The 47,329-nt window shown below is 68.2% G+C and carries 42 protein-coding genes, 1 tRNA gene and 2 rRNA genes (2 of these 45 only partly in view); 16 read left to right on the top strand and 29 right to left on the bottom strand.

Annotated features, from left to right (window positions below; genetic code table 11):
• The 3 genes from U742_RS0115420 to U742_RS0115410 form a co-directional block, all read left to right on the top strand.
• A 23S ribosomal RNA gene (locus tag U742_RS0115420) occupies positions 1 to 2,030 on the top strand; it begins 788 nt to the left of the window's first position.
• Positions 2,031 to 2,108: 78 nt separating this feature from the next.
• Positions 2,109 to 2,223, top strand: a 5S ribosomal RNA gene (gene rrf / locus U742_RS0115415).
• 253 nt (positions 2,224 to 2,476) lie between these two features.
• The gene (locus tag U742_RS0115410) at positions 2,477 to 3,241 is read left to right on the top strand and encodes an alpha/beta hydrolase (protein ID WP_248310383.1); all 765 of its coding nucleotides are present in this window, start codon (positions 2,477 to 2,479) and stop codon (positions 3,239 to 3,241) included.
• Positions 3,242 to 3,352: 111 nt separating this feature from the next.
• Here U742_RS0115410 and U742_RS0115405 read toward each other — a convergent pair whose 3' ends face one another.
• Positions 3,353 to 4,558: an NAD-dependent formate dehydrogenase gene (locus tag U742_RS0115405; RefSeq protein ID WP_029354581.1), complete on the bottom strand. Its 1,206-nt coding sequence runs from the start codon at positions 4,556 to 4,558 to the stop codon at positions 3,353 to 3,355.
• 260 nt (positions 4,559 to 4,818) lie between these two features.
• The gene (locus U742_RS0115400; RefSeq protein ID WP_029354578.1) at positions 4,819 to 5,724 is read right to left on the bottom strand and encodes a LysR family transcriptional regulator; all 906 of its coding nucleotides are present in this window, start codon (positions 5,722 to 5,724) and stop codon (positions 4,819 to 4,821) included.
• A gap of 335 nt (positions 5,725 to 6,059) precedes the next feature.
• Between U742_RS0115400 and U742_RS0115395 the strand changes: the two genes are divergently transcribed.
• A tRNA-Met gene (locus U742_RS0115395) sits at positions 6,060 to 6,136 on the top strand.
• Positions 6,137 to 6,277: 141 nt separating this feature from the next.
• Here U742_RS0115395 and U742_RS0115390 read toward each other — a convergent pair.
• From U742_RS0115390 to U742_RS0115375, 4 genes are all read right to left on the bottom strand, one after another.
• The gene (locus U742_RS0115390; protein WP_248310382.1) at positions 6,278 to 6,919 is read right to left on the bottom strand and encodes an ABC transporter ATP-binding protein; all 642 of its coding nucleotides are present in this window, start codon (positions 6,917 to 6,919) and stop codon (positions 6,278 to 6,280) included.
• A 62-nt stretch (positions 6,920 to 6,981) separates the two neighbouring features.
• Positions 6,982 to 8,142, bottom strand: a complete 1,161-nt coding sequence (locus tag U742_RS0115385) for an ABC transporter permease (RefSeq protein WP_029354573.1) — start codon at positions 8,140 to 8,142, stop codon at positions 6,982 to 6,984.
• Positions 8,139 to 9,344, bottom strand: coding sequence for an efflux RND transporter periplasmic adaptor subunit (locus U742_RS0115380; RefSeq protein ID WP_081853032.1), 1,206 nt, complete (start codon positions 9,342 to 9,344; stop codon positions 8,139 to 8,141). Before U742_RS0115380 ends, U742_RS0115385 begins: the two co-directional genes overlap by 4 nt.
• Positions 9,345 to 9,365: 21 nt before the next feature.
• The gene (locus U742_RS0115375; protein ID WP_029354570.1) at positions 9,366 to 9,623 is read right to left on the bottom strand and encodes a cysteine rich repeat-containing protein; all 258 of its coding nucleotides are present in this window, start codon (positions 9,621 to 9,623) and stop codon (positions 9,366 to 9,368) included.
• 255 nt (positions 9,624 to 9,878) lie between these two features.
• Between U742_RS0115375 and U742_RS0115370 the strand changes: the two genes are divergently transcribed.
• The 3 genes from U742_RS0115370 to U742_RS0115360 all read left to right on the top strand — a co-directional run bounded on the left by U742_RS0115370 (position 9,879) and on the right by U742_RS0115360 (position 12,595).
• Positions 9,879 to 10,595: a response regulator gene (locus U742_RS0115370; protein ID WP_029354568.1), complete on the top strand. Its 717-nt coding sequence runs from the start codon at positions 9,879 to 9,881 to the stop codon at positions 10,593 to 10,595.
• Positions 10,596 to 10,598: 3 nt separating this feature from the next.
• Entirely contained in the window at positions 10,599 to 11,942 is a 1,344-nt protein-coding gene (locus U742_RS0115365; protein ID WP_029354566.1) for an ATP-binding protein, read from the top strand.
• An 83-nt stretch (positions 11,943 to 12,025) separates the two neighbouring features.
• Entirely contained in the window at positions 12,026 to 12,595 is a 570-nt protein-coding gene (locus tag U742_RS0115360) for a hypothetical protein (protein WP_029354564.1), read from the top strand.
• 93 nt (positions 12,596 to 12,688) lie between these two features.
• Here the strand turns inward: U742_RS0115360 and U742_RS0115355 are convergent, their stop codons facing one another.
• The 7 genes from U742_RS0115355 to U742_RS0115325 form a co-directional block, all read right to left on the bottom strand.
• Entirely contained in the window at positions 12,689 to 13,381 is a 693-nt protein-coding gene (locus U742_RS0115355) for an SH3 domain-containing protein (protein ID WP_029354562.1), read from the bottom strand.
• 235 nt (positions 13,382 to 13,616) lie between these two features.
• Positions 13,617 to 15,062: a cardiolipin synthase gene (gene cls / locus U742_RS0115350; RefSeq protein WP_029354560.1), complete on the bottom strand. Its 1,446-nt coding sequence runs from the start codon at positions 15,060 to 15,062 to the stop codon at positions 13,617 to 13,619.
• Positions 15,063 to 15,137: 75 nt separating this feature from the next.
• On the bottom strand, positions 15,138 to 15,836 hold the full coding sequence (locus U742_RS0115345) for a TetR/AcrR family transcriptional regulator (RefSeq protein WP_156034255.1): 699 nt from the start codon (positions 15,834 to 15,836) through the stop codon (positions 15,138 to 15,140).
• Positions 15,837 to 15,859: 23 nt separating this feature from the next.
• Positions 15,860 to 17,086, bottom strand: coding sequence for an amidase (locus U742_RS0115340; RefSeq protein WP_029354555.1), 1,227 nt, complete (start codon positions 17,084 to 17,086; stop codon positions 15,860 to 15,862).
• Positions 17,087 to 17,095: 9 nt separating this feature from the next.
• A complete protein-coding gene (locus U742_RS0115335; RefSeq protein WP_029354553.1) occupies positions 17,096 to 18,328 on the bottom strand; it encodes an amidohydrolase family protein in 1,233 nt (410 codons plus the stop codon).
• A 338-nt stretch (positions 18,329 to 18,666) separates the two neighbouring features.
• The gene (locus U742_RS0115330) at positions 18,667 to 19,329 is read right to left on the bottom strand and encodes a GntR family transcriptional regulator (RefSeq protein WP_029354550.1); all 663 of its coding nucleotides are present in this window, start codon (positions 19,327 to 19,329) and stop codon (positions 18,667 to 18,669) included.
• Between the two features lie 5 nt (positions 19,330 to 19,334).
• On the bottom strand, positions 19,335 to 20,108 hold the full coding sequence (locus tag U742_RS0115325) for a maleate cis-trans isomerase family protein (protein ID WP_029354548.1): 774 nt from the start codon (positions 20,106 to 20,108) through the stop codon (positions 19,335 to 19,337).
• Positions 20,109 to 20,404: 296 nt separating this feature from the next.
• On the opposite strand from U742_RS0115325, the gene U742_RS0115320 reads away from it, so the two are divergent.
• From U742_RS0115320 to hydA, 8 genes are read left to right on the top strand one after another with little or no spacing between them, the layout of a single operon-like run.
• Positions 20,405 to 22,006, top strand: a complete 1,602-nt coding sequence (locus tag U742_RS0115320) for an ABC transporter substrate-binding protein (protein ID WP_029354546.1) — start codon at positions 20,405 to 20,407, stop codon at positions 22,004 to 22,006.
• Between the two features lie 22 nt (positions 22,007 to 22,028).
• Positions 22,029 to 23,012 carry an ABC transporter permease gene (locus U742_RS0115315; protein ID WP_029354544.1) on the top strand — a complete coding sequence of 328 codons (984 nt, stop codon included), beginning with the start codon at positions 22,029 to 22,031 and terminating at the stop codon, positions 23,010 to 23,012.
• Positions 23,009 to 23,956 carry an ABC transporter permease gene (locus tag U742_RS0115310; RefSeq protein ID WP_197028272.1) on the top strand — a complete coding sequence of 316 codons (948 nt, stop codon included), beginning with the start codon at positions 23,009 to 23,011 and terminating at the stop codon, positions 23,954 to 23,956. The genes U742_RS0115315 and U742_RS0115310 overlap by 4 nt, the downstream gene beginning before the upstream one ends.
• On the top strand, positions 23,953 to 24,933 hold the full coding sequence (locus U742_RS0115305; protein ID WP_029354540.1) for an ABC transporter ATP-binding protein: 981 nt from the start codon (positions 23,953 to 23,955) through the stop codon (positions 24,931 to 24,933). The genes U742_RS0115310 and U742_RS0115305 overlap by 4 nt, the downstream gene beginning before the upstream one ends.
• Positions 24,933 to 25,985: an ABC transporter ATP-binding protein gene (locus U742_RS0115300; protein WP_029354538.1), complete on the top strand. Its 1,053-nt coding sequence runs from the start codon at positions 24,933 to 24,935 to the stop codon at positions 25,983 to 25,985. The genes U742_RS0115305 and U742_RS0115300 overlap by 1 nt, the downstream gene beginning before the upstream one ends.
• Entirely contained in the window at positions 25,982 to 27,484 is a 1,503-nt protein-coding gene (locus U742_RS0115295; protein ID WP_029354537.1) for an amidohydrolase family protein, read from the top strand. Before U742_RS0115300 ends, U742_RS0115295 begins: the two co-directional genes overlap by 4 nt.
• 20 nt (positions 27,485 to 27,504) lie before the next feature.
• Positions 27,505 to 28,095, top strand: a complete 591-nt coding sequence (locus tag U742_RS0115290) for a GAF domain-containing protein (RefSeq protein WP_029354534.1) — start codon at positions 27,505 to 27,507, stop codon at positions 28,093 to 28,095.
• The gene (gene hydA / locus U742_RS0115285; protein WP_029354532.1) at positions 28,092 to 29,483 is read left to right on the top strand and encodes a dihydropyrimidinase; all 1,392 of its coding nucleotides are present in this window, start codon (positions 28,092 to 28,094) and stop codon (positions 29,481 to 29,483) included. The genes U742_RS0115290 and hydA overlap by 4 nt, the downstream gene beginning before the upstream one ends.
• Before the next feature lie 30 nt (positions 29,484 to 29,513).
• Here the strand turns inward: hydA and U742_RS0115280 are convergent, their stop codons facing one another.
• The 11 genes from U742_RS0115280 to U742_RS0115230 form a co-directional block, all read right to left on the bottom strand.
• Positions 29,514 to 30,305, bottom strand: a complete 792-nt coding sequence (locus U742_RS0115280; RefSeq protein WP_029354529.1) for an ATP-binding cassette domain-containing protein — start codon at positions 30,303 to 30,305, stop codon at positions 29,514 to 29,516.
• Positions 30,302 to 31,171, bottom strand: coding sequence for an alpha/beta hydrolase (locus tag U742_RS0115275; protein ID WP_029354527.1), 870 nt, complete (start codon positions 31,169 to 31,171; stop codon positions 30,302 to 30,304). Before U742_RS0115275 ends, U742_RS0115280 begins: the two co-directional genes overlap by 4 nt.
• A complete protein-coding gene (gene fhuB / locus U742_RS0115270; protein WP_029354525.1) occupies positions 31,168 to 33,192 on the bottom strand; it encodes a Fe(3+)-hydroxamate ABC transporter permease FhuB in 2,025 nt (674 codons plus the stop codon). The genes U742_RS0115275 and fhuB overlap by 4 nt, the downstream gene beginning before the upstream one ends.
• Complete coding sequence (locus tag U742_RS0115265; RefSeq protein ID WP_029354523.1) at positions 33,185 to 34,108, bottom strand: iron-siderophore ABC transporter substrate-binding protein; 924 nt, start codon at positions 34,106 to 34,108, stop codon at positions 33,185 to 33,187. Before U742_RS0115265 ends, fhuB begins: the two co-directional genes overlap by 8 nt.
• On the bottom strand, positions 34,105 to 36,546 hold the full coding sequence (locus U742_RS0115260; RefSeq protein WP_029354521.1) for a TonB-dependent siderophore receptor: 2,442 nt from the start codon (positions 36,544 to 36,546) through the stop codon (positions 34,105 to 34,107). Before U742_RS0115260 ends, U742_RS0115265 begins: the two co-directional genes overlap by 4 nt.
• A gap of 129 nt (positions 36,547 to 36,675) precedes the next feature.
• Positions 36,676 to 37,623 (bottom strand): FecR family protein, encoded by a 948-nt coding sequence (locus U742_RS0115255; protein ID WP_051661224.1) that lies wholly within the window; start codon positions 37,621 to 37,623, stop codon positions 36,676 to 36,678.
• 143 nt (positions 37,624 to 37,766) lie between these two features.
• Positions 37,767 to 38,261, bottom strand: a complete 495-nt coding sequence (locus tag U742_RS0115250) for an RNA polymerase sigma factor (protein ID WP_029354517.1) — start codon at positions 38,259 to 38,261, stop codon at positions 37,767 to 37,769.
• 248 nt (positions 38,262 to 38,509) lie between these two features.
• Positions 38,510 to 39,745 carry an arginine deiminase gene (locus U742_RS0115245; protein ID WP_029354515.1) on the bottom strand — a complete coding sequence of 412 codons (1,236 nt, stop codon included), beginning with the start codon at positions 39,743 to 39,745 and terminating at the stop codon, positions 38,510 to 38,512.
• 31 nt (positions 39,746 to 39,776) lie between these two features.
• Complete coding sequence (locus U742_RS0115240) at positions 39,777 to 41,210, bottom strand: basic amino acid/polyamine antiporter (RefSeq protein WP_029354512.1); 1,434 nt, start codon at positions 41,208 to 41,210, stop codon at positions 39,777 to 39,779.
• Between the two features lie 299 nt (positions 41,211 to 41,509).
• Positions 41,510 to 42,181, bottom strand: a complete 672-nt coding sequence (locus U742_RS0115235; RefSeq protein WP_038361759.1) for a DUF6064 family protein — start codon at positions 42,179 to 42,181, stop codon at positions 41,510 to 41,512.
• A complete protein-coding gene (locus tag U742_RS0115230) occupies positions 42,181 to 43,098 on the bottom strand; it encodes an aldo/keto reductase (RefSeq protein WP_029354508.1) in 918 nt (305 codons plus the stop codon). The genes U742_RS0115235 and U742_RS0115230 overlap by 1 nt, the downstream gene beginning before the upstream one ends.
• A gap of 179 nt (positions 43,099 to 43,277) precedes the next feature.
• On the opposite strand from U742_RS0115230, the gene U742_RS0115225 reads away from it, so the two are divergent.
• Complete coding sequence (locus tag U742_RS0115225) at positions 43,278 to 43,700, top strand: group III truncated hemoglobin (protein WP_029354506.1); 423 nt, start codon at positions 43,278 to 43,280, stop codon at positions 43,698 to 43,700.
• A gap of 24 nt (positions 43,701 to 43,724) precedes the next feature.
• On the opposite strand, the gene U742_RS0115220 is transcribed toward U742_RS0115225, so the two are convergent.
• The 5 genes in view from U742_RS0115220 to U742_RS0115200 are tightly spaced (each overlapping or abutting the next) and all read right to left on the bottom strand, a layout consistent with a single transcriptional unit that may run on beyond the window.
• Positions 43,725 to 44,222 carry a TIGR02444 family protein gene (locus tag U742_RS0115220; protein WP_051661223.1) on the bottom strand — a complete coding sequence of 166 codons (498 nt, stop codon included), beginning with the start codon at positions 44,220 to 44,222 and terminating at the stop codon, positions 43,725 to 43,727.
• Positions 44,219 to 45,628: an FAD/NAD(P)-dependent oxidoreductase gene (locus U742_RS0115215; protein ID WP_029354503.1), complete on the bottom strand. Its 1,410-nt coding sequence runs from the start codon at positions 45,626 to 45,628 to the stop codon at positions 44,219 to 44,221. Before U742_RS0115215 ends, U742_RS0115220 begins: the two co-directional genes overlap by 4 nt.
• Positions 45,625 to 45,930 (bottom strand): (2Fe-2S)-binding protein, encoded by a 306-nt coding sequence (locus U742_RS0115210; RefSeq protein WP_029354501.1) that lies wholly within the window; start codon positions 45,928 to 45,930, stop codon positions 45,625 to 45,627. Before U742_RS0115210 ends, U742_RS0115215 begins: the two co-directional genes overlap by 4 nt.
• On the bottom strand, positions 45,914 to 47,026 hold the full coding sequence (locus U742_RS0115205; protein WP_029354499.1) for an NAD(P)/FAD-dependent oxidoreductase: 1,113 nt from the start codon (positions 47,024 to 47,026) through the stop codon (positions 45,914 to 45,916). The genes U742_RS0115210 and U742_RS0115205 overlap by 17 nt, the downstream gene beginning before the upstream one ends.
• Positions 47,027 to 47,329: the final stretch of an aspartate/glutamate racemase family protein gene (locus tag U742_RS0115200; RefSeq protein WP_029354497.1), read on the bottom strand. It continues 438 nt past the right edge of the window; only the last 303 of its 741 coding nucleotides appear in the window; the start codon falls outside the window, past its right edge — the gene reads right to left on this strand; its stop codon occupies positions 47,027 to 47,029.

Raw genomic sequence — 47,329 nt, 5'->3', positions numbered from 1 at the left:
GAGGACCGAACCGGTGCCTGTTGAAAAAGTCTCGGATGACTTGTGGCTAGGGGTGAAAGGCCAACCAAACTCGGAAATAGCTGGTTCTCCGCGAAAACTATTTAGGTAGTGCCTCGCGTGAATACTCCAGGGGGTAGAGCACTGGATGGGCTAGGGGGACTTACCGTCTTACCAAACCTAACCAAACTCCGAATACCTGGAAGTACTGCGCGGGAGACAGACGGCGGGTGCTAACGTCCGTCGTCGAGAGGGAAACAACCCTGACCTACAGCTAAGGCCCCCAAGTCGTGGCTAAGTGTGAAAGGATGTGAGAGTCCTAAAACAACCAGGAGGTTGGCTTAGAAGCAGCCATCCTTTAAAGAAAGCGTAACAGCTCACTGGTCTAGGATTCTTGCGCCGAAAATGTAACGGGGCTCAAGCCACGCGCCGAAGCTTAGGGTTCATCTTCGGATGAGCGGTAGCGGAGCGTTCCGTAAGCCTGCGAAGGAGGACCCGTGAGGGCCTCTGGAGGTATCGGAAGTGCGAATGCTGACATGAGTAACGACAAACAGTGTGAGAGACACTGTCGCCGAAAGTCCAAGGGTTCCTGCGTAAAGCTAATCTGCGCAGGGTTAGCCGGCCCCTAAGGCGAGGCCGAAAGGCGTAGTCGATGGGAATCAGGTGAATATTCCTGAGCCTGTGGGTAGTGACGAATTCCGTGTGTTGTCAGACGAATTGGTTCTGTTCTGGCAGCGAAGGGGTTCCAGGAAATAGCTCCCACATTAAGACCGTACCCGAAACCGACACAGGTGGACTGGTAGAGTATACCAAGGCGCTTGAGAGAACTATGCTGAAGGAACTCGGCAATTTACCTCCGTAACTTCGGGATAAGGAGGCCTTCCACTTGGGCAACCAGGTGGGAGGGGCACAGACCAGGGGGTGGCAACTGTTTAGCAAAAACACAGGACTCTGCGAAATCGCAAGATGACGTATAGGGTCTGACGCCTGCCCGGTGCCGGAAGGTTAAGAGGAGAGGTGCAAGCTTTGAATCGAAGCCCCGGTAAACGGCGGCCGTAACTATAACGGTCCTAAGGTAGCGAAATTCCTTGTCGGGTAAGTTCCGACCTGCACGAATGGCGTAATGACTTCCCCGCTGTCTCCAGCATAGACTCAGTGAAATTGAATTCCCCGTGAAGATGCGGGGTTCCTGCGGTCAGACGGAAAGACCCCGTGCACCTTTACTGCAACTTTGCACTGGCATTCGTGTCGGTATGTGTAGGATAGGTGGTAGACTTTGAAGCGAGGGCGCCAGCTCTCGTGGAGTCACCCTTGAAATACCACCCTTATAGATATGGATGTCTAACCGCGGCCCGTTATCCGGGTCCGGGACATTGCATGGTGGGCAGTTTGACTGGGGCGGTCGCCTCCCAAAGAGTAACGGAGGCGCGCGATGGTGGGCTCAGAGCGGTCGGAAATCGCTCGTCGAGTGCAATGGCATAAGCCCGCCTGACTGCGAGACTGACAAGTCGAGCAGAGACGAAAGTCGGCCATAGTGATCCGGTGGTCCCTCGTGGAAGGGCCATCGCTCAACGAATAAAAGGTACGCCGGGGATAACAGGCTGATGATGCCCAAGAGTCCATATCGACGGCATCGTTTGGCACCTCGATGTCGGCTCATCACATCCTGGGGCTGGAGCAGGTCCCAAGGGTTCGGCTGTTCGCCGATTAAAGTGGTACGTGAGCTGGGTTCAGAACGTCGTGAGACAGTTCGGTCCCTATCTGCCGTGGGTGTAGGAATATTGAGAGGATTTGTCCCTAGTACGAGAGGACCGGGATGAACGTACCTCTGGTGGAGCTGTTGTGGCGCCAGCCGCAGTGCAGCGTAGCTATGTACGGTCGGGATAACCGCTGAAAGCATCTAAGCGGGAAACCCACCTCAAAACGAGTATTCCCTTGAGAACCGTGGAAGACGACCACGTTGATAGGCCGGGTGTGTAAGTGTGGTGACACATTGAGCTTACCGGTACTAATCGTTCGATTGGCTTGATCGTTCTCATCCTCGATGTCCACGAAAGTGGCCGGGATGATAAAGACCAGAATTGCTTCGCATGAATGCTGTCTTTCGCCGGCCTGGTGGCCATTGCGAGGAGCCTGAACCCGATCCCATCCCGAACTCGGCCGTTAAACTCCTCAGCGCCGATGGTACTTCGTCCCAAGACGCGGGAGAGTAGGTCGCTGCCAGGCCTGCCAAGGACAGCATCGCTTCAAACACGATGAACGAAACAGAACGCCGCTCGAGGTTTCCCCTCGGGCGGCGTTTTCGTTTGGGCCCGGTTGACCGCGCCGCCGGCCCGATCATACTCCGGCCGTCTCGCTGCAGCGGCTGGCTGTGTGCTTGGCTTTGGAGCTCGACGCACCGCCGCCGATTCGCTCGCGTGGCCGTGACCTGTCCGCCGCCCCTGCTTTTTTTGTCCGTTCGCCGCGCCGATTCCCGCCCATGAGCGATGACATGCCCGAGGCCCGCCTGCCCACCGATGCGCCGCAGACCTTCGTTCTGGTGCACGGTGCCTGTCATGGCGGCTGGTGCTGGGCACGGGTCGCGCCGATCCTGGAGCGGGCCGGCCACAGGGTGCTGACGCCGACCTGCGGGGGCGTCGGCGAACGGTCGGGCGAGCTGACGCCGCAGACCGGTCTCGACAGCTTCATCGGCGACATCGCCGAGGTGCTTGTCGCGCAGGACGTCTCGAACGCCGTGCTGGTCGGTCATTCCTTCGGCGGCTGCATCATCTCCGGCGTCGCGGATCAGATGCCGGAGCGGCTGGCGCAGCTTATCTTCCTTGACGCCATGGTGGTCCAATCCGGCGAGGCGCCGATGAGCATCCTCGCCGGGGAGGTCGTCGAGGCGCGTCGCCGTGCCGCGGCGTTGAGTCCTGGCGGGCTTTGCATGCCGGCGCCGTCGGCGAGCGCATTCGCGGTGACCGATCCGGCGGACGCCGAATGGGTCGAGCGCCATCTCACACCGCATCCGATCAAGACCTATGAGGACAGGCTGGTGCTGCGGCATCCGCTCGGCAACGGCCTGCCGAAGACCTATGTCGCCTGCACCCGCCCGGAATTTTCTGCCACCGCGCCGGTGCGGCGCTGGGTGCGCGAACAGGCCGGGTGGAGCTGTCGCGAGATAGCGACCGGCCACGACGCGATGGTTCTGGCGCCGGCGCTGCTCGCCGATCTGTTCATGGCGATCGCCGCCGGCCGGATGTAGCGGGCCGCCGCCAAAAGGGGTGCCCAAGAAAAAGCCCCGCGCGGGAAGCGCGGGGCCAGGAACAGGACGACGTGCGATGCGCGCGTCCCGGGAGAACAGGCGAGGCGCGCGTCAGCTCGCCTTCTTGAACTTCTCGGCCTCTTCCGAGCCGCCTGTGGCGTTGCCCTTCGAATAGGAATGGGCGCCGGTGCCGGCGAGCGCGCCGCCCTGCACGATCAGATATTCGTCGCGGATCGGGCGACCCTCGAAGAAGCATTCCAGGATCTCGCGGGTGCCCGCCGCATAGCGCGCCTGCGCCGAGAGCGAGGTGCCGGAGATGTGCGGCGTCATGCCTTCCCATTTCATGGTGCGCCAGGGGTGATCCTTCGGCGCCGGCTGCGGGAACCACACGTCGCCGGCATAGCCGGCAAGCTGCCCGCTCTCGATCGCGCGCACGATCGCGTCGCGGTCGCACAGCTTGCCGCGCGCCGTGTTGACCAGATAGGCGCCGCGCTTGAACAGCTTCAGCGTCTCGTCATTGATCATGTGCTCGGTTTCGGGATGCAGCGGACAGTTCAGCGTGACCACGTCGCAATGCGGGTACATCTCCTCGCGGCTCTCATGCCAGGTGAGGTTCAGCTCCTTCTCGACCGCTTCCGGCAGGCGGTGGCGGTCGGTGTAATGCAGCTTCACGTCGAAGGGTGCGAGCCGGCGCAGCACGGCGAGGCCGATGCGCCCCGCCGCGACGGTGCCGACGCTCATTGCCTCCAGATCGTAGGAGTGCGCTACGCAGTCGGCTATGTTCCAGCCGCCCTTGCGTGCCCAGTCATGCGAGGGAATGTAGTTGCGCACCAGGCCGAGGATCATCATCACCACATGCTCGGCGACGCTGATCGAGTTGCAGTAGGTGACCTCGGCGACGGTGATATTACGATCGATAGCCGACTGAAGGTCGACGTGATCGGAGCCGATGCCGGCGGTGAGCGCGAGCTTCAGCTTCTTCGCCTTGGCGATGCGCTCGGGCGTGAGATAGGCCGGCCAGAAGGGCTGGGAGATGACCACGTCGGCATCGACGAGCTCGCGCTCGAACACCGAATCCGGGCCGTCCTTGTCGGAGGTCACGACGAAGGTGTGGCCGTTGGATTCGAGGTATTTGCGCAGGCCGAGCTCGCCAGAGACCGAGCCGAGCAGCTCGCCGGGGGTGAAGTCGATCGCCTTCGGCGTCGGCAGAGTCTGGCCGCTGGGGTAATGGTCGATCTTCGGCAGATCATCGCGTGCATAGGTCTTGGGGTAGCCGTCGACCGGATCGTCATAGAGCACGCACAGAATCTTCGCCATCTTGGCATCTCCTCTCATGGGACAGAGAAGGACCCGCCGGCCGCGTCGCCGCGGTCGGCCGTCAGAGCGTCTGGTCCGCATAGCCGCTGATGGCCGATCCCGCTGATCGGGAAGGGCCGACGGTATCCTCCGATCGGCGTGCCGTGACGGGGGTTGCTCTCCCGCTCGCCGCCGATGTTGTGACTGTGGGAACAGCGGGCGTTATGTTCAAATCGAAAGGGCGAAACAATCGATAGAGAGCGGTAATCGATTGGCGCTACTCAAGAAATATTCTCAAATAAGTGATCGAGGGCGAGATTGCGGGTCAGCTTGAACAGGGCGGCGGCGACCGGGCTCAGCGGGTCGCGCTCGCTTACCACCAGGCCGATCGGCTGGGTGTAGTCCGGCTCGACGAGCGGAATGCCGACGAGGTCGTCGCGCCCGAGGCCGCGCAGGCAGGCGAGCGGCACGATGCTGGCGCAGCCGCCGCGGCGCACGAAGGCCCAGATGCCGGTGAAGGAATTGGTCTCCACCACCGGCTGCGAGGCGATGCCGGCATTGTGCAGCACCTGGTCGAGGATGCGCCGGTTCTGCATGTCCTGGGTGAGCAGGCAGAGCGGCTCGGCCGCCGCCTCGACCCAGCCGATGGTGGCCCGGCGGGCGAGCTTGCCGTCCGAGCGGGTGACGAAGACATAGCGCTCGCGATAGAGATCAATGCGCCGCACATGGCTCAGCGGCTCGTTCTCGAGATAGGTGATGCCGGCGTCGAGATCGAGCTCGTCGAGCCCGCGCTGGATCGCCGCCGAGCTCATGGAGAGCATCTGCACCTTCACCTGCGGGTGGCGGGCGCGGAACGGGGCGAGCAGCAGCGGCGCCGCTGGCATGGTGGCGGGAATGACGCCGAGCCGCAGCGTGCCGGAGAGTGCGCCGCCGGTCTCTGCCCGCTCCTGCCGCAGGTTCTCATAATCGGCGGCGATCTGCCGGGCCCAGCCGAGCACGCGCTCGCCCTCGGTGGTGAAGCCGATGAAGCGATGTCCGCGCACCACGATCGGCACGCCGAGCTCCTGCTCCAGCTTGCGGATGCCGGCCGAGAGGGTGGGCTGCGAGACGTGGCAGGCCTCCGCCGCGCGGCCGAAATGCTTCTCGCGGGCGAGCGCGACGAGATAGTGCATCTGCCGGACGAACATGGCGGTCCTTCCCGTGGGGGCGCGCCCTTCTTAAGGTCGATCGTGGGCCGAGGCCATAGCCATGCCGGAAGCGTGCATGCGGCGAGAGCGGGTGCGGGGCCGAGCCGGGCAGGAACTGCCGGAGCTGCGCTCCGGCGCGCGAATTCGTTGCGGCCGGCGCCGGAAAGCGGGCATCGCCGGCCGAATGGCCGGTCGAAATTGCCACGCGATTTCCGCAGGTTGGGTGCCATGCGACGGCGCGATGACAATAAAATCGGCCGTGCCCCTTCCATTTGCCGGTCGGGATTGCTAGATACCCGGCGTCGCCGGACGACGTCGTCGTCCCAGGCCTCTGACGCGGGGTGGAGCAGCCCGGTAGCTCGTCAGGCTCATAACCTGAAGGCCGCAGGTTCAAATCCTGCCCCCGCAACCAAAGCAAGACCTTGCTATCCAAGGACTTTGCGAAGGCCGCCGCAAGGCGGCCTTTTGCATTTCAGGTCGCATGTCGCCACCGGGAAAGTTCGCTGAGCAACGGCAATGTGGGCTAGCGCCCATTGCCTCGGCGTCGTCGCGTCTATCGATGTCCGGCCTGGGGCCCACCGAGGAGCCGTCCGTCCTCGAAATGGACCACGCGGTCGAAAAGCTCCGTCGACCTCGGATCGTGCGTCACCACAACCACCGCGGCGCCCTGCGTCGTGGCGATGCGGCGGAAGAGCTCCATGACTTGCCGGCCCCGCACGCTGTCGAGCGCCGCGGTCGGCTCGTCCGCAAGTATCAGCGGCGGCCCGTTGGCGAGGGCCCTTGCCACGGCGACGCGCTGCTGTTCGCCGCCCGACAGGCGCGAGGGCAAATTGTCCGCGCGGTGGGCCAGATCGAGGGCGGAAAGCAGGCGGCGGGCGTGGGCAAGGGCGTCGGACGGCGCGATATCCGCGAGTTCGAGGCTGAGGGCGACATTCTCGGCGGCCGACAGGAAGGGAATGAGATTGGCCCGCTGGAACACGAAGCCGATCTGCCGGCGCCTGATCCCGCGAAGGGCATCGACGCTTGCCTGCGCATGGGAGACACGTTCGCCGCCCAGCCACACCTCGCCGGCGCTCGGTGGCTCCAGCAGCCCGGCGATCATGAGGAAGGTGCTCTTGCCGGAGCCGCTGGGGCCGAAGATCCCGACGAGCTCGCCCGGCATGATGTCGAGCGAGACGTCGTCGAGCGCGCGCACGAGCCCCGCGGGGCTGGCATAGTGCCGGGCGACCGAGCGCGCCGAGAGCACGGCCGGCGCTGTCACGACAGGACCTCGCGGGCGTTCACCCGGGAGGCGCGCACGATGCCGATCCAGGCCGCGCCGGCGCAAATGACCGCCAAGGCCAGGGCCAGCAGGGCGAGATCGGCCGGCAGCATCACCACGCGGCGGGGAAACAGCGAGAAGATGAGCCGTGACGAACCCAGCGCGAGGACGAAGCCGGCAATGCCGATCAGGCCGGCCTGCTGGCCGATCATGCCGGCGACGACGCTCTCGCGGGCACCGATGAGCTTGAGGAGCGCGATTTCGTGCAGCTTCTCGACCGTCAGCGTATAGATGATCAGCGAGACGACGATGCCGGTTATGAGCAGGATCAGGCCGGTGAAGGCGAGGATCTGCAGCCTCAGCTTCCACAGCCGCGCGTTCAGCATCAGGTCCCGCTGCTCGTCCGTCGTGAGCGCCCTGACATCGCCCCAGCGCTCGATGGCCCCCGCGACCTGATCCGGGTCGGCCGCCGGCTCCAGCCGGACGAGCACCGCCGCGATCTTGCTCTCCTGGGCCACGGAACTGCGATCCTGCTGCGCCACCGCATTGCCCTGCGCCGCGCGCGCGAGATGGATTTCCTCCGATGTCCGGCGCTGGGCGATGGCGGTCGCATCGTTGATGCCGACGAAGAAAAGTCCGTCACCGGCCGAATCCACCATGTGCCGGGTCATGCCGACGACCGTGTAGACGTCGTGCGCGAGCTGGACCCGATCGCCGACGGCGAGGCCCGTGCTTTCATCGACGACCGCTTCATAGCGGCTCGCATTCAGCCAGCGCCCGGCGACGAGCGACAGCCATCTCCCGTCGTCACGCGGTGCGTCGATGCCGGTTATGGTGGCACGCCGGGACGAGCCGGCGAAGACGAATTGCTGGCTGAACTGGGTGAAGCGCCGTACATCGGCAACGCCCGGGACGCCCTCCACGCGCCGGTCCATATCGGGCGCGACCGCCGAGCCCTCGGCGAAGGGGCCGGCCCGCTCGCCCTGGACGACCCAGAGATCCGCGTCGACGCCGTCGATGATCAGCAGCGCATCCTCGACGACGCCGCGATAGAGACCGGTCATGCCGATCACCGCGGTCATCAGCAGCGCGACGCCGAACGCGGTGAGCGTAAAGCGCGCCGGCGCGTGAAGCGCGTCCTTCAGCGCGAGGTTCATGCCGCAGCTCCGCCGGCAAGACGCACGCGCATGAAGGGGTAGATGCCCGACGGCGCCAGTACCGCATCGCCGGGGGTCAGGCCCTGCGTGACCTCGACACGTTCCCTGCCGGCGGCGCCGAGCGTGACGGACCGCCAACGCGCCCGTCCGCCGTCCATCACCCAGATCCCCGGCACGCCGTCGCGGCGCGCGAGGTAGGATTGCGGAACGCTCAGCACGTCGTCGCGTTCGCTCACCGTGACCCGGGCCGTCCCGCGCTGGCCGATCGCCCAGTTCTCCGGCAAGCGTTCCAGAGCGATGTCGAGCTCGAATTCGCGCGTCTCGACGTCGACCTCCCGACCGAGGCGCAGCACGTGGCCGGCTATCGCGTGCTCCGTCCTGCCGAAGGTCACGCTTGCGCGCTGTCCCGGTCGGATCGCGCTGATGGCGCTTTCGTCGAGGCGGGCGGTCAGCACCAGACTTGCCGGATCGACGATACGCAGCACCGTCTCTCCCGGCGTCAGCATGTCGCCGAGCTGATGGTCGCGCGAAACCACGATGCCCGAGATGGGCGCGCGCAGCACGCTGTCGTCGAGCTGCGCGCGCGCGACCGCGATACGGGCGCGGGCCGCGTCGCGTTCCGCCTCGGCCTGTTCGATGGCGCGACTGGTGCGCACCAGATCCGCCTCCGACTGGCGGAACGCCGCCAGCGCATCGTCGAGGGCCGCCTGGCTTGCCACGCCCCTGGCCGACAAGGCGACCTGCCGCTCGTGCGTCGCCCGCGCCTTGTCGAGCGCCGCCGATGCACGCTCGCGCTCGGCCGAGGCCGCATTGACCGCACGCTCGGAGGCATGCGCGGTCGCCTCCGCCGCAGCGAGATTACCTGTGAGATCGTCGACGGACAGCCGCGCGAGCACGTCGCCCCGTCGTACCCGATCGTTGCGGTCGACGGCGAGCGCGTCGATGCGGGCCTGGATGCGGCTGCCGACCGCGGCCTCCGACAAGGCCGTCAACGTCCCCGACGCGCCGAGCTCGACGACGAGCCCGCCGGGCCGCAGCACTTCCCCTTGCACGGTGTGCGGATACAGGTAGCGCGCCGCCAGGAAGGCGGCGGCCATCCCCGCAAGCGCCAGCACCGCAAGGCGCAGGCGCTTGCGGGACCGCGGGCGAGCGGGTGGAGGCGCAAGCGGCAGCAACTGATCGATTTTCGACTGAACGTTCATCGCGGCCGCCGGCCATCCCGATCATTGCGACTGCGCTGCCCTGGCCGCGCCCAGGGCGTCCTTGCAGGGCTGGGAAACCTTGTCCGGATTGGCCTGCAGGCACTGGAGAAGGCGTCCGCCACCCGGCTGCACGCCCGCGCAGAGGGCGCGGGTGTCGGCTTCGCACGCGGTCCGCAGGGCCTGCATCTGGGCGCGTGAGAGATTCTGGGCGAAGGCGGTCCCGGTGGCTCCCGCGAAGGCGAGCACGAGGGCGGCGCGCAGGATGAGAGGATGCTTCATAGGCTGGGTTCCATTGAGTGAGTGAGGATCCTGCCGTGGAACCCGCCGCCGGGGGGCGGGATTGGCGGGCTCCACGGCGTCGGCAGGTCAGTCCCTGCAGAACCGCCGCAAGGAGTGCGGTCTTCGGCGGCTCGCGAGAGAGCATGGCTGACCGGAATTGCGCCGGCATCTCCGCAACGCGGCAGTTCATTTCAATTTGTTTCATCGGCCACGGCATCGCTTGCTCGGCTGCCGCGGCCCTGCCATTGCTGCGCCATGACCACAGAACGACTGCTTCTGGTCGAGGACGATCGCGATATACGCGGTCTGCTCGTCGATTTTCTGGGCGCCGAGGGTTACAGCGTCGAGGCGGTCGCGAGCGGCGCGATGATGGACCGCGCGCTGATCCGCGGCATGCCGGATCTCGTCATTCTCGACATCATGCTGCCGGGCGAGAACGGGCTGTCGATCTGTCGACGGCTGCGGGCGAGAAGCCGCGTGCCCATTCTCATGCTCACCGCCAAGCATGGCGATATCGACCGCATCGTCGGACTGGAGATCGGTGCGGACGACTATCTCGGCAAGCCGTTCAACCCGCGCGAATTGCTGGCGCGCATCCGTGCCCTGCTGCGGCGCTCGAGCGGGGCTCTGTCGACGGACGTCCCCGAGCGAAGGCGCCGGCGCTTCGCCGGCCTCGTGGCGGATCTCGACGCGCGCTTCGTCGAGGACGGCAACGGGCAGCGCGTGAACCTGACCACGGCCGAGTTCGACCTGCTGACCTGCTTCCTCGAGCGTCCGGGCCGCGTGCTGTCGCGCGACCAGCTTCTCGAGCGCATGCACGGACGCCCTGGCGACCCCTTCGATCGCACCGTCGACGTCACCATTTCGCGGCTGCGCGCCAAGCTGGCGCAGCGCCTCCTCGCCAGCGAGCAGCCGATCACCACCGTCCGCAATGTCGGCTACCTGTTCTCGGCCGACGTTCGCGAGGCGTGAGCGATGAGGACCGGCGGCGCCCGTCTCGGCCTGCTCGCGCGCATCGTTCTCATTGTCGCGCTCGCACTGTTCGCGATCCAACTACTGGCCTTGGCCATCTTCTTCGGCTCTCCGAACGGGCGGGGGGAATTCGGCGTGTCCTCGCCCTCGCTGCCAAGGCAGGTCGCCTCGCTCGTGCGCCTGGTCGACGAGGTGCCCCCGGAACTGCGGCCGGACATTCTCGAGGCCTTCACCGAGACCGGACGTACCGTATCGGTCATTCCCGCGCTGCCGGCCGACAATTCGCGAGCCGGGGGCTTCCTGCGAATAGAGCAGGCGATCCGCGCGGCGCTGGCCTCTCGCGGCGCCCCCGAGCGCGACGTCCGGGTGCGGCTGGGCGAGAGCAACGGAAACGACCGCGAGGACACGCTCAACGTCTATGTCCGCCTCGCCTCCGGCGCCTATCTCTGGCTGGACGCCAAGGACCGCGTGACGGTGCGGCTTCTGGGGATTCCGATCGGCTTCCTGGCAGGGCTGTTCGGCGTCCTGGTCGCCGTCGCGGCGCTTGTCGCGGTCGCGCGCGAAATGAAGCCCATCACCCATCTTGCCCGCGAGCTCGACCGCGTCGGCGAGCAGATCGACCCTGTCGCCATACCCGAGCGCGGCGCGCCCGAGCTGCGTCGTCTCATCCGCGCCGTGAACGCGATGCAGGAGCGGATCGCCACTCTGGTCCGGAACCGCACATTGACGCTGGGCGCGATTTCCCACGACCTGCGGACCTATCTCACACGGTTGCGGCTGCGCGTCGAAATGTTGCCCGAAAGCCGGCATCGCGCCGGCGCCATCGCCGATGTCGAGGCGATGCAGGAGCTCGTCGAGGACACGCTCGACTTCGCGCAGGACGCCTTCTTCCATGCCGAGCCCGCGCTTTCCGATCTTCCGGCCATCCTGCAGCGCTACCGGGAGGGCCATGGCGACACCGAGCGCATCCACCTTGAACTGCCGGACGCTCCGGTTCGCGTGGCGATCGGAGAGCATGCCCTGCAACGCGTGTGCGCCAATCTCCTCGACAACGCGCTGCACTATGGCGAGCGGGCTTTCGTGAGACTGGAGGATGCGCCGGGGCGCACGATCCTGCTGGTGGAGGACGAAGGCCCCGGCATCCCCTCCGACGAGCGCGGTCGGGTGTTCGAGCCCTTCTACCGGCTCGACCCGTCGCGCAACCGCGAGCATGGCGGCACCGGCCTCGGCCTCACCATCGTCAAGCGCATTGTCGAGCGCCACGGCGGCACCGTCGAGCTGAGCGAGGGCCTGCATGGCGGGCTTGCCGTCCGCGTCAGTCTCCTGCTTGCCGGCCCGAGCGCCTGACACAAATCGACATCCTGCCGTGCGGCCGACGAGACCTTGGGCCGCCATCCTTGGCGCATCCTCAACGGCAAGGGATCAAGGCCATGAGAAGCGTTCCTGTAAAAGTCATTGCCGGCGCGGCGCTCGTCGCCACGCTGGCGGCCGCCGCGGTGCCGGTCCTCGGCATCGTCAGAAGCGATGCGGCGCCGCTCGCGAGCGGTGCCGAGCATGCGGACCTCTGGTCCTGCGAGGCTCCGCCGGTCGAGGCGGGAGCCGGCCCGATGCTCGATCCGGCTGCGGCGCGCTTCGTCGCGGGCGCCCTGTTGTCGGTCCAGGAAACCATGCTCGGTATCCGCCCAGACCAGATGGAAGCCTGGCGCGGCTACACCGGCGCGCTGATCGCCTTCCTCCCCTCCGGCGAGCGGCTCGCGCGCTGGACGGATCGGGAGAAGCGGGAGGCGGCCGAAGCGTTCGACCTCGTGCAGGACATCGTCGCGGCGGCCACCGAGCGTGCGGAGAAGGCGCAGCACCTTCAGCAGGCCGTCTCGAAGCTCAAGGCGGTGCTGTCGCCGGAGCAGATGAAGGCAGCCAGACAGATGCAGCAGAAGCTGGTGGAGCGGGTCATCCGCTTCGTGGAATGGCGCCGCGGCGAGCCTCTTCAGGCCCCGCTCTGATCTTGCGGGCGACGTATGGACGATGAAGGCCGGGAGCCTGCTCCCGGCCTTCATGCCGTCGCTCGCGATGTCGAGGGAAGCCTTCGCGGGACCTTACCAGCGCTGGAAGCTGCGCGAGCCGCTATAGGTCGCGCCACCCGGGCCGACCGCGTTCCGGTTCGCCGTGCAGCCCTGGCCGGCCGTGCAGCTACGCGTGCGTGTGGCGCTGCCGCCATAAGGCCCCGTCGTATCGCGTGTGGCGGTGCAGGTGCCGTCCGAGCAGGTGCGGGTCTGCGATGTCGAGCCACCATAGACACCGCTCGTGCTGCGGGTCGCGGTGCAGGTGCCGTTGGCGCAGTTGACGTCGCGGCTATGCGAGGTGACGCGCGGCGGCGGGTAGGGACCATAGGCGGGCGGAGGCGGATAGGCCGCCCAGGTGCCATACCAGGGATAGGCCGCGTAGTAGCGATTCCAGTAGGCCTGGTTGAAAGGAACCACGACCACGCCGACCGATGGGGCGATGGGGGCTGCGAGCACCACCGGCGCGCCTCGGTAGACGACCTGGATGTAGCTCGCGGCGACCCATCCGCGATGGGGTCCGAAGCCGATATCACACCATGTGTAGCCGCTGACGCAGCCAAAGGTCGTGATGGCGGCGCCCGTCGGCACGACGGTGACGACGGGATAGGCGGTGGAGGGGCCCGCGCGCAGATTGACATTGGCAACGGCGACGGACGCCGTGGCGGCCCCCGCGGCTGATGTTCCAGCAAGGATGAGCGCGCCGGCCACTAGAAGCTTCTTCAGCATGGAGCATACTCGTGGTGAAGCCGCGTGGAGCGGCAGATGATTGCACCTGCCTTTCCTGCCGCATCCGTGTCGCGCCGATATCTCGGCCATGTTTCATTTCGTGACAGGCCGCTCCGGCCGGGACATGGCGGCCTTGCCGGGCACTCAGGCTCGCTCGCCCTGAAGCGCACGACCGCTCCGCGCGGTGAAGGAGAGGTGATCGCGCCAGTGCGGCACCTGACTGAGATCTGGGCCCTCACAGCACCGGGCCGAGCATGGCGATGGTATTGTTCCATAGCTGGCGCCACCGGCCATAGGCCTCGATCTGCGCCGTCGTCACCATCGTGGCCGCGCCGAGAAAGGCCTGCTGCCGCGCCCGCATGGTCCGGGTGAAGGCCTCGTCGTGCAGAAGGATGTTGTTCTCCGCATTCAGCTCGAAGCTGCGCCGGTCGATGTTGGCTGAACCCATCAGGGTGATCTCGCCGTCGACGGTGAGCGTCTTGGCGTGCAGCAGCCCGCCGACATATTCGCGGATCTCGACGCCCGCCTCCAGCAGGTCGCGGTAGTAGCTGCGGCTCGCCGCCGCCACCACCCAGGAATCGTTCCGCTTGGGGAAGACGATGGTGGTCGCGACCCCGCGCCGGGCGCTGGCGCAAAGCGCCGCCTGGATCGGCTCGTCCGGCACGTAATAGGGCGTGGTGATCACCAGCTCGTTCCGTGCGGCGTTCATCAGCGTGACGAAGGTCTCCGGCATTGCCGAATAGCGCACGCCCGCTCCCGAGCCGATCACCTGCGCCACGAACCCCGTCCCGGGCGCCGGCAGCGGCTCGGCGAAGAGATGGCCGAGGTCCTCGTCGGACTGCGCCATCCAGTTGCTGGCGAACAGGTGCTGGTTCTGCCGCACCACCGGGCCCTCGAACCGCGCCAGGACGTCGACCCAGGGCGCGAACTTCGCCTTCACCGCGAAGGCGGCATCGGCGCAGTTCTGACTCCCGCAATAGGTGATGGCGTTGTCGATCACCACGATCTTGCGGTGGTTGCGCATGTCGATCCGGCCCTTGAACGGGCGCAGCAGCGGATTGCCGATCGGCAGCGCGGCGACGAGCCTGACCCCATGCGAGGCCATGTCGTGCCAATGCGGGGAGCGGATCAGCGCCCGCGAGCCGAGATCGTCCGCGACGGCCCGGCAAACGACGCCGCGCCCCGCCGCGCGCTTCAACGCCTCGACGACCTTCAGCCCGCTCTCGTCCGCCAGCCAGATGTAGAACAGCACATGGACGCTCTCGCGCGCGGCATCGATGTCCGCGACCATGGCCGATATGGCGGCGGCGGAATCGGGCAGCAGCGTCGCCCGGTTGCCGGCCACCGGCACATAGCCGTTGATCGACTGGCCGACCCGGAACAGCGGCACCAGACGCTCGGGGATGCTCTCCTCCGCCGAGGCGCCGGCCACCGTTCCCGCCGGCGGCAGCACGTCGAAGGCGGCGCGCAGCCTCTGGATGCGCCGGCGGCCGAGATTGACCTCGCCGAACAGAATATAGGCGAGAACGCCGACCACGGGGGCGAGCGCGATCACCAGCACCCAGGCGAAGCGCGAGGCGGGTTCGCGGTGGGGGCGCAGCAGCGCTCGCACGATGAAGACGAGTTGGGCGACCGCCTGGGTAGCAAACAGGAACCAGGCGAGAACGGCGGAATCGTGCATGCGGCGACGGGGGAGAAGTGAGCGACGTCTATCGCATTATCACGATCGGCGGCGGTTTGAGACCGCCCGGTGCGCTCATTTGCCTCCGGTATTGGCGACGTAGCTCGTCAGCACGTCCATGACGATGGCCTTTCGCTTCTCCAGCCAGTTCGGATCGGCGAAATCGTGCTGGAACATGCTGCTCAGCGTGTAGCGGTTGGAGACGTGGATGAAGCACAGGCCGAGGATCGACACGTAGAGGTTCTCGGCGTCGATCTCCTTGTGGAAGACCTTCTCCTTCTGGCCGCGCGCCAGGATGGTGCGCAGCGAATCGAGCAGCGGGCGCGTCATGTGGGGGATGGTGGCCGAGCGCTGCGCCGTCCGGCCCATCATCAGGTTCTCGTTCATGATGAGCCGCACGAAATGCGGATCGGTGCTGAGGAAGTCGAAGGTCAGCTCGACCAGCGACTTCAGCGCCAGCATCGGGTCGGCATCGATGACGAGCGTCTGTTCGCGGTCGCGGATGATCTTGTACGAGGCTTCCAGCGCGGCGAGATACAGATCGTCCTTGTTGCCGAAATAATGGTAGATCATGCCGACATTGGCATCGGCGGCGGCGGAGATGCGCTCGATGCGGCTGCCGCTGTAGCCGTGCTCGGCGAATTCCGCCATGGCTACCTCGAGGATGCGCTGGCGCGTGGCAACGGCGTTGCGCTTGCCCGCGGTGCGGCGGGGCGGCCTCTCCGGCGCGGGCGCGGCGGCGCCACCAGTTCCGGCTTGCTCGTCCTCGGGCATCGCGGCCCCGGATTTCGTCGATGTCATCGTGTGTCCGGCGCAGTCGGCAGGTCGGAGACGGCTTTCGCCGCGAAATCCAGCAGATCCATATCCTTGCCGCGTCGCGCCATGATCGACAATCCTACCGGCGCGCCATCCACCGTCCCGATGGGAAGGGTAAGCTGCGGCAGGCCGCCCAGCCCGGCCGGGCACAGCAGCCGCATGGCGCGCTGGCGGTGCGCGTTCTCGATCTCGGCGGGCGCGGTGGCGCGCGAGGGCGCCAGCCCCGGCGTGGTCGGCAGGCAGACCAGCGCGTCGCCGATGGTCTCGGCCAGCTCCCCGGCGATCGCGTCGGCACGTTGCCGGGCGGCCTCCGCTTCGCCACGCTTGACCTGCTCGGCGGCGGCGAGGCGCTGGCCCACGCCGTCGCCGAAGCTCGGCCGCACCCGGTTGATCCAGCCGCCAAGCGACTGCCAGATCTCCCATGCCTGCAGGGTGCGGAACGTGTCGAGCCACCGGTCGAGCCCGATCGGGCTCAGGCGGAACGGCGAGGGCGGGCCGGCCAGACGGCCGCCGAGCCGCTCCACGGCCTCGTCCAGCAGCGGGCGCACGAGCGGGTCGCACTGGTCGAACGCATCGGTCGCGATCAGCAGGCGGTCGAAGACCTGCGACTGCGACGCGCCGAGCAGCACCTCGCCCACGCGCTTCAGCAGGACGGCGTCACGGGCGAACCAGCCGACCGTGTCGAAGCGCGGCGCGAAGCGGGAGACGCCGGTGAGCGGGATGCGGCCATGCGTCGGGCGGAAGCCGAAAAGCCCGCAATAGGCGGCCGGGACGCGTACCGAGCCGCCGCAATCCGTGCCGATGGCGAAATCCACCAGCCCGGCGGCGACCGCCACGGCCGAGCCGCTGGAGGAGCCTCCCGGCAACCGCTCCGGCGATACCGGATTGGTCGGCATGCCGTAGTGGAAGTTCTCGCCCGAAAGCGAGTAGCACAGCTCGTCGCTGAGCGTGCGGCCGCGCAGGTCGGCGCCGGCGGAAAGCAGGCGCGTCACCGCCTCCGCGGTCGAGACTGCCAGCGGATGCGTGGCGAGCCAGGCGGGATGGCCGAAGCCGGTGCGGCTGCCGGCGACGTCGAAGACGTCCTTTATCGCGAAGGACAGTCCCGCGAGCGGACCACTCCCCGTCGAGGGGAGGCCGACATGGTTCTCGTGGCAGAAGGCGCCGAAGGCGTCGGCGGGCGGCCGGTCGTAAGCGTCTGCACGTTGCATAGCTGGAACTCAGTTCAGCGGCGGGCGATGCAGGGTCGCGGCGGGCCGCGTCATGGTGCGTCGTCCGCGCTTGTAGGCGAACAGGACCGGGGCGAGCTCGGCGACCGCCGCCTCGCGGGTCTGGCAGTCCAGCACGACGAAGTCAGCCGACTTGCCGGGGGCGAGCCCGTAGTCGCGGGCATTGATCAGCCGCGCCGAGCGCTCGGTGATCATGTCGAAACACTCGCGGATGTCGTCGGTGGCGCCGATGTGACAGATATTGGCGTTGAGGTTCGCCATGCGGATCAGCGAGCAGTCGCCGAACGGCGTGAAGGGATTCAGCACGTTGTTGGTGGACAGCGAGCAGTTCACGCCGTGGCGGATCAGCTTGTGGGCATGGGTGACGCCGCGCGGCTGGTTGCAGTCGCACTCACGGCCCATCAGGAAGAGGTCGGTCGAGGGCAGCACGGTAAGCGCGACGCCGGCATCGCGCATGCGCCTGGCCGCCGCGTCGAAGCGGGTCGGGTTCGCACCCGCCAGCTTGGTGACGTGGCCGATGGCGGTGCGCCCGCCCCAGCGGTAGCGATCCGCCAGCGTGCAGACATAGTCGAGGTCGAGAGTGTCGGCGGTCGGGCCGAAGTCGAGATGCATGTCGATGTCGGCGTCGAACTCGCGTGCCATCTCGAAGATGCGGTCGATCTGGCCGTGCGGATTCGAGTCCGTATAAGGGGCGGCACCGACCACGCGCGCGCCCTTCTTCAGCGCCGCCACCATGAGCTCGTCGGTGCCCGGATTGTTGAGCAGCCCCTCCTGCGGGAAGACGCAGATCTCGATGTCGATCGCCCAGCGATATTCCTCGATCAGCGGCAGGATGCCCTCCAGCCCGCGCAGGCCGATGCCGGGATCCACCTCGAGCTGGGTGCGCATATGCGTCGTGCCCTGCATGAGGCACTTTTCCAGCGTGCGCCTGCCCCGGGCATAGACGTCCTCGGGGGTGAAGGCGGCCTTGGCCCTGGCGACCTCGCCGATGGCCTCGGCCAGATCGCCGCGCTTCGACTGGCAGCGGTCGAGGATGCAGGACTTGTCGAGATGGATATGGGTCTCGACGAAGCCGGGCGAGACGAGGCGTCCGCCGACATCGAGCTCTTCGCCCTCGGCGGCGAGGCCCGTTTCGATCACGACGATCCGGCCGGCCTCGATGCCGATGTCGACCGTGCGTTCGGGTTCGCGAGCAAGCCGGGCGTTCCGTACGATCAGGTCCATCGACGCAGGCTCCTCTCAAATATCCAGCGGCAGGCCGGGCAACGCGAGGACGGGTTGGAGCGCATCGGAAAATACGGTCCCGCTCATGCCTCGGTGCTCCCCCGACAGTTCGATCCGCCCCCGCGCCGCTCCGTCCGGGCAGGGGCGGGAGAGGGGATTAATAATTAAGTGCTTACTTAGTTTGGAGCGCGTGACAGGGATCGTAAAGCCGATTGATTGGCCGATGCGATCTCGGACAAGATATTGTTCTGATTGATGTTTCTTACGAACGGCGCAGTCGTGGCCGTGGCGTGGGCAGGGCAATGCTCAAAATTCGAGCCCTGCCGGGCGGCGGCGATTCAGGCGCCTTCGCCCTTGAGCGCCCGCATCACCGCCTCGCCGGTGAGGCGGTTGTGCTCCTCCAGCCGCTCCGCCAGATCGAGGCGCGCGCGGGCGCGGAAGGCGACCATGATGTGCTCGTGCTCGTCGAAGGACTGGGCGACGCGCGTCGGGTTCTCGTTGACCACGAAGCGCAGCCGGAGCACCCGCTTCTGCAGATTGTCGTAGGTCTGGAGCAGGACGGGGTTGTGCGTGGCGGCGGCCAGCGCGCGATGGAACTCCTGGTTCAGCGCCGTGTAGACGGCGGGATCGGCATGGGCGCGAAGCTCGGCGTGCGCATGCTCGATCCGCGCGCGATCCTCCGGCGTCGCCCGCACCGCGGCGAGTCGGCCGATGGTGTGCTCGATCGCGCCCTTCAGCTCGAAGAGATGGGCCACCTCGACGGGATCGATGGGGGCGACGATGGAGCCGCGATTGGGCCGCAGCTCGACGAAGCCCTCGGCGGCGAGCACCTTCAGCGCCTCGCGCAGCGGCGTGCGCGAAATGCCGAAGCGCAGGCAGAGCTGCGCTTCCGGGATGCGCGCGCCATAGCCGAGCTCGCCGTTCAGCAGCACGCCGCGCAGCTCGTTGACGATCTGCTCGTGGAGCGTGCCGGTGTCCTTCTGCTGCGCCAGCGCGGTCATCGGGGTCACTCTGCCGGAAGTGCGATGTCGGGATCGAGGGGCGCGGCGAACATCGACCCGAAGCGGGCGAGCGCGGCGGTGGGCAGGTCGAGCGCGCGCAGACAACCCCACAGCGTGGTGCTGACCGAATCGTAGACCGGGACGCCGAGCCGGCGCTCCACCTCGGCCCCGACCAGCGCGCCGCGCATGTTGGTGCACACGATGGCGATGGCGTCCGGAGCCGCGCCGGCCACCTGCGCGCACATCGCGGCGATCCGGTCTTCCGTGATCTCGGCGAAGGAGAAATTGTCGGACATGCCGCAATGGGCGCCGGCGACCACCTCAACGCCGATGGAGGCATAGTTGGCGACGATGCGCGCACCGACATCGTCGGTATAGGGCGTGACGAGAGCGAGCCGCTTCACGCCCCGCTCCGCGATGAGGCGGTTGAGGCTGAGGACGGAGCTCGTCGCCTTCACGCCCGTGCGCGAGCGGATCTCGGCGCACAGCCGCTCGTCGGTATCGAAGCCGAGCCAGCTCGCGGAGGTGCCGTTCCAGGCGATCACGTCGGTGCGCGCATCGGCGAGCAGCTCCGCCGCGGCGAGGATGGGTTCCTGCCGGAACTGCTCGGAGGCGCTGTCGTCCAGTGCGATCCGCGTCACCCGGAAGCGCCCGAAATGCGCCGATACCACCGGAAACAGCGGTTCCAGCATCAGCGAGGTATAGGGCTCCAGCACGGTGTTCGACGAGGGCGTCAGCATGCCGATCAGATGCCGGGGGAGTGGAACGACATTTTGCATTCAAAAATGACTCAGCAGAGGCCGTGTGATCTTCCGTCCGCAAGCCCGCGCCAGATGCCGCGTCTCACGCGCTCTCCTCAGGTCTTGCCCTGACGGACGGCTTTCGTCAATCCGCCCGATCAATTTGAAACTCAGTATTCTGCACAGTTATCGTGCAGCGGGTGGCGCGCCGCTCGGCAGCGCTCGGAGCAGGCGCGGTGAGCGCTGCCTACTATTTGGTATTTAAGCGAACACTTAATTGCTGCACAGTTCACTCACGATAATGAATTCAAAAATGTCCTTCCAGGAGCTGTGTCATGCGCTTGCCCGTTCTGCTGACCACCGCGCTATCCGCCGCCTTCCTCGTCGCGTCGCCGGCCCTGGTCCCGGCGTCGGCGGTGGCGACGGAGGGCAAGACGTTCCGCTACGCCTATCGCGTCGATCCGGCCTCGCTCGATCCGCACGCGCTGGCCGAGACCTTCACGCTCTCCTGGCTGGGCCAGGTCTATGAGCCGCTGGTCGGGCGCGGCAAGAACCTCGAGCTGGTGCCGGCGCTCGCCACCGCATGGGAGCAGCCCGAGCCGAATGTGTGGCGCTTCCATCTGCGCCAGGGCGTGAAGTTCTCCGACGGCACGCCCTTCACCGCCGACGACGTCGTCTTCTCCCTGCAGCGGGTGAAGAAGGACGGCTCCGACATGGCCTATACGGTCGCCTCGGTGACCGACATCCGGAAGGTCGACGACTTCACGGTCGACCTCGTGACGGCGAAGCCGAACCCGATCCTGCCCGTGCAGATCACCTCCACCTACATGATGAGCAAGGCGTGGGCGGAGAAGAACGGCGCGACGGCGCCGGCGAGCGTCAAGGCCAAGATCGAGAACTTCGCCTCGACCAACGCCAACGGCACCGGCCCCTTCATGATCGCGAGCCGCCAGGCCGGCGTGAAGACCGAGCTCGTGCCCAACCCGAACTGGTGGGGCGAGAAGCAGTCCAACGTCTCCAAGGTTGTCTTCACGCCGATCCAGTCCGACGCCACCCGCGTCGCCGCCCTGCTCTCGGGCGAGGTCGACATGGTCTATCCGGTTCCGCAGCAGGACGTCGCACGCATCGAAGGCAACGATGCCACCAAGGTGCTCAAGGGTTCCGAGCTGCGCACCATGATGCTGGCCATGGACCAGCACCGCGACGAGCTGCTCAACTCCGACGTGAAGGGGAAGAACCCCCTCAAGGACAAGCGCGTGCGCCAGGCGATCTATCAGGCCATCGACATGAACGCGATCCGCGATCGCATCATGGGCGGTACCTCGCACATCGCCGGCACCATGATCGCTCCGGGCATCAACGGCTACGACCCAAAGCTCGACACCCGCGCCGCGCCCTATGATCCGGAGGCCTCGAAGAAGCTGCTGGCCGAGGCCGGCTATCCGAACGGCTTCTCCTTCACCATGGACTGTTCCAACGACCGCTACGTGAATGACGAGCGCATCTGCCAGGCCATCGTCGGCATGCTCGGCCGCGTCGGGCTGAAGGTGACGCTGAACGCCCAGACCCGCACCAAGTTCTTCGAGAAGGTGCTGAGCCGCGACACTTCCTTCGCCATGATCGGCTGGCAGCCGCTGAGCTACGATGCCCATTCGACGCTTCAGGACACCATGAACACGCCGGTGGAGAAGGTGGGCACCTACAATGTCGGCAACTACTCCAACCCGAAGGTCGACGAGCTGACGCAGAAGATCGAGGTCGAGGTCGACCCCGCCAAGCGCAACGCGATGATCTTCGAGGCGATGACGCTCGACAAGGAGGACTACGGCCACATTCCGGTGCATCAGGCGGGACTCGCCTGGGGCGTGCGCAAGGGCGTCAACGTGGTGCAGCGTTCCGACGACAGCCTCGAGCTGAAGTGGGTCAGCCTCGACTGACCATGCAAACGGAGGCCGCGACATGAGCTTCGTTCTGGCCCGGCTCGGACAGACCGTGCTCGTCCTGCTGGTCGCGGCCTTCGTCAGCTTCTCGCTGTTCCGCTATGTCGGCGATCCGGTGAACAACATGGTGGGGCAGAGCGCGAGCCTCGCCGACCGCGAGGCGATGCGGACGGCGCTGGGGCTCGACGACGCCTTCGTCGTCCAGTTCACCCGCTTCGTCGGCAACGCGCTCGCCGGCGACTTCGGGATTTCCTACCGCTTCGGCCAGCCGGTGGCGACGCTGATCGGCGAGCGGTTCCCGGCGACGCTGGAGCTGGCGCTGATCTCCATGCTGATCGCCACCGGCCTCGGCGTGCCGCTCGGGGTGTGGACCGCGCTGCATCGCGACCACTGGCTGTCGCAGATGCTGCTCGCCGCCTCGCTGATCGGCGTCGCTCTGCCGACCTTCCTCATCGGCATCGCGCTCATCCTGTTCTTCTCGGTGTGGCTCGGCTGGCTGCCTTCCTTCGGCCGCGGCGAGGTGGTGCGGCTCGGCTGGTGGAGCACCGGGCTCTTGAGCGCGAGCGGCCTGCGCGCGCTGGTCCTGCCCAGCGTCACGCTGGGCGTGTTCCAGCTCGCGCTGATCATGCGGCTGGCGCGCGCCGAGATGCTGGAGGTGATGCGCACCGACTTCATCCGCTTCGCGCGGGCGAGGGGATTGCGGCCGCGCGCGATCCAATACCGGCACGCGCTGCGCAACACGCTGGTCCCGGTCGTCACCATGATCGGCCTGCAGTTCGGCAACGTCTTCGCCTTCTCCATCATCGTCGAGACGGTGTTCCAGTGGCCGGGGCTCGGGCTTCTGGTGATCCAGGCGATCCAGTTCGCCGACGTGCCGCTGCTGGCGGCCTATCTGGTGCTGATCGCCCTGTGCTTCGCCGTCATCAACCTCGCGGTGGACCTCGCCTATGTCGCCATCGACCCGCGCGTGCGCGCCGGCGGCGGCGTCAGGAGGGCGACATGAGCCTCCCCGGCCTGGGACTTGCCGAGATGCGCCGCTCGGTCGGTGGCTGGTGGGACAGCGATCTCGCCTATCGCTTCCGCCGCTCGCCGGTGGCGATCCTCGCGGCGCTGGTCGGCCTCGCCTTGCTGGTGGCGGCGCTGGGGGCGCCGGTGCTGGCGCCCTATGACGCCTTCGACCCGGCGGCGGCCAATGCGGCGGATGCCCGCCTGCCGCCCGGCAGCGCCGGGATGTTCGGCGATCCCTATCTGCTCGGCACCGACCCGCAGGGCCGCGACATGCTCTCGGCCATGCTCTACGGCCTGCGCACCTCGCTGGTGGTCGGCCTCGCCAGCGTCGCGGCGGCGGCGGTGGCGGGCGTGTTGCTGGGCCTCGTCGCCGGCTATTTCGGCGGCGTGCTCGACGCCGTCATCATGCGCGCGGCGGATGTGCAGTTGAGCTTCCCCGCCATTCTCATCGCGCTGCTCATCGACGGCGTGACGCGCACGGCGATGCCGCGCGAGCTGCACCAGGAGCTGGCGGTGCCGATCCTGATCGCGGCGATCGCTGCCTCCTTCTGGGTCCAGTATGCGCGCACCGTGCGCGGCCTCGTGTTGGTCGAGCGCAGCCGCGAATATGTGCTGGCGGCGAAGGTCACCGGGGTGAGCACGTGGCGCATCCTCGCCTCGCACATCCTGCCCAATGTGCTCGGTCCGGTGCTGGTGATCGCCACCATCAATCTGGCGCTGGCCATCCTGACCGAGTCGACGCTGTCCTTCCTCGGCGTCGGGCTGCCGCCGACGCAGCCCTCGCTCGGCTCGCTGGTGCGCATCGGCAACGAGTTCGTGTTCTCCGGCGACTGGTGGATCAGCGTGCTCCCTGGACTGTTGCTCGTCCTGCTGTCGCTGTCGGTCAACATCTTCGGCGACTGGCTGCGCGACGCGCTCAATCCGAAGCTCGCCTCATGACCGCGCTGCTGTCCGTCCAGGGCCTGCGGGTCGAGATCGCCGCGCGCCATCGCGTGCTGACCGCCATCGACGACGTGTCCTTCGACATCGCCGAGGGCGAGATCCTCGGCGTCGTCGGCGAGTCCGGCGCCGGCAAGTCGGTCACCGGCACCGCCGTGCTCGGGCTGCTGGAGCGGCCGGCCTATCAGGCCGGCGGGCGCATCATCTTCGCCGGCCGGCGCATCGACACGCTCGACGAGGATGCGATGCGCACGCTGCGCAGCAGGCAGATCGCCGCCGTCTTCCAGGACCCGCTGACCAGCCTCGACCCTTTGATGACCATCGGCGACCAGCTCGTCGAGACGATGCAGACGCATCTCGACCTCGCCCGTGCCGCCGCGCTTGCACGGGCCGAGCAATTGCTGGCGGAGGTCGGCATTCCTGCGCCGCGCGAGCGGCTGCAGAGCTATCCGCACGAGATGTCGGGCGGCATGCGCCAGCGCGTCGTCCTCGCGCTCGCCTTCTGCTGCGAGCCGCGCCTGATCATCGCCGACGAGCCGACGACGGCGCTCGACGTCTCGATACAGGCGCAGATCCTCGACCTATTGCGGCGCATGTGCCGCGAGCGCGGCACCGCCGTCATGCTGGTCACCCACGACATGGGCGTGATCGCCGAGGCGAGCGACCGCGTCGCGGTGATGTATGCCGGCCGGCTGGTCGAGATCGGCCCCACGCGCGATCTCATCGCGGCGGCCGCCCATCCCTATACGCGCGGGCTGATGGCCTCGATCCCCGACATGCACCGGCGCGCGGCCGAGCTGACGCAGATCCCCGGCTCCATGCCGCGTCCCGATGCGCCGGTGCCAGGCTGCGCCTTCCATCCACGCTGTCCGCAGGCGCTTGCGCGCTGTGCCACCGATCGGCCGGCGATGCTGCCGCAAGGCGCCTCGCAGGTCGCCTGCTGGCTGGTCGACGCCGCATCGCGGAGCGCGGCGTGATGGCGGCGAACGACACGATCCTCTCGGTCGACCGGCTCACGGTGCGCTTCGATGCCTCCGCGCCGCTGCTGAAGCGGCTCGTCACCGGTGCCGGCCGGCGCATCGTGCACGCGGTCGAGGAGGTCGATTTCGAGGTGGCGCGGGGCTCCACCTTCGCGCTGGTGGGCGAATCCGGCTGCGGCAAGTCCACCATCGCCCGGACGATCGCCGGCATCCAGCCGCCGACCGCGGGCAGCGTCTCCTTTATGGGCGTCGACATTGCGGGCTTCCGCACCCGCCACGCCGCCATGCCCTACCGCCGCAACCTGCAGATGATCTTCCAGGACCCCTATGCCAGCCTCAACCCGCGCTGGCGGATCGGGCGCATCGTGGCCGAACCGATCCTCACCCATGCGCTGATGACGCCCGGCGCAGCGCTGAAGGCGCGCGTCGCCGAGCTTCTGGAGACGGTCGGCCTCTCGCCCGGCGATGCCGGCAAGTTCCCGCACCAGTTCTCCGGCGGCCAGCGCCAGCGCATCTCCATCGCCCGCGCGCTGGCGTCGAACCCCGCCTTCATCGTCTGCGACGAGCCGACCTCCGCGCTCGACGTCTCGGTGCAGGCGCAGATCCTGAACCTGATGAAGAAGCTCCAGCGCGAGCTCGGGCTCACCTATCTGCTGATCTCGCACAACCTCGCCGTCGTCGCCCACATGGCCGACCGGTTGGGGGTGATGTATCTCGGCCGGCTGGTAGAGCAGGGCGACGCCGCCCAGATTCTGGGGCGCCCGCTGCATCCCTATACGCGGCTGCTGCTCGACACGGTGCCCGATCCCCGCGCGCCGGGCCGGGCCCGCCCGCGCCTGTCCGGCGAGGTGCCGAGCCCGCTCGCGCCGCCCGCGGGCTGCGCCTTCCACCCGCGCTGTCCGCTGGCCGATGCGCGCTGCGCCCGCGAACGCCCGCAGCCGGTGCGCGTCGGCGCGGCGCTGGTCGCCTGCCACGCGGTGGAGGAGAGGCGGCTGCCGGCCCTGACGTCCGAGCAAGAATGCCTGTCCAGTCCCGGAGACGCCGCGTGAAGACGACCATCGTGAACTGCCACGCCCTGATCGGCGAGACCGCGACCCCCGCGCCGGGGCCGGTCGACATCGAGATCATTGGGCGCACCATTGCCGAGATCCGGCCGCACGGCGTGCGCGAGCCGGCCGCGGGAACCGTGATCGACGGCCGTGACCTGCTGATCGCGGCGGGCCTCATCAATGGCCACCACCACAGCCACGAGGGCTTCTACAAGGGGCGCAAGGACAACCTGCCGCTCGAGCTGTGGATGAATTATGTGCGTCCGCTCAAGCCGATCGAGCTGACCCCCCGCGACATCTATCTGCGCACCATGATCGGCGCGATCGAGGCGGTGCGCAGCGGCACCACGACGCTGTGCGACGACACCAACCAGAGCCCGCGCATCCGCCCCGACCATGTCGAGCAGGTGTTCCAGGCCTATGAGGACATCGGCATCCGCGCCAATGTCGGCATCACCCTGTTCGACCGGCCGTTCTTCCGCGCCGTGCCCTTCGTCGACGAGGAGTTCCCGAAGGAGCTTCTCGCCGAGCTCGACGGCACGCGCATGTATACGGGTGCCGAACTGCTCGACTTCGTGCGCGGGCTGGCGCGCGACCGCCATCCCTCGACCAACCGCGTCGCCTACATGGCCGCGCCTTCGGCGCCGCAGCGCTGCACCCGGGAGTTCCTGCTCGACGTGCGCCGCATGGCCGACGATTTCGACCTGCCGCTGATGATCCACGTGCAGGAGACCCGCATGCAGGTGGTCACCGGCCATCTGTTCTACGGCTCGACCATGATCGAGTATCTGGACCGCATCGGCTTCATGAAGCCGAAGACGTCGTTCATCCACGGCATCTGGCTGAACCCGCGCGAGATCGACATCCTCGCCCGTACCGGCGTCACCATCCAGCACAACCCGCCCTCCAACCTGAAGGTCGGCTCGGGGCTGGCGCCGGTGCGTGCGCTGCTCAAGGCCGGGGTGAATGTCAGCATGGGCACGGATGGCTGCGGCTCGATCGAGGGTACGGACATGCAGAACGCCCTCTACCTCACCGCGCTGCTGCAGAAGCTGCGCGGCGACCACGCCGACTGGGTCGGCGCCGAGGAGGCGTTCTACGCCGCGACCATGGGCGGCGCCCGGGCGCTCGGCCGCGGCAAGGAACTCGGCGCGGTGGAGGCGGGGCGCACCGCCGACATCGTCGGCTACCGGCTCGACCGCATCCCCTTCACCCCGCTGAACAATGCGGTGAACCAGCTCGTCTATTCCGCGAGCCGCGCCGAGGTCGATCTGGTGATGGTCGACGGCGAGGTGATCGAGCGCAACGGCAAGCTGACCCGCATCGACGAGGCGGCGATCATCGAGGAGATCCGCGAGGCGCATCAGCGGATCGAGCCGCAGCTCTCGGCGTCCGAAGCCGATGTCGAGCGCATCTCCCCCCATTACGAGCGCATCTACCGCCGCTGCCAGTGCATGGAGATCGCGGCCGATACCTATCCCGCCCGCTTCAGCCACTGACAACACCGGAAAAAACGCCCATGGCACGCCCCGCCGATTTCCACGCACGCGCCATCGATGCGCTCCACGACGCCAACGAGGCCGCCTGGCGCGAGACCGATCCGGAGGAGGGCGTGCGCCATTTCACCAATGCGACGCGCGGCCTCCTCGGCGATCCCGACGCGCCGAACCAGCCGGGCGCGCTAAAGCCCGGCGAGACGCAGTTCGTCGTTTCCGCCTGCTTCTTCATCGCGCCGAGCCGCGACCACATGATCGTCTTCGCCGACAATTTCGGCCTCGGCCGCGCCCGCATCTCGGTCACCGACAGCCGGCCGGGCCATACGGTGCAGACTAGGCAGGCGGCGGTCGTGCGCAACACCGACGAGGACAAGATCTTCCGGCAGATCATCAAGACCGGCCGGGTCGGATGCTCCATCTATGTGCCGGTGATGTGGAACGGGGAGGTGATCGGCATGTTCAATACCGCCTCGCAGGCGCGCTACATCTATGACGAGACCGACATGAGGGTGCAGAAGCTGTTCGCCGCCTGCGCCGCTGCGGTGTGGATGGGGCGGGGCGGACCGCAGCGCGTCGCCGAGGTGGCCGGGAGCCTCGGGCCGTGGGCGGCATGAGCGGCTTCGATCTCGTCATCCGCGGTGGCCGGGTCGCCACCGCCTCGGACACGTTCGACTGCGACGTCGGCATCCGCGACGGCCGCATCGTCGCGCTCGGCCATGATCTGGGCGCGGCAGGCGAGGTGATCGACGCCACCGGCCGCCTCGTGCTGCCGGGCGGCATCGACAGCCATGTTCATTTCGCCCAACCCTCCGGGCCGGGCGTGGTGATGGCCGACGATTTCGAGAGCGGCACGCGCTCGGCCGCCTTCGGCGGCAACACCACGGTGCTGCCGTTCTGCCTGCAGGAGAAGGGGCAGTCGCTGCGCGAGGCGGTGCGGCTCTATCACGCCAAGGCGGAAGGGCGCTGCTACATCGACGTCGCCTTCCATCTCATCGTCGCCGATCCGACGCCGCAGGTGCTCGGGCAGGAGCTGCCGGCCCTCATCAAGGACGGCTATTCCTCCTTCAAGGTGTTCATGACCTATGAGGGGCTCGCGCTTTCGGACCGCGAGATCCTGGAGGTGATGGCGGTCGCCCGCGAGACGGGGGCGATCGTCATGGTGCATGCCGAGAATTACGACGCGATCCGCTTCCTCACCGACCGTCTGGAGCGCCTCGGCCAGACCACGCCGCGCTTCCACGCCACCTCGCGCCCCATCCCCGTCGAGCGCGAGGCGACCCACCGCGCCATCTCGCTCGCCGAGCTCGTCGACGTGCCCGTCGTCATCGTCCATGTCTCCAACCGCGAGGCCATGGAGGAGATCCGCCGCGCGCAGGCGAAGGGACTGAAGGTCCATGGCGAGACCTGCCCGCAATATCTGATGCTCACCGAGGCCGATCTCGACGGGCTCGGCATGGAAGGCGCCAAATATGTCTGCTCGCCGCCGCCGCGCGATCCGGCGAGCCAGCAGGCCTGCTGGGAGGGCCTGCAGCAGGGCGTCTTCTCGCTGTTCTCCTCCGACCATTGCCCGTTCCGCTACGACGATCCCGAGGGCAAGCTCACCCCGAAGGGACGCACCAGCTTCCGCTGGGTGCCGAACGGCATACCGGGCGTCGCCACGCGCCTGCCGATCCTGTTCTCGGAAGGCGTGGTGAAGGACCGGATCGACCTCAACCGCTTCGTCGCCCTGACCTCCACGAACCACGCTAAGACCTACGGCCTCTATCCGCGCAAGGGCACGATCGCCATCGGCACGGATGCCGACATCGCCATCTGGGACCCGCAGCGCAAGGTCACGATCACCCATGACCTGCTGCATGACGGGTCTGACTACACGCCCTATGAAGGGCTGGAGGTGACCGGCTGGCCGATGCTCACCATGGTCCGGGGGCGTGTCGTGATGCGCGACGGCGAACTCGTCGGGACCGCCGATCACGGCAGTTTCCTCGCGCGATCGGCATGATCGGGAAAAGGCCGGGCGCGGCCTCGAGCTTCAGGCGCGGGGCACGGCGACCGGCCCGCCGCCATCCGGGCGGATGACATCCATCGCTATGCCGTAGATCCGCTCGAGCGTGCCGGGCGTGACGATCTCCTGCGGCCGGCCGCGCGCCATCAGCTTCCCGCCATGCAGCGCGATGATGTCGTCGCAGAAGCGCGCCGCCATGTTCACGTCGTGCAGCACCACCACCACGCCGGTGCCGCGGTCGCGGCAAAGGCCACGGATCAGCGAGAGCACCTCGATCTGATGCGCGATGTCGAGCGCCGAGATCGGCTCGTCCAGCAGCAGGCAGGAGGCGTCCTGCGCCACCAGCATGGCGAGCCACACGCGCTGGCGCTCGCCGCCGGACAGCGTATCGACGAGGCGATGGGCGAAGGCGCCGGTGTCGGTCAGCGCGATCGCCTCCTCGACCTTCTGCCGGTCCAGCGCGGTGAAGCGGCCGAGCGCTCCGTGCCAGGGATAGCGGCCGAGCGCGATCAGCTCGCGCGCGGTCATGCTGCCGGCGGCGGGAGCCGACTGCGGAAGATAGGCGACGCGCCGCGCGAAGGCTCGCGTGCCCCAGTCCGCGAGCAGGCGCCCCTCGAAGCGGATGTCCCCGCCCGTCGCCTCGATCTGCCGGCCGAGCAGCTTCAGCAGGGTCGACTTGCCGGAGCCGTTGTGCCCGATGAGCCCGACGACGCGCCCCGCCGGCACGGCGAGGCTGAGAGGATGCAGCAGCGTGCGCCCCTCGACGCCGAAGCGGACATCGGCGAGCTCGAAGAGCGGGCTGGCAGGCGCGGTCGTCATGCGCGGTCCCGGCCGAAGGCGAAGCGGATCGCCAGATTGAGGCACGCCGGCAGCACCGACATGTGCGTCTCTCCGGGAAGAAAGACGTAATGCGAGGCGAGGCCGGGCACCGCGGCGAGGCGTTCGGCCATGAGGCGCGTATTGTCGACGATGCGGCTTTCCTCGAAGCTTGCGCGCCGCTTCTCCTCGTCGGCGGCGCCGATCTGGAACGGCGCCAGCGTCTGCTCGTATTCGCCGGCGAGAAGCAGGATGCGGCCATCGGCCTGCCGCCCCTCGGCGATGAAGGCCTGCGCGGCGTCGACGATGCCGGCGCCCTCCCACCAGATGGCGGGGCTGGCGGCGATCCATCGCGAAAAGGCGGAAGGGCGGCGGAACAGGGCGTGCAGCGCGAACAGCCCGCCGAAGGAATGGCCGAAAATGGCCTGCCGGGCGGGATCGACCGCGACCCGGCGCGCGATCTCGGGCTTGAGCACCTCCTCGATGAAGGCGAGGAAATGATCGGCGCCTCCGGTCCGCACGTCCGGGCCGTCCGGCGTGTGCGGCGGATAGGTCTTGCCGGGAGGCGGCCCCATGTCCCAGGAGCGGCGGACGCTGTCATAGGCGCCGTCGACCGGATAGCCGATGCCGACCATCACGCCCCATTCGATGCCGGTGCCGGCTGGCCAGGCGGCCTGCACGCGCATGATGTCCGCCGCCGTGCCGGCCACCGCATTGGCGTCGAGATAATAGAGCACCGGCCAGCCGCCCTCCGGCGCCTCGCCCGGCGGCCGGTAGAGGAAGATGCGCCATGGCGGGCCGCCGGCGGGCGATGCGATCTCGAAGATCTCGGTATCGGGAATATGGGCGGGGATGCGGGCGGGCGTCATGCCGGGGCCTGCTTTCGCGAGAGGAGCCACAGAAAGGCCGGCGCGCCGATCATCGAGGCGATCAGGCCGGCCGGCATCTGCCAGGGAAAGGCGACGGTGCGGCCGAGGAAATCGGCGGCGACCATGACGAGCGCCCCGATGAGGGCGGCGCCGTAGAGTTCGGTCAGCGGATGCCGCAATCCGATGAGGCGCGCGGCGTGCGGGGCCACCAGCCCGACAAAGGACAGCGGCCCGACCAGCAGCGTCGCCAGCGCCGTCGCCACGGCGGCGAGCACCAGCAGCGCCATGCGGCCGAGCGCGACCGGCATGCCGAGCGCGCGAGAGGTCGCCTCGCCCAGCGGCAGCAGCTCCAGCCAGCGCCGCACCAGCGGCAGCAGCGCCAGCACGGCGAGCGCGGCGAGCAGGCTTGCGGTCGCGGCGCCGGTCCCGATGCCGTAGGTCGAGCCGGTCATCCAGTTGAACAGCAGGATCGCGCGGGGATCGCCGCTCGCCATCAGCACGCTGACGAGCGCGTCGAGCAGGGCGCCGAGCGCGATGCCGGCGAGGATCACCCGCTCCGGATTGGCCCGCGAGGCGCGGCCGAGCAGCAGCAGGACGAGCAGTGCCAGAAAGGCGCCGAGCGAAGCGGCGAGCGCCTGCTCGACGCGCCCGACATTCGCCAGCAGGAAGAGCGCCGCCGCAAGGCCGCAGGCGGCGCCCGCGCTCACGCCCATCACCTCCGGGCTCGCCATCGGATTGGCGGTGAGGCGCTGGAGCACGCACCCGGCTACGGCGAGCAGCGCGCCGCCGGAGAGTGCCGAAACGGCGCGCGGAAGCCGCAGCTCCCATAGCGACGCCGGATCGCCGGGCCAGGCGAGACTCCAGCCTTCAAGGCCCGGCCCGGACAGCCCGGACAGGGCGAGCGCGAGGAGCAGCAGCATGCCGAGCCCGGCGAGGCGCAGGGCCGGGCGGCCCTTTCCGAATACGGGCTGGATCGCGAGAGCCCGACTGCCGGCCGGCGGCAGACTCAGGCGCGGGATCATCCACAGCAATAGCGGCGCGCCGAACAGGGCGGTGACGGTGCCGGTGGGGATCGTCTCGCCATAGACCCCGGCGGCGAGCTGCACCCCCTGATCGGTCGCCCAGAGCAGCGCGGCGCCGGTCAGGGCGGAAGCGAGCAGCCAGGGGCCGATGCGCCGCGCTCCGGAGAGCCGCGCCAGTCCCGGCGCGGCGAGGCCGATGAAGCCGATGCAGCCGACCGAGGCGACCACCAGCGCTGTCAGCGCGACCGCCGCCAGCAGGGCGCCGAGGCGGGCGGCGGCGACGGACAGGCCGAGGCTGCGCGTCTGCGAATCCTCCATGCCGAGCAGCGCGAGGGGACGCAGCAGGAGCAGCGCGGCGAGCGCTACCGCGGCGAGACGCGGCGCGAGGAACACCGGCTCCTCCCAGCCCTGCAGGCTGAGCGATCCGGCGCCCCACAGGAACAGGCCGGCGAGATAATGGCTCTGGAACAGCGCCAGCAGCGCGGCGAGTGAGGCGCAGTACAGGCCGGCGACCATGCCGGCGAGGACCACCACCAGCGGCGCGAAGCCGCTGCGGCGCGACAGCAGGAGAACGGCGCCGATGGCGAGCAGGCCGCCGGCCAGCGTCACCCATTCGCGCCCGAAGGCGAGCAACCCCGGCGTCCAGATGAGCGCGGCGGACAAAGCGAGATTGGCACCGGCCTCAATGCCGAGCGTCGTCGGCGAGGCGATCGGGTTGCGCAGCACCTGCTGGAGGATGGCGCCGGCAAGGCCCAGCGCCGCGCCGGCGAGCAGGCTCACCACGAGACGCGGCGCGAAGCTGTAGGCGGCGAGGATCTCCGCCGGACGGCCGGTGTCCGGCGCGACGATTGCCGCCCACCATCCCCCGTCCGGCAGCCGCATCGCAAGATTTGCCCAGCTACCGGCGAGGCCCGTGGCACCCAGCAGAAGAACAAGCAGCACGGGGCCGAGCTGGGGTGCCGCCGGCCGGCGCGCCCGCGCGAGTGCCGTCTCAGCCATTGGCGCGCTCTCCGGTGAGATGCAGCGTCAATTGCCGGGCGAAGCGCATGGCCGAGGGCAGCATGCCGAACATCAGCACGGGGGGCAGGCGCAGCACGCGATCCGCCTTCACGAAAGGAAGGCTGCGCCAGAGCGGGCTGGCGGCGAGCGTGTCCAGCGTGTCGGCGGAGATCGGCTCCAGATAGACGAGGCTGCTCGCCGGGCTTTGCGCCAGCTCCTCGATGCCGACGGTGTTGAAGCCCCAGTAATTGCTCGGCCGGGTCCAGCCATTCACCAGCCCGCAACGCTCCAGCACGTCGCCGAACAGGCTTCCGGCGCCATAGACGCGCACATGGCGCGTGTCGAGGAAGTTGACGAGCAGCAGCGGCCGGCCGGCGAGGCCGGAGGCGGTGAAGTGGCTGCGCGTAGCGTCCATCGCCGCCTGTGCGCGGCCGATCAGTGTCTCGCCGGCCTCCTCGCGACCGATGGCGGCGGCGAGCGCGCGGGTGGCGGCGACGCTGCGCTCATAGATGTGGCCGGGCGGCGGCGCATAGACCGAGAAGGTCCGCGTCGGCGCGAAGCGCGCCAGCAGGGGAGCAATGGCGCCGAGATAGGGCGTGGTGACGATGAGGTCGGGCTTCAGCGCGGCGAGGAGCTCGAGATTGGGCTCGCGGTCGGTGCCGAGATTGACGATGCCGGGCGGCAGCGCCGGCTCGACCACCCATTGCGCCCAGCTATTGGGGTCCGGGAGCGCGACGGGCGGGAGCCCCATCTCGATCAGGGTCTCGGCAAGGCCGAAATCCATCGAGACGACCCGCGACGGGGGAATAACCGGCTGGCGCCCGTCGCCCGCCGCCAGCCGCGCGGGAGCCAGCGCCCCGGCGGCAAGCCCGCCGAGCAGCAGGGCCCGGCGGGACGGAAGCGGCCGAGGGCTCACCAGCGATACTTCAGGCCGGCGATCACGGTGCGCGGGGCGCCCATGTAGCAGTAGCCGGCATCGCAGGTGGTGTATTCCTCGTCGAGCAGGTTCTGGGCGTTGACCTGGAAGCTCCAGCCCTTCAGCCGCGCGTTGAGATACTCGAAATCGTAGCTCAGCTTGGCGTCGATGAGGGTGTAGGCGTCGTTCTCGAAGGTGTTGAGCGCGTCGCCCCAGGTGGCGCCGGTGTAGCGCACGCCGGCACCGATGCCGAGGCCGGCCAGCTTCGAGCCGGGCTGGAACTGGTAGTCCGCCCACAGCGCGAAGGCGTTCTCCGGCTGTCCGGACGGGGTCAGGCCGATGGTGGTCGGGTCGCCGGCGACATTGGTGAGGTCGAGATAGGTGTAGGCGCCGCGCACCTTCAGGCCGTTGCCGAGATTGGCGACGGCTTCCAGTTCGAAGCCGCGCGCCCGCACCTCGCCGGTCTGCACCTGGAACAGCGGGTTGTCCTCGTCGGTGACGAGGCCGTTCTCCTGGTTGATCTGGAACACCGACGCCGCGATGTAGCCGTCGAACCCGGTCGGCGCGTATTTCACGCCGCCCTCGATCTGTCGGGCGGTGGTCGGCGAGAAGTTGCTGCCGGTGGCGCTGACCCCGAGATTGGGAGCGAAGGAGGTCGCGTAGCTCACATAGGGGGCGATGCCGTTGTCGAACACATAGGTCAGGCCGACGCGGCCGGTGAACTCGTGGTCGTCGATGTTCTCCGTCGTGTCGGCGAGCAGGTCCTCGTCCTTGGTGTCGACCCAGTCCTGCCGGCCGGTCAAAGTGAGGATGAAGCGGTCGAACTTCGCCTGCTCCTGGATGTAGAGGCCGGTTTGGCTCTGCTTCTGGCGATAGCGGGAATAGTTGTAGCCGGGGTCATAGGTCGGGCCGAGCGGCTGTCCGGTGTTCAGGTCGTAGTCCGACGCCGTGCCGAAGCCGATGCCGCCATCCAGCGACAGATAGGAATAGTCGAGACCCACCAGCACCTTGTGCTCGATGGCGCCGGTGTTGAAGTTCGCCTCGATCTGGTTGTCCACCACGAAGGAGTCGAGAATGTCGTGCACATAGCCGGTGCCGCGGCTGGCGATGTTGGTGTCGGGGTCGACATCATAGGTGGTGGCATAGCGCACATAGGTGTCGGCGTTGCCGTAGCGCAGATTCTGCCGCACCGTGAACACGTCGTTGAAGTCGTGCTCGGCGAGGTAGCCGAAGCGGTACTGGTCCTGCTTCTCGCTGTTGTAGTCGCCGTAATTCCTGCTGAAGCGCTCGGTGCCGGTGCCGTCCCAGCCGTAATAGGGGAGCGAAGCCGGTGTCTCGGACTGCTGATACTCGCCGAGGAAGGTGATCCGGGTCTGGTCGGTCGGCTTCCAGGTCAGCGCCGGCGCGATGAACTTCATATCGTCGACGCCGCCATTGTAGACGTTCGGCGAGTCGGCGTCGCGCCACAGGCCGGTCAGGCGGTAGAGCAGCGTGCCGTCCTTGTCGAGCGGGCCGCCAATGTCGAACTGGCCCTGCAGATGGTCGTAATTGCCGCCCTGCAGCTCGACCTCACCGAACGCGGTCTCGGTCGGGCGCTTGGAGGTGATGTCGACGAGACCGCCCGGCGAGCCGAGGCCGTAGAGCGCCGAGCTCGGGCCGCGCAGGATGGTGACGCTGTCGACGCCATAGGGCTCGACCTTGAAGACCGACATGTTGGCGCCCGGCAGCCGCAGGCCGTCGCGGTAGATGCCGTTATAGGTCGTGTCGAAGCCGCGAATGGTGAAGGTGTCGTAGCGCGGGTCGAAGCCGGCCTGCCCGGTGCGCACGCCGGGCGTGTAGTTGACCGCGTCGGTCAGCCGCTGCACGCCGCGGTCGTCGAGCTCCTGCCGGGTGACCACGGTGATCGACTGCGGCGTCTCGATCAGCGGCGTGTCGGTCTTGGTGCCGGCGGTGCTGGCGGTGGCGACATAGCCGACCGTGCCATTGCCGGTGCCCTCGACGTTGATCGGATCGAGCTCGATGCCGCCGGCCGCGTCACCGGATACGACCGAGGCCGTAGGGTCCTCGATGGTGACCCGGTTGGGCGCCGTGAAGCGATAGGTGAGGCCGGTGCCGCGTAGCAGCGCCGCGAGGGCTTCCGGCGCGCTCAGCGTTCCGGCGACGGCGGTGGAGCGCCGGCCGCCGAACTTGGATGTGTCGAAGAACACGCGCACGCCGGCCTTCTGCGCGAAGGACAGGATGGCGCCGTTCAGATCCTGCGCCGGAATGTCGAAGGCGATCCGGGCGGGGGCGACGCTGGCTGCCGTCTGCGCCTGCGCCGCCGGAGCTTTCAGGCCGAACCCCGCGACGAGCAGACCGAGGACGAGGGCATTGCCCGCCACGCCGCCGAGATAGTGCCGGCGCAGGCGCGGCGTGCGGAGATTCAGCCGGGTCGTCATCAGGCGTTCTTCCTTCCTGCCAGATCGCGCGGGGAACGCGCCGGCCAGCGGTTTCGCGGCGGCTCGCAGGAAGGAAGACAACCGGGCCGGCGGACTTCAGTAAAAAATTTCGCCAGTTCGCGGCAGGATTCAATAAAGCACTGTGATCAATGGATAAATCGACCTCGATCCGATGCCGAGCTCGGAGGTTATGGTCTCGATGGCATCGCGCAGGTCGTTGGTGGCGAACACGCCGCTGACGCGGCGCCGGGCGAGCCTGTCGTCGAGGATGACGATGCGCCCGCGGCGGTAGCGGTTCAGCGTCTCGACCACATGGCCGAGGGAGGCGCCATTGAATACCAGCATGCCGCGGCGCCAGGCGGTCGCGGTCTCGACGTCGCGCATGCGGACCTGCCCCATGCCGTAGCCGGGCGTGTAGCGCACCTCCTGGCCCGGCGAGAGCACCACGCCCTGCCGCTCGCCGTTCTGCTGCAACGCGACCTCCACCCGATGCTCGACGGCGAGCACATCGGCGCCGTCCCCGGCCTCCTCGACGACGAACTGCGTGCCGAGCGCGGTGGTGGTGCCACCGGCCGCCTCGACCACGAAGGGGCGCGGCTCCCGGTCGGTGCGCGGCGCGGCGGCGAAGAACACCTCGCCGGCGAGGAATTTCACCCGCCGCTCGGCATCGTCGAAGGCGATCGCGATGGCGCTCGACGGGCCCAGCTCGACCAAGCTGCCATCGGCGAGGGTGACCGTGCGCAGTTCGCCCGGCGCGGTGCGATAGTCGGCGGCGGCCAGCAGCCAGGGATCGCCGAGCTGATAGCGGGCGACGCCGGCGGCAAGCACCAGCAGCCCGATCACCGCCCCGATCCGCACGGCCCGTCGTGTGGGGGAGACGCGCCGGCGTGCCGGCCGCAAGTCGCGCAAGGGGCCGGGATCGTGCCGCAGCAGGGAGAGCTCCCGCCATGTGGAGCCGGCCTCCTCGAAGGCGGCGCGGTGGTCCGGGTCCTCTTCGAGCCAGGAGCGCAGCGCGATCCTTTCGTCCTCGCTCAGCGCAGAGCCTTCGAGGCGCGCCACCCATTCGGCGGCACGCATCCCGATCTCATCCGCGCGTTCCTCGACACTGCTCACGCCGAACGTCCGTCCATCGATGCCCGTTCCCTATAAGACAAGCGAACGGGGGGAACACCGTAAATCGGGGGGCGGGGCGCCCTCGGGCGCCGTCTCGACGGATCGCCTCAGCGGGCGCGCAGGTGGCGCGTCATGTGCGCGATGGCCAAGGCGAGGTGCTTCTGCACCGAGCTCTCGGAAATACGCAGCTCCCGCGCCACCTCGGCATGGGTGAGCCCGTCGATGCGGTTCAGCACGAAGATTTCCTGCGTCCGGCGCGGCAGTTCCCGCACCAGCCTGTGGATGCGTTCGAGCTGGAGACGCGAATCGGCGGCGTCCTCCGGCGAGGGCTGGTCGGCCGCGATCTGCGCGAAGGCTTCCGGCGCGACCGTCTCGGTGCGGCGCCGGGCCTCCTGCTTGCGGTGGTTGATCAGCAGGTTGCGGGCGATGGCGTAGAGATAGGCGCGGATGTCGTTGATGCGGGTATCCGGACGCTCCAGCACGTTCAGGAAGGTGTCCTGCACCAGATCGCTGGCCGTATGCCCATCGCCGAGCCGATGCTGGAGATAGCTCCGCAGCTCGCTGCCGTGGGTTGAGAAGACAAGCGACAGGTCTGGCTGCATGAACCGGCCCACACTCCACATCAGATGCGTGTGAACGGGACGATTATCATGCTGGGTCGGCCAAGGTAAGTTACATGGCTCTACTTTATCATTGCTATAATTTCTGAGATTGGAATCGTTCTCGACTTTGATTTTGCCGGCGGGCCTTCGCTGGCGCTTCCCGTCAACCGGTCAATTCGGCCGGCATGGCACGTGGCCAGTGGAGAGCGCGAAGAAGGCGCGCTCGCGGCTGCCGACCGCCGGGGCGCTCAGAAGTCGACGGCGTCGCGGATGATCGGGCAGGTCATGCAGTGGCCGCCGCCGCGCCCGCGCCCGAGCTCCGATCCGTCGATGGTGATCACCTCGATGCCGGCCTTGCGCAGCAGCGTGTTGGCGTAGGTGTTGCGGTCATAGGCGAACACCACGCCCGGCGAGGCGCAGACGAGGTTGGCGCCGCTGTCCCACTGGGTGCGCTCGCGCATGTAGTCGTTGCCGCCGGTCTCGACGACGCGGATCGCGGGCAGGCCGAGCGCTTCCTTCACCGTCTCGACGAGGCCCTTGTCCTTGGAGAGCTCGACGCCGCCCTTGCCGTCGGGGCGATAGGAGAAGCACTCGATGCCGTCGACGATGTCGGGGTAGAGCAGCACGCAGTCGCGGTCGGCGAAGGTGAACACGGTGTCGAGATGCATCGCCGCGCGCAGCTTGGGCATGGCGGCGATGATGACGCGGCTCGCCCCGCCCTTCTCGAACAGGGCGGCGGCGAGCTGGCTGATCGCCTGGCGCGAGGTGCGCTCGCTCATGCCGATCAGCACGTTGCCCTTGCCGATGGGCATGACGTCGCCGCCTTCGAGCGTGGCGAGGCCCCAATCCTGTGTCGGATCGCCCCACCAGACGTTCACCTTGCCGGCGAAGTCCGGATGGAATTTGTAGATCGAGGTGGTGAGTATGGTCTCCTCATGCCGCGCCGGCCAGTAGAGCGGGTTCTGGGTGACGCCGCCATAGATCCAGCAGGTGGTGTCGCGCGTGTAGAGCGTATTGGGCAGCGGGGGCAGCAGGTATTCGTTGACGCCGGCCGCGTCGCGGATCAGCGCCAGCGTCGCCCCGCCAATCGTCTCGGGGAATTCATAGGTCGACAGGCCGCCGATCAGCGTCTCGGCGAGATCGCGGTTCGACAGGCCCTCCAGATAGGAGCGCACCTCGTCGACGAAGCCGAGGCCGACCTGGTTCGGCACCACCTGATTGTCGAGGATCCATTTCTTGCCGTCCGGAACGGCGAGCGTCTCGGCCAGCAGGTTGTGCATTTCCACGACCTCGATGCCGCGGTCGCGCATCTTGGTGATGAAGTCGAAATGGTCGCGCTTGGCGACGTCGACCCACAGCACGTCGTCGAACAGCAGCGCGTCGCAATTGGAGGGCGTCAGGCGCTGATGGGCGCGGCCCGGCGCGCAGACCATGACCTTGCGCAACTGGCCGACTTCCGAGTGAACGCCGAAGGGAGTTTCCATCACGAGGCTCCTGTCGATGCCGCTTTTGTTGTCAGGGGGTGATGAGGCCGGTCAGCAGCCCGTAGGTGCCGATGGCGCCGGCGACGAGCGTGATCAGGAAGACGATGAGCTCCACCGGCGTGAAGAGCCGTGCGTTCTGCTCCCGCCGGGCCCAGACATAGAGGATGGTGCCGGGCACGAAGAGCACGGCGACGAGCAGCACGTATTTCAGCCCGGCGGCGACGAACATGAACAGCGTGTAGACCACCGCGATCCACGCGAAGATCTGGTCGCGGCCGCGCTCGCGCGGGGCGGTCTCGTAGCCGGCGCCGCTGCGGGCGAGCAGGATGCCGTAGCCGGCGACCAGCAGGTAGGGCAGCAGCGAGGTCACGCTGGTCATGTCCAGCATGAAGTTGAAGGCGTCGCGCGACCAGTAGGTCGAGACGATGAACAACGAGACCACGATGTTGGTCAGCCACAGCGCGTTGGCCGGCACGCGGTTGCGGTTCTGCGCGGCGAACAGCCTCGGCATGTCGCTCGACTTCGCCGCCGCGAACAGCACCTCGGCGCAGATCAGCGACCAGGCGAGATAGGCGCCGAGCACCGAGACCAGCACGCCGATCGAGATCAGCACCGCCCCCCAATGGCCGACGGCGAGTTCCAGCGCGCCGGCCAGCGACGGGTTGGCGACCCCGGCGATGGCGGCGCGCGGGGCCGTCGCATAGGGCAGCAGCGTGACGGCGACCATCAGGCCGGTGACGCCGACAAAGCCCAGAATGGTCGCCGAACCGACGTCGGAGCGCTTCTCGGCGAAGCGCGAATAGACGCTCGCGCCCTCGATGCCGATGAACACGAAGACGGTGATCAGCATGGTGTCGCGCACCTGCGCGACCAGCGATTTCTCCGGCATGCCGACGCCGCCGAAGAAGTTCTCGGCGAACTGGTCGTATTTGAAGAAGACGATGAAGCCGAGGACCGCCACGATCAGCGGCACGATCTTGGCGAAGGTGACGACGGTGTTGATGGAGGCCGCCTGCTCGACCCCGCGCAGGATCATGAAATGGAACGCCCAGACGCCGACGAGCGACACCGCAATGGCGATCAGCGTGGAGCCGTCGCCGAAGATTTCAGGGAAGAACCGGCCGAGGGTGGAGCCGATCAGCACCCAGTAGAACACGTTGCCGAGGCAACTGCCGAGCCAGTAACCGAAGGCCGAGAGGAAGCCCATATAGTCGCCGAAGCCGGCCTTGGCGTAGGCGAAGACGCCGGCGTCGATGTCCGGCCGCCGCTCGGCCAGTGCCTGGAACACCCGCGCCAGCATGTACATGCCGGTGCCGGCGATCAGCCAGGCGATGATGGCTCCGAACGGGCCGGTCGCGGTGGCGAAGCGGCCGGGAAGGTTGAAGATGCCCGCTCCCACCATCGAGCCGACGACCATGCCTGTCAGCGAGAGGAGGGACAGTTTGCCGGCCACCTTTTCAGCCATTCTCGGCCTCATCGAACAGTGGGGAAGCGGGGACGGACGTCCGCAGTGATTCGAATCTTGGAATTTCAGTCGTTATGCTCGTCCGTCGAGCATAGCGCAGGATGATACCCGGATTCGGATTGGATGCACTCCAAGTTTATTCTGCAATTGCTAAGGCCTTGACCCGATCTATACCGCAGTGCGGCATATTAACTAATGAAGATCAGCGACTGTCGTGGCGGGAGAAGCAAAACGTCGTGTTGCTCCGCGGCGAAGGTCGGCTCTCAGGATCGGTTCCTGCCGGGACCTCGTCGCCCCGGCTAGGTTTGAGGCCGGCGACGCCCGACGAGAACAAGGATCGGGACGAAGGCGGCGGTCGCGAGGAGCAGCCACGCCTCGACCTCATCCATGGCCAGCAAGGTGAGCCCGCTGAACAGGCACCAGAACAGCGGGATCGGCAGCAACACGGCGAGCAGAGGGCCGCGCGCCGCCAGCAGCAGGCCGAGCGTCACAATCGCGGTGGGATCGGGCGCGATGCCGAAGACTTCGGCGCTGGTCCACGGGTGACCGGAGACCAGCGGCAGGCAGGGATAGAGCAGCAGGCCGGCGAGGGCGACCAGCAGCCCGGTCCTTCCGCCGGCGGCCCGCCCATCGATGGTTAGGCCGCGCGGCAGGACGGCGGCGATCGCCAGCAGCGCGGATTGCAGAAAGAAGGCCGGGGCGATGTAGAGGATCGCCCAGTTGATGGCGGCATAGCGGTTCAGGAGGAAGGACCAGCCGACGAACGCCCAGACGGCGGCGAGCACGAGGCCCGTCCACGGCATCGCGTTCTGCGGGCGGCGGGCGACGAGCAGGACGATCGCCAGACCCGCCCCGACGCTCGCCACATGCAGCGGCCACAGCGCGGCGTTCTGTGCCTCGATCAGCCGCCAATAGACGCGCGGCGCGAACAGCAGGAAGTCCTCGAGCCGATAGCTCCACCATTCGGACATCAGAGCGCGCCGATATGGGCGGCGATCCGCTCCGCCATGCTTCGGTCGGGAAGATCGCCGCCCGCCGCCGCGACATTCTCGCGGACATGGTCGACGCGCGTGGTGGCCGGGATGGCGACGGTGACGGCGGGGTGCGACAGGATGAATTTCAGGATCAGCTCGGCCCAGCTCGTCGCGCCGATCTCGCCCGCCCATCCGGGAAGCGGTTCGCCGTCGAGGCGCTCCGTCAGCTCGCCCTGCCGGAACGGGCGGTTGACGATCACCGCGATGCCGCGTTCGGCGGCGAGCGGCAGCAGGCGCTGCTCGGGCTCGCGGTCGACGGGATTGTAGGTGAGCTGCACGAAATCGAGGGGATGGCCGCGCATGATCTGTTCGAGGAGGTCGTGCCGGCGCCCCTCCGAGGTGGTGATCCCGACATAGCGCAGCCGTCCCGCCGCCTTCATGGCGAACAGCGTGTCGAGATGCGCCTCCCACGTCAGGAGATTATGCACCTGCAGGAGATCGAAGCTCTTCACGCCCCAGAGCCGGCGCGACTGCTCGATCTGCACGGCGCCATTGGCGGGCGCCGAGGTCCAGACCTTGTCGGCCGCGAACAGCGTCTCGGGATGTCCGAGCCGTTCGAGGCCACGGCCGACCACCGCCTGCGACGATCCATACATCGGCGAGCTGTCGATCATCCGTCCGCCGGCGGCGAAGAAGGCCGCCATGACCTGCGTGCATTCGGCCTGCAGGGCCGGATCCTCGCCGACATTGAAGGTGATCCAGGTGCCGAGCCCCACGGCCGGCATCCGCTCGCCCGATGACGGTATGACGCGGGTGAGCGGCGCCGTCGCCTGCGCGCGCATCCTTGTCGGCAGAAGCGCCGCCGCGGCGCCAAGGCCGGCGGCCTCAACGAGCCTCCTGCGCGTGATGATCACCGGACTTCCCTTTCGCCAAGCGTCTTGCCTTACGGCGACCGACTTTACCGCCTTCGCCGGCCTGCCTGATCACAGCTACGTAAGATCGGGCGCCGGCCAGCCCGTTCTGCGGTATTGCCGTCCTCATACGTGTTCATGCCGTCTTGCCACCGGCGGCGGGGCCTTGGCACAAGGGCCCCATGACCGATACCTCCTCCGCCCTGAATATCGTCCGTCCCCGCATCGACGATGCGCTGATCCGGCGTCTGGTCCGCACCTTCTATGGGCGGGCGCGGGCGGACGCGCTGATCGGCCCGATCTTCAATGCCGCGGTCCAGGACTGGGACGAGCACATCGACAAGATCTCGGACTTCTGGTCCTCGATCATGCTCCGCAGCGGGCGCTATAACGGCCGGCCGATGCGGCCGCATCTGATGCTTCCGCTGCGCGGCGAACATTTCGATCGCTGGCTGCAGCTTTTCGAGGAGACGGCGCGCGACCTCTGCCCGGCTGACGTCGCCGACGCGTTCATCATCCGGGCCGGCCGCATCGCCGACAGCTTCGAGATGGGGATCGCCACCCAGCGCGGCGAGTTTCATTCGCCACGGCACGCGAGGGACTGAGGCGGGCGCTCCGAAGGCGGGCGGCTAACCTCGCCGGCAATCCTCTCCGGCGGCGAGGATCGTGGCCACGGCTTCCTCGATCCGCGCGCGCGTCCCGGCGTCCGTCGGCGCGGCAGCACAAAGTGTCTCGACCGCCGCGCGGAGCGGGAGGCCTTCGGATGCGCCCCGCGCTTCCAGCCACGCTTCGGCGAGGGCTAGCTGCAGCTTCTCGGCCTGAAGCTCGACGGCCTTGACCGACTGGCGCAGCTTCTCCTTCTCGGCATCGTGCCCCGCCAGAGGCTGGCGCAGGAAGCGACGCGCGGCGCGCAGCGGCAGCACCACGCCCTGCCGCCAATCCGCCATGGCCTCCCGCAGATGTCCGATCGCCTCGGCATCGAGCGGCTGTCCGCGCAGCTCGGCATGGAGCACGGCGATGAGCTGGATCACGTCGACGCCGGCCTCGTCCTGCAAGGTGAGGCATGCGCCGGACACGCCGGGGCGAGCGTAGAAGTCGAGCGCGAAATCCCAGAGCGACGATGTCATGGATGGCTTCCGGTCTCCTTGCCGCTTCCGGCAAGCTCGCCGACGGTGACGGGCTTCAGCGGCGAGCGGATGCGATAATAGCCCGTCGCGTCCGGCGTATCGCCGGTTTCGCGGGCGAAGATGCTCGTCACGGTGGGGCCGCAAAGGCGTCCCTGGCACGGGCCCATGCCGCAGCGCAGGAACGCCTTGGCCTGGTTCGGGCCGGGAACGCCGTGCCCGGCAAGCCGGCGCAGCTCGCGGGCCGCCACCGTTTCGCAGCGGCAGATCATGGTGGCGTCGGCGGGGACGAGCACCTCGTCGCGCGGCGTGTAGAGCCGGTCGATGAAGGGGCGCGCGGCGAGATGGGCGCGCCGGGCGCGCGCCTCGGCCGCGAAGCGGCGCTCGCGCTCCTCCTGCGACAGCCGGCCGAGCGCGTGCAGGATCGCGAGGGCCGCGATCGTGCCCTCATGGGCGCTCGCCTGCGCGCCGACGATGCCGCCCGCATCCCCGGCGACGAAAATACCCGGACGGCTGCTCAGCCCCCACGCGTCGCGGCGCGGATGAAAGCTCTGCTGCGCCGGCTCATAATCGTGGACGCAGCCGAGCGAGCGCGTCATCTGCTGATGGGGAATGACCCCCTCATGCAGCCCGACCGTGTCGCAGGCGAGGCTCCCGGTGCCGCCGCGATGGGTGAAACGGATGCCCGCGACATGCTCCGACCCTTCGAGCGTGATGCCGCTCACCCCGCGATAGAGGGTGACGCCGGCACGCCGCAGCCCGGCCAGCAGGCCCGCGCCCTTCAGCAGATAGCGCCAGCCCTGGCCGGTGAGGGCCTTGGGCAGCAGCGGCAGCGCTCCCGGCAGGTGGCGACCGTCGGCGGTGTCGAGCAGGGTGAGCTCGCTCACCCCGGCTTCCACGCATTGTCGCGAGAAGAGATAGAAAAGCGGTCCGCTGCCGGCCAGCACCAGACGGCCGGAGGGTATGAGCCCGGATGATTTGAGCAGGATCTGCAGGGCGCCGATGGTCATCACCCCCGGCAGCGTCCAGCCCGGCACCGGGACAGGGCGTTCCATCGCGCCGGTGGCGATGACGACGTTTCGCGCCTCCGCACGCTCGACGCTGCCGTCGCGGCGCATCCACACGCCGCGATCCTCGTCGATGCGCCACACCAGCGTGGCGAGGCGGATTTCGGCGCCGCTGGCGCGCAGGCGCCCGGCGAGCGGCGCGCCGCGCAGATAATCCGCGCCGAGGATGCGCCCGAGCGCGTCATTGCCGCGGTTGCGCTCGATGGCGCGGTAGATCTGGCCGCCGACCTCCGGCTGCTCGTCGACGACGAGGGTGCGCGCGCCGCCTTCGGCCAGCGTCGCGGCGGCGGCCATGCCGGCCGGCCCGGTGCCGATCACCACGGCGTCCCATCGGCCGTTCATGGTGCGCGATCCGCCAGATCGCGGGCGCCGCGCTGGCGGCGGATCACCATGCCCGTGCGCGCCGGTATGAGGCAGGCCTGCTGGTTCTGCCGGCCGTCGATCTCGACGAGGCACTCGAAGCACACACCCATCATGCAATAGGGCGCGCGCGGCGCGGCATCGACCGGGCTGTCGCGGAAGCGGGCGATGCCGGCGGCGAGCAGCGCGGCGGCGACGTTGTCGCCGGCCCGGAAGGCGACCGGCCGCTCCTCGAAGGTCAGCGTCCCCGCCGTGCCGGCGGAGGCTTCAATGCGCCTGAACATGGAACCTGTCGCTCCGGAAGCTCGCCACCGCTTCCGGCAGCACGCCGTCGGCGATCGCCGGGCCGAGCACGAGCGCATGTGCGCTGCACAGCGTCACCCCGCTATGGCAGGTCGCGGCGAAGGCGCCGGGATGGGTTTGCGATTCCTCGTAGATCGGCTTGCCGTCCGGCGTCATCACCCGGAGCGAGCCCCACAGGCGCACGACGTTGACCTCGGCGAGCCGCGGAAAGGTCCGCACCGCCGAGGCGCACAGCCGGGCCGCGGTGGCGACGTCGGTGCCCTCGCTGAAGCCGGCCTCCTCATGGCTGGAGCCGATCAGGAAGCTGCCCTCGGCGGTCTGCCGCACGCCGCTGCCGACATAGGCGAAGAACGGCTTCACCCGCTCCGTCACCACGATCTGCCCGCGCTCGGGGCGCACCGGTATGGAAAGGCCGAGCTGCGGGGCGAGATCGGCCGCGCCGAGCCCGGCGGCGATGACGATCCGCCGTCCCCGCACCGGGCCGCGCGCCGTCTCGGCGACGAACAGGCCGGCCTCGGCGCGCAGCGCCGCAACCCCCGCGCCCGAAAGATAGGTTCCGCCCCCGGCCTGCAAGCCTTCCTGCAGGGCGCGGAGCAGATAGAGCGGGCTCACATGGGAATCGAGCGGCGAATAGGAGGCGCCGACCACCTCCGGGCCGACCTCCGGCACCCGGTCGAGCACATCCGCGCGATCCCACAGCTCGATCGCGATGTCGCCGCCGTCAGTGCGGGTCTGCTCGGCGACGCGCCGGCGCCCGTCCATCTCCTCGTCCGAGAAGCAGAACTGGAGGCCGCCCGGCCGGCGCCAGCCGATATCGATGCCGGTCTCATCGACCAGCGCCGCCGCGAACGTCTCCCAGAGATGCCCCGCCTGCAGCGACCAGCGCATATAGGCCGGCGCGCCGACGCCCTTGCCCTGCAGCCAGATCAGCCCGAAATTGCCGCGCGCGGCGCGATGGGCGACGTCGCCCTCGTCGAGCAGCGCGACATCGGCCCCGGCGCGGCCGGCGCCCCAGGCGATCGCCGAGCCGATCAGCCCGCCGCCGACGACGATCAGGTCATGCGTCGCACCGGGCATCTAGCGGCCCCGATCCTCGACGGGAAAACGCCGCGGACTGAGCCCGGCATGCAGCCAGTCGACCAGCGAGACGATGTCGTAGACCGGCAGGCCGAAGCGACGGCGGATCGCCGCCGAGAAGGGCGGCAGGTTGGCGCATTCCGACACGATGGCGCCGATGGAGGGCGTCTCCTCCAGCATGCGCGCCACCACGTCGAGAACCTCGCGCTCCTGCGCCGCAGGGTCGGCGACCGGGGCGTTGGTGCGCATATGGGTGCGGATCGTCCCATTGAGCGGCAATTCGCCGAGCGGCAGCCCGGTCGG

Origin of the sequence: Allobosea sp. 117, from assembly GCF_000702305.1 — a bacterium.
Taxonomy (GTDB): Bacteria; Pseudomonadota; Alphaproteobacteria; order Rhizobiales; family Xanthobacteraceae; genus Ancylobacter.
This window is presented reverse-complemented; position numbering and strand designations above follow the sequence as displayed.

Coding starts and splice junctions, on each gene's coding strand:
- U742_RS0115335 (WP_029354553.1), bottom strand. CDS start 18,328: ATGGACCTGATCGTACGGAACGCCCGGCTTGCTCGCGAACCCGAACGC.
- U742_RS0115275 (WP_029354527.1), bottom strand. CDS start 31,171: ATGACGCCCGCCCGCATCCCCGCCCATATTCCCGATACCGAGATCTTC.
- U742_RS0115375 (WP_029354570.1), bottom strand. CDS start 9,623: ATGAAGCATCCTCTCATCCTGCGCGCCGCCCTCGTGCTCGCCTTCGCG.
- U742_RS0115225 (WP_029354506.1), top strand. CDS start 43,278: ATGACCGATACCTCCTCCGCCCTGAATATCGTCCGTCCCCGCATCGAC.
- hydA (WP_029354532.1), top strand. CDS start 28,092: ATGAGCGGCTTCGATCTCGTCATCCGCGGTGGCCGGGTCGCCACCGCC.
- U742_RS0115250 (WP_029354517.1), bottom strand. CDS start 38,261: ATGCAGCCAGACCTGTCGCTTGTCTTCTCAACCCACGGCAGCGAGCTG.
- U742_RS0115235 (WP_038361759.1), bottom strand. CDS start 42,181: ATGTCCGAATGGTGGAGCTATCGGCTCGAGGACTTCCTGCTGTTCGCG.
- U742_RS0115215 (WP_029354503.1), bottom strand. CDS start 45,628: ATGAACGGCCGATGGGACGCCGTGGTGATCGGCACCGGGCCGGCCGGC.
- U742_RS0115210 (WP_029354501.1), bottom strand. CDS start 45,930: ATGTTCAGGCGCATTGAAGCCTCCGCCGGCACGGCGGGGACGCTGACC.
- U742_RS0115325 (WP_029354548.1), bottom strand. CDS start 20,108: ATGCAAAATGTCGTTCCACTCCCCCGGCATCTGATCGGCATGCTGACG.
- U742_RS0115365 (WP_029354566.1), top strand. CDS start 10,599: ATGAGGACCGGCGGCGCCCGTCTCGGCCTGCTCGCGCGCATCGTTCTC.
- U742_RS0115380 (WP_081853032.1), bottom strand. CDS start 9,344: ATGAACGTTCAGTCGAAAATCGATCAGTTGCTGCCGCTTGCGCCTCCA.
- fhuB (WP_029354525.1), bottom strand. CDS start 33,192: ATGGCTGAGACGGCACTCGCGCGGGCGCGCCGGCCGGCGGCACCCCAG.
- U742_RS0115255 (WP_051661224.1), bottom strand. CDS start 37,623: ATGCGTGCCGCCGAATGGGTGGCGCGCCTCGAAGGCTCTGCGCTGAGC.
- U742_RS0115260 (WP_029354521.1), bottom strand. CDS start 36,546: ATGACGACCCGGCTGAATCTCCGCACGCCGCGCCTGCGCCGGCACTAT.
- U742_RS0115385 (WP_029354573.1), bottom strand. CDS start 8,142: ATGAACCTCGCGCTGAAGGACGCGCTTCACGCGCCGGCGCGCTTTACG.
- U742_RS0115220 (WP_051661223.1), bottom strand. CDS start 44,222: ATGACATCGTCGCTCTGGGATTTCGCGCTCGACTTCTACGCTCGCCCC.
- U742_RS0115340 (WP_029354555.1), bottom strand. CDS start 17,086: ATGCAACGTGCAGACGCTTACGACCGGCCGCCCGCCGACGCCTTCGGC.
- cls (WP_029354560.1), bottom strand. CDS start 15,062: ATGCACGATTCCGCCGTTCTCGCCTGGTTCCTGTTTGCTACCCAGGCG.
- U742_RS0115370 (WP_029354568.1), top strand. CDS start 9,879: ATGACCACAGAACGACTGCTTCTGGTCGAGGACGATCGCGATATACGC.
- U742_RS0115355 (WP_029354562.1), bottom strand. CDS start 13,381: ATGCTGAAGAAGCTTCTAGTGGCCGGCGCGCTCATCCTTGCTGGAACA.
- U742_RS0115205 (WP_029354499.1), bottom strand. CDS start 47,026: ATGCCCGGTGCGACGCATGACCTGATCGTCGTCGGCGGCGGGCTGATC.
- U742_RS0115405 (WP_029354581.1), bottom strand. CDS start 4,558: ATGGCGAAGATTCTGTGCGTGCTCTATGACGATCCGGTCGACGGCTAC.
- U742_RS0115330 (WP_029354550.1), bottom strand. CDS start 19,329: ATGACCGCGCTGGCGCAGCAGAAGGACACCGGCACGCTCCACGAGCAG.
- U742_RS0115300 (WP_029354538.1), top strand. CDS start 24,933: ATGGCGGCGAACGACACGATCCTCTCGGTCGACCGGCTCACGGTGCGC.
- U742_RS0115245 (WP_029354515.1), bottom strand. CDS start 39,745: ATGGAAACTCCCTTCGGCGTTCACTCGGAAGTCGGCCAGTTGCGCAAG.
- U742_RS0115305 (WP_029354540.1), top strand. CDS start 23,953: ATGACCGCGCTGCTGTCCGTCCAGGGCCTGCGGGTCGAGATCGCCGCG.
- U742_RS0115320 (WP_029354546.1), top strand. CDS start 20,405: ATGCGCTTGCCCGTTCTGCTGACCACCGCGCTATCCGCCGCCTTCCTC.
- U742_RS0115400 (WP_029354578.1), bottom strand. CDS start 5,724: ATGTTCGTCCGGCAGATGCACTATCTCGTCGCGCTCGCCCGCGAGAAG.
- U742_RS0115290 (WP_029354534.1), top strand. CDS start 27,505: ATGGCACGCCCCGCCGATTTCCACGCACGCGCCATCGATGCGCTCCAC.
- U742_RS0115280 (WP_029354529.1), bottom strand. CDS start 30,305: ATGACGACCGCGCCTGCCAGCCCGCTCTTCGAGCTCGCCGATGTCCGC.
- U742_RS0115345 (WP_156034255.1), bottom strand. CDS start 15,836: ATGCCCGAGGACGAGCAAGCCGGAACTGGTGGCGCCGCCGCGCCCGCG.
- U742_RS0115315 (WP_029354544.1), top strand. CDS start 22,029: ATGAGCTTCGTTCTGGCCCGGCTCGGACAGACCGTGCTCGTCCTGCTG.
- U742_RS0115410 (WP_248310383.1), top strand. CDS start 2,477: ATGAGCGATGACATGCCCGAGGCCCGCCTGCCCACCGATGCGCCGCAG.
- U742_RS0115360 (WP_029354564.1), top strand. CDS start 12,026: ATGAGAAGCGTTCCTGTAAAAGTCATTGCCGGCGCGGCGCTCGTCGCC.
- U742_RS0115240 (WP_029354512.1), bottom strand. CDS start 41,210: ATGGCTGAAAAGGTGGCCGGCAAACTGTCCCTCCTCTCGCTGACAGGC.
- U742_RS0115310 (WP_197028272.1), top strand. CDS start 23,009: ATGAGCCTCCCCGGCCTGGGACTTGCCGAGATGCGCCGCTCGGTCGGT.